Origin of the sequence: Leptospira kmetyi serovar Malaysia str. Bejo-Iso9 (genome assembly GCF_000243735.2) — a bacterium.
In the GTDB taxonomy this organism is placed as follows: Bacteria; Spirochaetota; Leptospiria; order Leptospirales; family Leptospiraceae; genus Leptospira; species Leptospira kmetyi.
Window position 1 is genome coordinate 3,718,105 of record NZ_AHMP02000003.1, and the last position, 57,671, is coordinate 3,775,775.

At 45.4% G+C, this 57,671-nt stretch carries 47 protein-coding genes and 2 tRNA genes (1 of these 49 running past the window's edge); 27 read left to right on the plus strand and 22 right to left on the minus strand.

The window, feature by feature from the left end:
• Positions 1–331 precede the first annotated feature (331 nt).
• Together LEP1GSC052_RS19855 and LEP1GSC052_RS19860 are read right to left on the minus strand one after the other, a co-directional pair.
• Positions 332–413: transfer RNA gene (locus LEP1GSC052_RS19855), tRNA-Tyr, on the minus strand.
• A gap of 10 nt (positions 414–423) precedes the next feature.
• Positions 424–496, minus strand: a tRNA-Thr gene (locus LEP1GSC052_RS19860).
• 158 nt (positions 497–654) lie between these two features.
• Here LEP1GSC052_RS19860 and LEP1GSC052_RS19865 point away from each other — a divergent pair.
• The 5 genes from LEP1GSC052_RS19865 to LEP1GSC052_RS19885 all read left to right on the plus strand — a co-directional run bounded on the left by LEP1GSC052_RS19865 (position 655) and on the right by LEP1GSC052_RS19885 (position 4,642).
• Positions 655–1,041, plus strand: a complete 387-nt coding sequence (locus LEP1GSC052_RS19865) for a hypothetical protein (protein WP_010575922.1) — start codon at positions 655–657, stop codon at positions 1,039–1,041.
• A gap of 60 nt (positions 1,042–1,101) precedes the next feature.
• Complete coding sequence (locus tag LEP1GSC052_RS19870; RefSeq protein WP_010575921.1) at positions 1,102–1,926, plus strand: transketolase; 825 nt, start codon at positions 1,102–1,104, stop codon at positions 1,924–1,926.
• A gap of 167 nt (positions 1,927–2,093) precedes the next feature.
• Complete coding sequence (locus LEP1GSC052_RS19875; RefSeq protein ID WP_020986015.1) at positions 2,094–3,029, plus strand: transglutaminase-like domain-containing protein; 936 nt, start codon at positions 2,094–2,096, stop codon at positions 3,027–3,029.
• A gap of 68 nt (positions 3,030–3,097) precedes the next feature.
• On the plus strand, positions 3,098–4,057 hold the full coding sequence (locus LEP1GSC052_RS19880) for a polyprenyl synthetase family protein (protein ID WP_020986217.1): 960 nt from the start codon (positions 3,098–3,100) through the stop codon (positions 4,055–4,057).
• A 78-nt stretch (positions 4,058–4,135) separates the two neighbouring features.
• The gene (locus LEP1GSC052_RS19885; RefSeq protein WP_010575919.1) at positions 4,136–4,642 is read left to right on the plus strand and encodes an SRPBCC family protein; all 507 of its coding nucleotides are present in this window, start codon (positions 4,136–4,138) and stop codon (positions 4,640–4,642) included.
• A gap of 49 nt (positions 4,643–4,691) precedes the next feature.
• Here LEP1GSC052_RS19885 and LEP1GSC052_RS19890 read toward each other — a convergent pair whose 3' ends face one another.
• A complete protein-coding gene (locus LEP1GSC052_RS19890; protein WP_425268414.1) occupies positions 4,692–5,396 on the minus strand; it encodes an LIC10920 family plasminogen-binding lipoprotein in 705 nt (234 codons plus the stop codon).
• A gap of 228 nt (positions 5,397–5,624) precedes the next feature.
• On the opposite strand from LEP1GSC052_RS19890, the gene LEP1GSC052_RS19895 reads away from it, so the two are divergent.
• The 4 genes from LEP1GSC052_RS19895 (at position 5,625) to LEP1GSC052_RS19910 (ending at position 11,976) form a co-directional block, all read left to right on the plus strand.
• On the plus strand, positions 5,625–6,752 hold the full coding sequence (locus tag LEP1GSC052_RS19895; protein ID WP_010575917.1) for an LBF_2804 family protein: 1,128 nt from the start codon (positions 5,625–5,627) through the stop codon (positions 6,750–6,752).
• A gap of 144 nt (positions 6,753–6,896) precedes the next feature.
• Positions 6,897–10,400: a PAS domain-containing protein gene (locus tag LEP1GSC052_RS19900; RefSeq protein ID WP_010575916.1), complete on the plus strand. Its 3,504-nt coding sequence runs from the start codon at positions 6,897–6,899 to the stop codon at positions 10,398–10,400.
• Between the two features lie 13 nt (positions 10,401–10,413).
• Positions 10,414–10,824 (plus strand): response regulator, encoded by a 411-nt coding sequence (locus LEP1GSC052_RS19905; protein WP_010575915.1) that lies wholly within the window; start codon positions 10,414–10,416, stop codon positions 10,822–10,824.
• A gap of 123 nt (positions 10,825–10,947) precedes the next feature.
• A complete protein-coding gene (locus tag LEP1GSC052_RS19910; RefSeq protein ID WP_010575914.1) occupies positions 10,948–11,976 on the plus strand; it encodes an MBL fold metallo-hydrolase in 1,029 nt (342 codons plus the stop codon).
• Between the two features lie 120 nt (positions 11,977–12,096).
• Here LEP1GSC052_RS19910 and LEP1GSC052_RS19915 read toward each other — a convergent pair whose 3' ends face one another.
• Genes LEP1GSC052_RS19915 through LEP1GSC052_RS19930 form a run of 4 tightly spaced genes read right to left on the minus strand, consistent with a single transcriptional unit; the run spans position 12,097 to position 16,863 of the window.
• Positions 12,097–13,242, minus strand: a complete 1,146-nt coding sequence (locus LEP1GSC052_RS19915; protein WP_020985995.1) for a sensor histidine kinase — start codon at positions 13,240–13,242, stop codon at positions 12,097–12,099.
• A gap of 53 nt (positions 13,243–13,295) precedes the next feature.
• Positions 13,296–14,063, minus strand: coding sequence for a ribonuclease H-like domain-containing protein (locus LEP1GSC052_RS19920; protein WP_010575913.1), 768 nt, complete (start codon positions 14,061–14,063; stop codon positions 13,296–13,298).
• A complete protein-coding gene (locus LEP1GSC052_RS19925) occupies positions 14,063–15,811 on the minus strand; it encodes an apolipoprotein N-acyltransferase (RefSeq protein WP_020986262.1) in 1,749 nt (582 codons plus the stop codon). Before LEP1GSC052_RS19925 ends, LEP1GSC052_RS19920 begins: the two co-directional genes overlap by 1 nt.
• Entirely contained in the window at positions 15,811–16,863 is a 1,053-nt protein-coding gene (locus LEP1GSC052_RS19930; protein ID WP_020986399.1) for a lipase secretion chaperone, read from the minus strand. The genes LEP1GSC052_RS19925 and LEP1GSC052_RS19930 overlap by 1 nt, the downstream gene beginning before the upstream one ends.
• A gap of 86 nt (positions 16,864–16,949) precedes the next feature.
• Here LEP1GSC052_RS19930 and LEP1GSC052_RS19935 point away from each other — a divergent pair, with 86 nt between their 5' ends.
• A complete protein-coding gene (locus tag LEP1GSC052_RS19935; protein WP_020986114.1) occupies positions 16,950–17,972 on the plus strand; it encodes an NAD(P)-dependent oxidoreductase in 1,023 nt (340 codons plus the stop codon).
• A 159-nt stretch (positions 17,973–18,131) separates the two neighbouring features.
• Here LEP1GSC052_RS19935 and LEP1GSC052_RS19940 read toward each other — a convergent pair whose 3' ends face one another.
• The 3 genes from LEP1GSC052_RS19940 to LEP1GSC052_RS19950 form a co-directional block, all read right to left on the minus strand.
• Positions 18,132–18,953 carry an Fpg/Nei family DNA glycosylase gene (locus tag LEP1GSC052_RS19940; protein ID WP_010575909.1) on the minus strand — a complete coding sequence of 274 codons (822 nt, stop codon included), beginning with the start codon at positions 18,951–18,953 and terminating at the stop codon, positions 18,132–18,134.
• Between the two features lie 93 nt (positions 18,954–19,046).
• The gene (locus tag LEP1GSC052_RS19945) at positions 19,047–19,946 is read right to left on the minus strand and encodes an SPL family radical SAM protein (protein WP_010575908.1); all 900 of its coding nucleotides are present in this window, start codon (positions 19,944–19,946) and stop codon (positions 19,047–19,049) included.
• Entirely contained in the window at positions 19,924–20,652 is a 729-nt protein-coding gene (locus LEP1GSC052_RS19950) for a DNA alkylation repair protein (RefSeq protein WP_010575907.1), read from the minus strand. The genes LEP1GSC052_RS19945 and LEP1GSC052_RS19950 overlap by 23 nt, the downstream gene beginning before the upstream one ends.
• Before the next feature lie 164 nt (positions 20,653–20,816).
• On the opposite strand from LEP1GSC052_RS19950, the gene LEP1GSC052_RS19955 reads away from it, so the two are divergent.
• Together LEP1GSC052_RS19955 and LEP1GSC052_RS19960 are read left to right on the plus strand one after the other, a co-directional pair.
• Positions 20,817–21,347 (plus strand): acyl-CoA thioesterase, encoded by a 531-nt coding sequence (locus tag LEP1GSC052_RS19955; RefSeq protein WP_010575906.1) that lies wholly within the window; start codon positions 20,817–20,819, stop codon positions 21,345–21,347.
• A 14-nt stretch (positions 21,348–21,361) separates the two neighbouring features.
• Positions 21,362–21,868, plus strand: a complete 507-nt coding sequence (locus LEP1GSC052_RS19960) for a MarR family winged helix-turn-helix transcriptional regulator (protein WP_010575905.1) — start codon at positions 21,362–21,364, stop codon at positions 21,866–21,868.
• A 14-nt stretch (positions 21,869–21,882) separates the two neighbouring features.
• On the opposite strand, the gene LEP1GSC052_RS19965 is transcribed toward LEP1GSC052_RS19960, so the two are convergent.
• Positions 21,883–25,392, minus strand: coding sequence for a PAS domain S-box protein (locus LEP1GSC052_RS19965; RefSeq protein ID WP_020986746.1), 3,510 nt, complete (start codon positions 25,390–25,392; stop codon positions 21,883–21,885).
• A 426-nt stretch (positions 25,393–25,818) separates the two neighbouring features.
• Between LEP1GSC052_RS19965 and LEP1GSC052_RS19970 the strand changes: the two genes are divergently transcribed.
• Entirely contained in the window at positions 25,819–28,203 is a 2,385-nt protein-coding gene (locus tag LEP1GSC052_RS19970; RefSeq protein ID WP_040913771.1) for a PAS domain-containing sensor histidine kinase, read from the plus strand.
• A gap of 23 nt (positions 28,204–28,226) precedes the next feature.
• Here the strand turns inward: LEP1GSC052_RS19970 and LEP1GSC052_RS19975 are convergent, their stop codons facing one another.
• Positions 28,227–28,904 (minus strand): flagellar filament outer layer protein FlaA, encoded by a 678-nt coding sequence (locus LEP1GSC052_RS19975; protein ID WP_020985543.1) that lies wholly within the window; start codon positions 28,902–28,904, stop codon positions 28,227–28,229.
• An 87-nt stretch (positions 28,905–28,991) separates the two neighbouring features.
• On the opposite strand from LEP1GSC052_RS19975, the gene ompL47 reads away from it, so the two are divergent.
• The 3 genes from ompL47 to dinB all read left to right on the plus strand — a co-directional run bounded on the left by ompL47 (position 28,992) and on the right by dinB (position 32,043).
• Positions 28,992–30,086, plus strand: coding sequence for a multi-beta-barrel domain surface protein OmpL47 (gene ompL47 / locus LEP1GSC052_RS19980; RefSeq protein WP_010575900.1), 1,095 nt, complete (start codon positions 28,992–28,994; stop codon positions 30,084–30,086).
• A gap of 85 nt (positions 30,087–30,171) precedes the next feature.
• Positions 30,172–30,927: a ComF family protein gene (locus tag LEP1GSC052_RS19985; protein ID WP_010575899.1), complete on the plus strand. Its 756-nt coding sequence runs from the start codon at positions 30,172–30,174 to the stop codon at positions 30,925–30,927.
• 27 nt (positions 30,928–30,954) lie between these two features.
• On the plus strand, positions 30,955–32,043 hold the full coding sequence (gene dinB, locus LEP1GSC052_RS19990; RefSeq protein ID WP_010575898.1) for a DNA polymerase IV: 1,089 nt from the start codon (positions 30,955–30,957) through the stop codon (positions 32,041–32,043).
• A gap of 9 nt (positions 32,044–32,052) precedes the next feature.
• Here the strand turns inward: dinB and LEP1GSC052_RS19995 are convergent, their stop codons facing one another.
• The 7 genes from LEP1GSC052_RS19995 to LEP1GSC052_RS20025 all read right to left on the minus strand — a co-directional run bounded on the left by LEP1GSC052_RS19995 (position 32,053) and on the right by LEP1GSC052_RS20025 (position 41,908).
• Entirely contained in the window at positions 32,053–33,087 is a 1,035-nt protein-coding gene (locus tag LEP1GSC052_RS19995) for a hypothetical protein (protein ID WP_010575897.1), read from the minus strand.
• Complete coding sequence (locus tag LEP1GSC052_RS20000; protein WP_010575896.1) at positions 33,084–34,481, minus strand: FecR family protein; 1,398 nt, start codon at positions 34,479–34,481, stop codon at positions 33,084–33,086. The genes LEP1GSC052_RS19995 and LEP1GSC052_RS20000 overlap by 4 nt, the downstream gene beginning before the upstream one ends.
• A 2-nt stretch (positions 34,482–34,483) precedes the next feature.
• Positions 34,484–35,005 (minus strand): RNA polymerase sigma factor, encoded by a 522-nt coding sequence (locus tag LEP1GSC052_RS20005; RefSeq protein ID WP_010575895.1) that lies wholly within the window; start codon positions 35,003–35,005, stop codon positions 34,484–34,486.
• A 340-nt stretch (positions 35,006–35,345) separates the two neighbouring features.
• Positions 35,346–36,605, minus strand: a complete 1,260-nt coding sequence (srpA, locus tag LEP1GSC052_RS20010) for a sigma factor sigX-regulated lipoprotein SrpA (RefSeq protein ID WP_020985642.1) — start codon at positions 36,603–36,605, stop codon at positions 35,346–35,348.
• A 279-nt stretch (positions 36,606–36,884) separates the two neighbouring features.
• Complete coding sequence (locus tag LEP1GSC052_RS20015; RefSeq protein ID WP_020985716.1) at positions 36,885–38,765, minus strand: RecQ family ATP-dependent DNA helicase; 1,881 nt, start codon at positions 38,763–38,765, stop codon at positions 36,885–36,887.
• 9 nt (positions 38,766–38,774) lie between these two features.
• Positions 38,775–40,928: an FAD-dependent 5-carboxymethylaminomethyl-2-thiouridine(34) oxidoreductase MnmC1 gene (gene mnmC1 / locus LEP1GSC052_RS20020; RefSeq protein ID WP_020986748.1), complete on the minus strand. Its 2,154-nt coding sequence runs from the start codon at positions 40,926–40,928 to the stop codon at positions 38,775–38,777.
• On the minus strand, positions 40,928–41,908 hold the full coding sequence (locus LEP1GSC052_RS20025) for an LIC10647 family lipoprotein (RefSeq protein WP_010575891.1): 981 nt from the start codon (positions 41,906–41,908) through the stop codon (positions 40,928–40,930). Before LEP1GSC052_RS20025 ends, mnmC1 begins: the two co-directional genes overlap by 1 nt.
• Positions 41,909–42,014: 106 nt before the next feature.
• Between LEP1GSC052_RS20025 and dusA the strand changes: the two genes are divergently transcribed.
• The 4 genes from dusA (at position 42,015) to LEP1GSC052_RS20045 (ending at position 47,108) form a co-directional block, all read left to right on the plus strand.
• The gene (gene dusA / locus LEP1GSC052_RS20030; protein ID WP_010575890.1) at positions 42,015–43,034 is read left to right on the plus strand and encodes a tRNA dihydrouridine(20/20a) synthase DusA; all 1,020 of its coding nucleotides are present in this window, start codon (positions 42,015–42,017) and stop codon (positions 43,032–43,034) included.
• Positions 43,035–43,067: 33 nt separating this feature from the next.
• Positions 43,068–45,008, plus strand: a complete 1,941-nt coding sequence (locus tag LEP1GSC052_RS20035; protein ID WP_010575889.1) for a PP2C family protein-serine/threonine phosphatase — start codon at positions 43,068–43,070, stop codon at positions 45,006–45,008.
• Positions 45,009–45,072: 64 nt separating this feature from the next.
• Positions 45,073–46,038, plus strand: a complete 966-nt coding sequence (locus LEP1GSC052_RS20040; RefSeq protein WP_010575888.1) for an MBL fold metallo-hydrolase — start codon at positions 45,073–45,075, stop codon at positions 46,036–46,038.
• A gap of 80 nt (positions 46,039–46,118) precedes the next feature.
• A complete protein-coding gene (locus LEP1GSC052_RS20045; RefSeq protein ID WP_010575887.1) occupies positions 46,119–47,108 on the plus strand; it encodes a cytochrome-c peroxidase in 990 nt (329 codons plus the stop codon).
• Positions 47,109–47,603: 495 nt separating this feature from the next.
• Here the strand turns inward: LEP1GSC052_RS20045 and LEP1GSC052_RS20055 are convergent, their stop codons facing one another.
• A complete protein-coding gene (locus tag LEP1GSC052_RS20055) occupies positions 47,604–48,884 on the minus strand; it encodes a citrate/2-methylcitrate synthase (RefSeq protein WP_010575885.1) in 1,281 nt (426 codons plus the stop codon).
• Between the two features lie 116 nt (positions 48,885–49,000).
• On the opposite strand from LEP1GSC052_RS20055, the gene LEP1GSC052_RS20060 reads away from it, so the two are divergent.
• The 7 genes from LEP1GSC052_RS20060 (at position 49,001) to LEP1GSC052_RS20090 (ending at position 55,707) form a co-directional block, all read left to right on the plus strand.
• Entirely contained in the window at positions 49,001–50,098 is a 1,098-nt protein-coding gene (locus LEP1GSC052_RS20060) for a helix-turn-helix domain-containing protein (RefSeq protein ID WP_020986759.1), read from the plus strand.
• A gap of 94 nt (positions 50,099–50,192) precedes the next feature.
• The gene (locus tag LEP1GSC052_RS20065; RefSeq protein ID WP_010575883.1) at positions 50,193–51,194 is read left to right on the plus strand and encodes a M24 family metallopeptidase; all 1,002 of its coding nucleotides are present in this window, start codon (positions 50,193–50,195) and stop codon (positions 51,192–51,194) included.
• An 88-nt stretch (positions 51,195–51,282) separates the two neighbouring features.
• Positions 51,283–52,122, plus strand: a complete 840-nt coding sequence (locus LEP1GSC052_RS20070) for a metal-dependent hydrolase (RefSeq protein ID WP_010575882.1) — start codon at positions 51,283–51,285, stop codon at positions 52,120–52,122.
• Positions 52,119–52,943, plus strand: coding sequence for an SDR family NAD(P)-dependent oxidoreductase (locus LEP1GSC052_RS20075; protein WP_010575881.1), 825 nt, complete (start codon positions 52,119–52,121; stop codon positions 52,941–52,943). Before LEP1GSC052_RS20070 ends, LEP1GSC052_RS20075 begins: the two co-directional genes overlap by 4 nt.
• 119 nt (positions 52,944–53,062) lie before the next feature.
• Positions 53,063–54,019, plus strand: a complete 957-nt coding sequence (locus LEP1GSC052_RS20080) for an alpha/beta fold hydrolase (RefSeq protein WP_051185376.1) — start codon at positions 53,063–53,065, stop codon at positions 54,017–54,019.
• Between the two features lie 127 nt (positions 54,020–54,146).
• Positions 54,147–55,181 carry a hypothetical protein gene (locus LEP1GSC052_RS20085; RefSeq protein WP_010575879.1) on the plus strand — a complete coding sequence of 345 codons (1,035 nt, stop codon included), beginning with the start codon at positions 54,147–54,149 and terminating at the stop codon, positions 55,179–55,181.
• Between the two features lie 16 nt (positions 55,182–55,197).
• Positions 55,198–55,707, plus strand: a complete 510-nt coding sequence (locus tag LEP1GSC052_RS20090) for a C40 family peptidase (protein WP_010575878.1) — start codon at positions 55,198–55,200, stop codon at positions 55,705–55,707.
• Positions 55,708–55,809: 102 nt separating this feature from the next.
• Here LEP1GSC052_RS20090 and LEP1GSC052_RS20095 read toward each other — a convergent pair whose 3' ends face one another.
• A complete protein-coding gene (locus LEP1GSC052_RS20095) occupies positions 55,810–57,015 on the minus strand; it encodes a DUF445 domain-containing protein (RefSeq protein WP_125196229.1) in 1,206 nt (401 codons plus the stop codon).
• 25 nt (positions 57,016–57,040) lie between these two features.
• Positions 57,041–57,671, minus strand: partial view of an alpha/beta fold hydrolase gene (locus LEP1GSC052_RS20100; RefSeq protein WP_040913778.1) — the 3' portion only. It continues 257 nt past the right edge of the window; the window shows 631 of its 888 coding nt (coding positions 258–888); its start codon lies beyond the right edge, outside the window; it ends in the stop codon at positions 57,041–57,043.

A 57,671-nucleotide genomic window follows, 5' to 3' on the forward strand; every position in this document is an offset into this window, starting at 1 on the left:
GATCCTACATTTTTAAAAATACGGAAAGATCTTAATTCATCAAAAAGTATGAGTTCCTGCATTTTTCCACGGAAAACTATCAAGTAGGTTCATCCTTCATTCGGATTCGCCTCTACGCAGTTGTCCATCCTGTCCAACGCAGCTCCGAGGCGTCTTACTCGTGCCTCGTCCATCCCCTGGACTCGGATCGCGTTTTTTCGCTCCCTATGGATCGCTCAAAACGCTTTCACTCGCAAGCTTCGAATCCTGACGAGTGACCCGTAGGGAACGAGTCACTCTTTTATCGAAACCGTAGTTGTTTGATTTTGTTGGGATTAAGAAAGAAAATTTATGGGCAGGGAAGGATTCGAACCTTCGAAGACATAGTCAGCAGATTTACAGTCTGCCCTCGTTGGCCACTTGAGTACCTACCCGAAGAGAAATAGCTGCCTATAGGAATCGAACCCACAACCGTCTGATTACAAATCAGATGCTCTACCAATTGAGCTAAGGCAGCAATTTGCTATGGAACCAGTATTTCGAGTTGTTTTCCTCGGTCAAATAAAAAAACCGGAGCGGGTATTCTCTTCTTTTTTGCGAATTATTTCTTTTTCGTTTCGAACTTCCTTTCGAAAAAGAGTTTTGAACACGAGCGGTTTGCCGAAAATGTAACAGATGATTCTAACCTTGATTAATGTCGGAATGGCCCTTTCGGTCCTTTGTTTTTATACGGGTTATTATTTTCGTTTTAGAAAAAACGTTCTCCATCGAATTTTCAATCTCACCGGCGCCTCTTTCAATCTGATCACCGCGCTTTCCCTTCTTTACATAAAGTATTTGGGCGGAGGATTGGAGAACGCGGGAATCGTTCCCGCAGTCGATCGATGGATCATCGATACGCACCGCGCCTTTGCCGCATTGACCTTGGTTTTGATGCTTCTGATGGTTTGGTCGGGAATATCCCGAAAAAAAGAATTCCACAGAAAGCTACACTATATTTTCCTTCCTCTATACACCGTGATTTTCCTTTCCGGTTTGGTTCTGTTTCGTTCTACGAACTGACCTTCTTTCGGCACCTCTTCTCGAGGTTGGAAATCCGCATCTCATTCGCTTAGGAAGAATATGAACGATCTCAAAGAACTTAAGAGTTTTGCAAACGAACTCAGAAAGAGCGTGATCCGTATGGTGACCGCTGCAAATTCCGGTCACCCAGGCGGACCTCTCGGTCTCGCGGATATCTACGCCGTTCTATATAAGAAAATTCTAAATCATAAACCTTCCAATCCGGATTGGGAAGAAAGAGATCGCTTGATTCTTTCCAACGGTCACGTGTGCGCGATCCGTTACGCGGCTATGGCTCATTCCGGATATTTTCCCGTGGAAGATCTTTTGACTTTCCGTAAACTCGGAAGCAAGTTGCAAGGTCATCCTTCCACACGTTATATGAACGGAATCGAAAGTTCTTCCGGTTCTTTGGGTCAGGGGCTTTCCGTTTCCGTCGGATTGGCTCTCGGCGCCCGATTCAAAAAACAAAATCATAAGATCTATACTTGTATCTCCGACGGAGAATGCGGCGAAGGAATGACTTGGGAAGCCGCTCAATCCGCCGCGCACTATAAATTGGACAACATGATCGCTTTTATGGACAAGAACGGAATTCAGATCGACGGTTTTACGAAAGACGTTATGAACCTCGAACCTCTGAACGAGAAATTTCTTTCCTTCGGTTGGAACGTATTGGAAGCGGACGGTCACGATATTGAACAAATTGTTTCCGCTTTTGAAAAAGCGAAACAACACAAGGGTTCTCCCACGATCATTCTGTTCAACACAGTGCTCGGTAAGGGCGTTTCCTTTATGGAAAACAATCCCGGTTGGCATGGAACTCCTCCGAAACCGGAAGAAGAAAAGAAAGCTCTCGAAGAATTATCCGCACTTTCCGTTTAAAACGGAATTCTTCCGATCTCCCCGCGTTCTTGCGGGGAGATTTTCATTTTTGAAATTTTTTTCCTAACTCATCTTTTCAATTTACGAGCTCTTGTTTCACTAGACCGTAAGACATAGTAATTTATATATCTCATTTCATTTTTTCCGATGACAAGTTTCATTCCGAATTGACTCATTTCGATTTTCGTAAAAATATATTGTTTATGCCCTCATCCGATTCTTATTATGAATATCTCTCTTTTCCTCCCGATAAACTCGAAGAAAAATTTTATCAGCTCGAGTTTGCGGGAACGGAGGAAAAAATCCAAGTGATCCGCGAGATCGCGGATATGGTTCCTTGGCAATTTAGAATCAGCGAGTTCGTGGAAGAGTTTAAGGATCCCACTCTGCGGGTTTTTGCGCGTTCCATCTCTTCGGTGGTTCACTTGGAAAGAATCAACGCACGTTATGCGCTTCTTGCGAGCAAGGGGCACGTAAACGATTACGGAGATTTGGAAGAGGCCGTCTTTCTTCTTTCCAGCGTGGGCGATCCCGACGCTTCCTATCACGAATTTAAAATCTATTTGGATCAGCTCGCTCTGAGAGTGGAGGAGTTGTGCGATCTGAACCCCGAATACGTTTCCGAAGAATTGAAGGTTCATTTTTTGACGAGGGTTCTTTCTTCGGAGGAGAATTTTCAGGGAAACAACGATCAGTACGACGATCCGAACAATTCTTTCGTAACCCGCATCGTTCGAACTCGGAAAGGAATTCCTATTTCCCTTTCTGCGATTTATCTTCTCGTGGCGCGCAGACTTTCGCTTCCGCTTTACGGAGTGAATATGCCCCTGCATTTTCTACTTCATTTCGATTCTCCCGATTACGAAACCTTTATCGATCCGTTTCACGGAGGCGTTCTGTTGGATAAATCGACTTGTATCCGCTTTTTGGAAGCGAATAGTTTTACTCCGAGCGAAAGATATTTCACGAGAGCGAGCACGCTTTCCATCATCAAAAGAATGTACCGGAATCTGATCCACATATACCGTAAGGAACAGTTTCGGGACATGGAAGATATTCTTTCCCGTCAGCTCCTGATTCTCGAAAACAAACTCAAAGCCTGAACATCCGAAAAGAGTTCTTGCTTGAGCCTGTACCGTAATTTTGAATACTGTCCCCACGGGAAGGGGTAGTGAAAGCGTCTGTACTCAAAGATTCTCTGATTCGGAAGTTCGATAAAAAACTCGAAGCGATCATTCGGGAGGATCTCAAAATTCTCGCCGAAATCAAAACCTACACCATCCGATCCGGTGGAAAACGGATTCGTCCGATTCTCCATTACTGTCTTTGTCAACTTTTAGGTTATTCCGGTAAACACTGGCTGGACGTGGGCGCGATCGCCGAATTGATTCACGCGGCGAGTTTGCTTCACGACGACGTCGTCGACGAGGCGGAAACGAGGAGAGGACTTCAAAGCGTAGGCTCCAAGTTCGGAAACAAAACCGCGATCCTCGCCGGAGATTATCTTTTAGCCTGCGGAATCGACCACCTGAACGGTCTCGGTTATCCCGAACTGATGGACGTTTTCACGCAGGTCATCAAGGATCTTTCGGTTTCCGAGTTGATCCAGATGGAATGGGAAAAAAATCCCAAAATCACTTTAGAAATTTATAATAGAGTCGTATACGGTAAAACCGCGTCTTTGTTCGGAGCCGTAAGCGTTTCCGCGGGAATTCTTTCGGAAAAAAACGAAAAAGAAAAAAAGAAACTCAGACAATTCGGAATCGATCTCGGTTCCTTCTTTCAGAAAAAAGACGACGCGATCGACTACTTCACACCCGCGAGTAAAAGCGGAAAGGTTCCTCTCAAGGATTTTTACAACGGTTTGTATACGTATCCGATTCTTCTTTTGTTGGAAAAGGCGGACAAAAACGATAAGAAGCTGGTTCATTCTCTTTTTGAAAAATCGGAACGATCTCAAGGAGACGGCGTGGTGATTTTGAGTCTTCTTTCGCGTTATCAGATCCGCGAAAAGATGGACGCTGAGTTTCAAAACGTAGCGGACAACTTAATGAAATTCTTAAATAGTTTCGAAGAATCCTCGATTCGAAATCTTTTGAAGGAACAAATCCTAAAACTTCTGGAAGAATAGATTTGCAATCCCGTCGAAGGGATCGTTTACTTGCTTCTTGAATTCCTTCCTCTTAGGAAGAATCAGGAGCCGTAAAAAATGACATCTCCGACTTATCCGAATCTCGATCCGAACTTGGATCTCGTTTTCGAAAGAATCGTGGACGTTCCCCGGGAACTCGTATGGGCCGCGTGGACCACACCCGCGCACGTTTTACATTGGTTTACACCAGCGCCTTGGAAAACGATCGATTGTGAAATCGATCTGAGACCGGGAGGAATTTTTAGAACCACGATGCAATCTCCGGAAGGGGAAAATTTTCCGAACCTCGGTTGTTATCTCGAAGTCGTTCCGCATGAAAGACTCGTTTGGACGGACGCGCTTCAACCGGGTTATCGTCCTTCGCCCGATCCGGCGCAACCGTTCGGATTTTTCAGTTGTGTTCTTACGTTCGAACCGCACGGTCAGGGCGGAACCAAATACAAGGCCACCGCGATCCACGGTAATTTAACGAATCGTAAAAAACACGAGGACATGGGTTTTCATCACGGATGGGGAATCGCCACGGATCAACTCGTGGAATACGTTAAGAAAAATCTGGGTTAAGTCGTTCGGTAAATCGCCGTTAGGCACAACCACGCGGCACCAATTCGGATTACGGAGTCGTTGTCGCACCGCCGCTCGGAATCACGTTCTTCGCGTTACAATGAATGCTTCCAGTAATCGTTACGGAAGTTCCGGTAGATGAAGCGGTGGAAACGCAGGTTTGGTTGTCCTGCGTAAAACACTGCTGCGTAGTCGTTATGGAAGTGCAATTTACGTTATCGGCTGTATAACACTGATTGAGAATTCCCGTGCTTGTAGAAGTGTTGAGAAGCTTTCCGGTTAGAGAAATGTCGATCTCCATATATTGAAGCGTTTGTTGTTGGGCTGCGCCGTTGCTGGTCGGATAAACGGGAATTCCGGATGTTCCCCATTCCACCTTACCCACGTTACCCGTAACCGTTTTCGCAAAAAGTCCGCCGGAATAACTGAAACCCTGTTGCGGGTCCACCGAACCTTGGTATTGGGAAGAATCGAATTGAAACCGAAGAACCAAAGATTCTCCGGTTGTTTTCATGATCAACTGGCTTGTGACCGTATAACGAGTATTACTTGTACCGGTTGTTCCCGTGGTCCCTGTCGTTCCCGTAGTACCGGTTGTTCCCGTGGAAGTGGTTCCGGGGACGGCGACTCCGCAAGAGGAGATCTTATCTGGATCGACTTCTCCATTGATGAAAATTACATTTCCGTCGGCGAGCAAAACCTTGAGGTCGACGTTATTTTGATCTTTATGATTGGCGCAACTGAAAAGAATCATCGAAGCAAGGATGGAGGTAAAGAATGCGGAATGAGAACGTTTCATAAGATGCCTTTAGAATTCATACTGATCGAAAAGCGGACCGAGGTCAAGGATGAAATCGAATCCTTACTTTCCAGTTTCGACCCGTTGTTTAAAAGATCGTTCCCCGGGACCCGAATTCTGAAATAAAATTTGAAAGAATGGTTTGACAGATCCTAAAAATGAAATGAACTCCCGGCGATGAAAATGGGTTCTCCCGAAGAAGAATACAAACCGGGACTTCTGGAACGATGGGGCATCCGCGTTTTAGCGGATCTCGCGCGAAGAGACAAAAGATCCCCGGGGAATTGGGACGCCCAGGAATTCGGATCGGGTTCCAAAAAGGTCATAGGATGGACCGTGTTTTGGGCCTTGCACACGGGCTTTTGGACTACGTTCTTTATCATTCTCGTTGAAAAACTTTTTCCCGAAAATCCGGAACTTTGGTCTCCCGTATTTTTGGAAAAATGGACTTGGACCGGACTCGCGCTTTTGCTCGGAACCGTTTTGGAATTTTATCTTTTGTATCGAATCGGTTTGTCTTCCGTATATCGAATGACCCGTCTTGCGGGTTTGGATTTGCAGGAAGATCCCGATCTGATTACGAGCGTTAGCAATCTTCTTTCCAGACTTGCGTTGGAGATTCCCGATCCGGATCTGAAACTTTTGGGAATCGATCCGTATCGTCTTACGAACAAACAAAGTCTTTTTCTAACGACTCTTCTTTATAAGGCGAAGGTGTTTTTGTCGAACCTCGTGGCAAAGATCGTGATTCGAAAAATTCTCGCTCGAAATTCCTTTCGGGTTTACGCGGACTTCGTTGCCGCGCCGATCACCGCGATTTGGGACGCGATCGTACTTTACATTATTCTAAAGGAGTTGAGAACCCGTCTTCTTACGCGGATCGTTTCCAAGGAACTCGTTGACGATATTCTTGCCAGAAAAGAATCCTTGAGCAGAAACGCGCAGATCGCTTGTATGACCGCGATCGGAAACTCGATCGTATTTACGCAAAGATTTCATCCGAACTTGGAATACATTCTGATCAAACTTCATAAAGCGTTTCAAATCGAGAATTATCATTTTCGTTTGGACGAGTGGGAATCCTTTGAAAAACTTCTGCGGGATTTGAACGAATCGGAAAGGGATTTCTGTTTAAAAATTCTAAGCATAACCTGCTGTTTTGACGGGAAGATTTCCTCTTTCGAAAAAAAACATCTTCCTTTGGTTTTCGGCAAGGATTCGGCGGAACGTTTGATTTGGGTTCAAAAATTGGCGGACGCGATCAACGACGGAGATCTTGAAAAATCCAGAGAACTCGCCCGGCTCGATTGAGAATTTGATTCGAATTTTCGAAAATCCTCATTGGGTTTTGGAATTTGATTTACAATCCGTCGATTCTTCTTTTAAGATTTTTTTCCGGTCTTTCTTAAGTCGGATTATCTTCGTTTTGTCATTCTGATTTTTTATGAGGTAAGGATGCACGTCATCATTCAATGGCTTGAATCTATCTTCGAATCGATTCCGCTTCCGATTTTGGAAACCTGGGGAAGTTTCGGATTTATCGTTGGATTCGTTTTGATGCTCTCCGCTTTCACCGGCTTTAGTTTAAAACTAGAAGGCGGTTTCGGAATCAGAAGAGAGGTTCAGTTCTGGAATACCCAGGCTCTTTTGAGCATTCCGTTTACCTTCGTATTAATTTTTATCACCGGTTATTTGGGTTCCTTTATCGTTTTGGTTCCGGGCGCTCAAACTTTCGAATCGCTCAAAGATCTTTCCGTTTTTCTTTGTATTCTTTTGTTCGGATTTCCCGCTTTGATCGCGGTTCCGTTCGCATACGGTCTTTCGGATTTGATCGAAGGAGTTCCCGCCGGTTTTCTTCTGGATTGGCTCGTGGGATACTTTATAAATCCTGCATGTTTTTGGGTCGCCTATCGATTGATAGGGAAGAATCCCGATTTTACGAAAGGCAAGGTCTGGATTAAATATATTCTGTTCGTGATCGTTTTTATGACGATCGAACCCTTGCTCTGGGGACATCTTTGTTCCAAACAATTCTCCCCCGCGATCTCTTACAGAAACATAACTCCGGCTTTGTTTTTTACGACTTCGATCACATGGGCGCTCGCTCCTTTTGCGATGTTGGTCTTTCTTCCGATCGCGAAAAAATACGAAATGTTTTGGGCGGAAATTCCCGGACATGTTCGGGAATCTTTTTTCGATTTTAAGAATTGGGTTTGGGAAAAAGAAACCGGACAGGACACGGAAGGAAAGTCGAACCAAGGTCTTCCGATTCGAATGCTTTTGGTGGCTCCTTTTATTTTACTCGTGCTCGTGATGGTGGGCGCGACCGCGTATTTGAATTTGAGAAGCGCGGAGATGGCCGCGGACAAACTCGCCGGAAGATTGCATCAGGAAATTTCGGAGAACCTCAATCTGCATCTGGATCGTTTTTTGGACAGGACCCAAAACGAAAACGAACCTTCGCGTTTGGAAGGAATCAATCATCTGTTAAAGTCGACGAACGTTTCCGCGCACGGACGCGCGATCATCATCGATCGATCCGGAAATCTGATCGGTTCTTCGAGAATCGCAAACGGAAAGGAAACGATCGTGGACCAGGATTCGGATCCGGTGATCGAAAACGCGATCGGAACGCTTCGAACTAAATTAGGAGATTTGAATGCGCTTCACGAACCGATTCAGTTTCAATTCGACGTGGTCACGGCAAAACCGCTCGCGTTGGAAACCTGGCTCACTCAAGCGACTCCGTATCAGGACAACAGCGGAAATCTCAACTGGATTCTGATCACTTCGATTCCTTCCGCATATTATCTGGAAGGGGTGAGAATCGGAAGCAGTCAATCGGCGATGGTCTTTGCGGTCGCGTTGACTTCCTCCCTTTTGATCGCGGCCTTTCTCGCGGGTTTTGTCACGGCTCCGATCCGAAGAATTTCGAACGCGAGTAGCGCGATGGCAAAAGGCGATTTTGATCAACGCGTTCCTTCGAGTCGTTTGGAAGAATTAGGATCTCTTTCCCTTACGTTCAATCACATGGCGGAACAACTTCAGGAATCGTTCCGAAGAACAAAATCCAGCGAAGAACAGTTCCGTGATCTTGTCGCCACCACGCCCGGGATCGTTTGGGAAGCGGACGCGTTGACGTTCACCTTTACGTTCGTCAGTCAACAAGTCGAGGACATGCTCGGTTATTCCGTGGAAGAATGGAAACAACCCGGATTCTGGGCGGAACATCTGCATCCGGACGATCGCCAATGGGCCGTCGAATTCTGCATCGCTTGTACCGGAAGAATGGAAGCGCACGATTTCGAATATCGATTTCTGAAAAAAAACGGGGGATTCGTTTGGCTGCGCGACATCGTAAAAGTCATCGTAAAAAACAATCAACCGAAATGGCTTCGGGGCGTGATGGTGGACATCACCGAAAGAAAACAGATCGAAGCCAAACTTCTGGAAAGAAACCAGTTCATAGAATCGATCCTGGATATCACGCCGGATATATTATATATTTATGATATAGAAGAACGCAGAAACGTATACAGCAACAACGGAATCGAGGTCGTTCTCGGTTATTCTCCCGATGAAATGAAGGAAATGGGAGAGAATCTCATTCCGATCCTGATGCATCCCGAGGATTTTCCGAAATATCTGAAGGAAGTCGTACCTCAATACGCGAACATGAGCGATAAGGATATCATAGAACATTCGTATCGGATGAAACACAAAAAGACCGGACAATGGAGATGGTTGATTTCCCGAGAACGGATCTATCAAAGAAATTCGAACCACGGACCGAAACAGATTTTCGGAATCATCTACGACATCACGAAGAGCAAGGAAGCGGAGGAAACGATTCTCGATCTGAACGCGAACCTGGAAAGAAAGATCGATATTCGAACCGAAGAACTCAGCAAATCGAATTCCGATCTTCGAGAAGCGGTATTCAATCTGGAAAGAATCATGAAGGAATTGCAGGAAGCTCAGGACCAGCTTCTTCTTTCCGAAAAACTTGCGGCGCTCGGACAACTCGCGGCAGGGATGACGCACGAACTCAACACACCTTTAGGAGCGATTCTTTCTTCGAACCGCGCGATCTTGGAAATTCTCCAGAAAGAATTAAAGGGAATTCCCGAAATCCTTTCCGGTCTCAATCGGGAAGAATCAGAAAGTTTTAATATTCTTCTCGAAGAAAGTTTAAAGGACGCGTTTCAATCCGAGATCATACCCGATCGAAGTTTGAAAAAAGAATTACACCGGATGTTTAAGAACGCGGGTTTCGACGACTACGACGACGTAACGAGTTCCGTTTTGGATATCGGAGCATACAGACTCGGAGAGAGGTTGATCGATCTTTTAAAAACCGAAAAAAGAACGAATCTTTTGGCGACGGTCGGGTCGCTTTCCACGATCGTTCGTTTGAGCAACGTGATCGCGATCGCGAGCGGGAAGGCTTCGCACGTTGTGGAGGCTTTGAAGAATTATTTGAATCCGGGCGGAAGCGAACAAGAGGAAGGAATCGTTGCCGTGGATATAAAATCCGAGATCGAAACCATTCTCACCTTGTATCATACGAAAATAAAATACGGCGTCGAAATCGTTAAGGATTATAAAACGGACGGGCTTTGTCTCGGAAACGGGAATCGACTCAATCAGGTTTGGATCAATCTTCTAAATAATGGTTTGCAATCCATGAATTACCAAGGGAAGATTGAAATCAGCCTGGAAGAGCAACATCCTTGGATCATCACTTCCTTTATCGATTCGGGGGCGGGGATTCCCGATTCGATCAAAGATAAGATTTTCGAACCGTTTTTTACCACTAAAAAACAAGGAGAAGGGATCGGCTTAGGGCTCGATATCTGCAAAAAGATCATAGAGAAAATGGGCGGAAGAATAGAGTTTGAGAGTGTTCCCGGAAGAACAAAGTTTAGCGTGTGGTTGAAGGCCGCACGTTCGGTGTAAACGGAGAGATCTTTTGAAAGATAACATCAAGAAAAACAACGCGATCCTTTGTGTGGACGACGAACCGATCATCCTCATCGCGTTGAAACAGGAATTAAAAAAACAGTTCGGAAACGAATTTCAATACGAGACCGCGATCAACGCAAACGAAGCTTTGGAAGTCGTGGACGAGTTGGTCGCAAACGGAGTCAACGTGATTCTCATTTTATCCGATTGGCGTATGCCCGGACTCAAAGGGGATGAATTCTTAATCTTAATTCATAAAAAATATCCGAACATACGTTCCATTCTCATCACGGGTCACGTCGACGAAGCGGCCGTGGAAAGAGTAAAAAAAGAAGCGGGAACGTACGCGGTTCTTCCCAAACCTTGGGACCCGAAACAACTCGCGGACGCAGTCAAAGTTTGTTGCGGTCGAAATTAATCGGACATCGTTTTTTGTTCGTAACGATTTCGGAGAACTCCGCGTTTGAAATTTCAATTGCAGACTTCCGAGCGTGTAAAGACCTTGTATTCAAGAAGGATTCCCTCCTTTGAGGAGAATTGAATGAAAATTCACCGATACAATTCTATTCCGGAAGTAAAGGACATAGGAGACGGAATCTTTAAGACTGAAATTCCTCAGCCGTTTTATTCTCCGAACAATATCTATATTCTTCCAGACGGCGAACCGACCATCATCGACTCGGGTTATATCGAGAACCTCGGTCTTTTGCAAAGAGCGTTGAAGACGATCGGTCTTTCCTTGAGCAAAATCAAGCACATCATCTACACCCACAATCATCTCGATCATATGAGCGCGGCCTTGACGTTGCGTTATTATACGGATGCGAAGTTGTATGCGATGACCGGAATGGCCGCGGAGATCGGAAACTACGTGGAGTTCGTTCAGGTTTTTCAAAGGGCGATGAGAAGACTCGTCTACAAAGGACATCACGATAATACGACCAGGGCCACCGAACTCAAAAGAGTGGATACGGGTATATTCGAATTTCATGATGCGTTGGAGAATTCCGAAAGAGTCGATCCGTATCTGGACTTCGACGTGGAACTCGTGGAAGGGGACGTCATCAAGGCGGGCGGAAGGGAAATCGGAATTCTTCATACTCCAGGTCACAACCGTTGGCATTTGACTCCTTATATTTTGGGGGAGAAGATCTATTTTACCGGCGATTTGGTTCTGCAAAATATTTCCTCGATCTACGCGGAGATCGACGGAAACTTATACGACTATCATCAATCCTTGGATCGTCTTTCCAAATTGCCGATTCGAAGACTTCTTCCCGCGCACGGACCCGAACCCGACGATCCGCAAAGGGCGATCAAACTACTTTCAAAAACTCTAAACCTTTTGGAAAGGGGGGTCGTTCGAAGATTGAAGGAGAACGATCAGGATCTTTCCACGTTGGTTCTCGAAGCGATGGGCGAAAAAGTGGCGAACAGCGGTTATTACAATACGGCGCTCGCGATTCTCCATTCTTTGATCCGAAAGCTGATTGATCAAGGGCAGGTTCAGGTTTTGGAAATCGATCCTCCATACGAAAAATATCGTTGGATCGGCGGAGATGCGGTTTAGAATTTTATAAAATTCTTAACTGATCGAATTTCTCGAAAGCCGCTTTTTCCCCGATACAATTTTTGTTTTCTTTCGGATTTGAAATCGAACGCGGATAACGCGTCGTTTTAAAGGGCGGATTCAAGGATTTGCCGGGTCGGCCGAATCGGAATGATAGCTGAACTCAAGAACCGCAGTCAAACCTTGATCGCCGGAAAGACGAAAATTTCCGTGCATCTGTTTGGAGAGAATATGAATCAGAGTAAATCCCGTCGTTGACGATTTTTTTACGTCGAAGGGCATCGGCATCCCGACTCCGTTATCTTTTACGATCAATTGGAAAATTTTCTTCGATCTAAAAAAACGGATTTCGATTTTCGGATCGGTTGTGTTTTTAAAAGCGTGCGTTAGGCAGTTCTCGAGCAGTTCGTTGAAGATCATCGCGCAGGGAATCGCGGTTTCGATCGGAAGCGAAATCTTATCCGAGTTGTTGACCGCCAGCGCAGTCGAATCCTTATGTTTCTTTTTGGAATTCTCCACAATCTTATCGATCACCCCCGAAAATTCCACGTTGTGATAGTTGTCCGATTTATACATATAGTTATGCACTTCGGACATCGCGAGAATTCTATTCTGAAATTCGAATAAAACGCTTTTTGAATTTTCTTCCTGGTTGCGATGCAAATCCGCGAGGCCGCAAAGAACCTGAAGATTGTTTCTCACCCTATGATGAATCTCTTTGATCAGTTCGTTTTTCTCCTCGATATAGGTGTTTAAAATCCGAACGGTGAGGAGGGCCATGATCGTAAACAGGGTATAAATGAGAACCGAGTCGATCGCGTAACTTACGACCAAAGTTCCGTTCTCGTTCTGCAAAGCGAAGTAGCCGAACATTACCCCGAGAAAAAAAAGGGAAATATATATGGTAATTCTAATATTCGTAAATAATAAAAATAGGATCACGATCAGCGGAAACGCGAGAAGCATGTTCCCGTTCGGATTTCCGAAGAACAAACCGCCTAAGATGTTCCAAATGCCCGAGCCGAGCGTCGCGGTCAAAGCGGCTCGAAACATTCCTTTCCAGAGCAGAAAGATGGAAACGATCGAGGCGATAAAGAAGAGAAAAAAACTGGCGGGAAGAAATTGAACGTCCTTGTATAAGAACAAAAAGAGCGCAATCGAATCCAAAACTACGGATATGGAATTGAAAAGGAAAAGATACCAGGCGCGGATCTTAAGGATATAGTCTTTGTCCGCGTATATGTTCTCGAACCGCTTCCAATGCATATTTTCCCTTCGACGCGGAAATTACCGCGCTTACGACGATCAGGGAAACTAAGTCAGGACGAAGACGGCTCCCTGAGGATCTCCCCGTAGAACGGGGTTTCTTTGATCTTTAGATTATAACCTTTGACGAATAATATTTCAAGATTCACCGTGTCTTCGCGGTTGTAACCTTCCAAAATTCGAAGAGCGTCCGTGTCGTCATAGTCAACATATTGTTTCCAAAGTTTTACCGCATCTGCTCCGGTTATGGACGCTTCTTCCGGTCTTACGATCCCGAGAGCCTTCTCGCAACCTTTGAGGCCTCCCTTGATTCCGAGGGATCTTAAGAAAAACATAATATCGATATGATTGTTTCTGAATCGAACGTTGAATTCCTTTTCCAAAAAGGGAACGTCGAAGCCGATTCCGTTGTAGGAAACGAAAATCTGATCCTGACGAAGATTATCCAAAAAGAAATCCAGGTTGAATCCTCGGATATAAGAACGGTATTCCGAGCCGTCGTACGTTCCGATCACCGTGGTTCTGTCCTCGCTTCCGAGTCCGGTCGTTTCGATATCCAGATACATCAATTTTTTGCGAATCGTAGGAAACAATCTCCAGTGATGTTTGGAGGAAAGAACGTGGAAGAAGTAGAAAAAATTCTCCCGTTCCAATTCTTTTTTAGAAAATTCTAATGCGTCTAAGATCAGATTTCGGATCGGAATGGATTCGGATCTCAGATAATCCTTTAAGTCCCTCCAGTTGTGGATTCCCCGAGCCCAAAGATTTTTTTCCTCGGTAGAATCGATCCCGGGCAAATGACAAAACGTATGTTCGAGCATCAACGTTTCCTAATGAACTTCGACAAGAAGACGAAACGAATCGAAAGAGACAACACGCAAACGATCCAAAGAGGAACGTTTCCGAACGTCGTATAAACGGTGGAGATGGAAGAACCCAATCGGATCGAAAATGTTCGGATTCCCGTCTCGTGAAAACCCATGGAATGAATCAGAGAAATTCCGCGCGCGTCCCAAACTTCGGAAATTCCAGAAACGGTGGAACGAATCAACGGCAAACCGGTTTCGATCGCCCTCAAACGAACGGTTCCCGAATGTTGATTCGCTTCGAGTTCCGAGTCGAACCACGAATCGTTCGTGATGTTGATTAGAATTTCCGGTTTTTGTCCGTCTTTGAAATAATCCAGAACCAATTCGGTGAACATCGCCTCGTAACACAATAAGGGAAGAATGGAATACGAATATTCTAAATTTCTAATTTTCTCAAGTTGTCGGACTTCGGAGGAAAACGAGGATCGAAACGTTTCCGGATTTCCGATCTCCGAAATTTCCTTCGGGTCGGGAGCCGCGATCGAAGTTTCGTTTCGATTCTTATTTCCGATTAAAAGTTTCGGAGTTTCTCCGGGAACGTATCGGGAAGTTTCCTTAAAGACGGAACGTAAAAAGGGAAGTTCCTTTTCCATCGGAAGATATTCTCCGAACGCGAGAAGTCTTCTTTTATCGTATCGTTCCGTGCTTCCGTCCGAATTTTTAAAAAGACTGATTTGATTTCTGAGTCTTCCCTTGTCCATGTTCAACTCGTTGAAAAGAACGTCGGCGCCCGTGTGTTTGGAAAGATATAAAATCAATCCCTCCATCGTGGAAGAATAAATGTGTTCGTTTCGATTTTCCTCCGAGTCGATCGTTCCGTGAAACGGAATCGAGGATTCCGGAATTACGATCAGAGAGGGAGAATTTTCGGAGCTCATACTTCCTTCCAAGGCAAGAGACAACACCTTGCTCATTGTCGAGCTTAAAAAAGCTCGATCCGCTTTTAAATCCTTGGTTCCCGGAGAAGTGTCGGGTTGGATCATCACAACGGAAATCGTTTTGGGTTTGTCTTCGCTAAGAGCTCGATCCGCGTATCCGATTCGATACAAACCGTACGTATATACGAAAACGATTCCGATCGCTCCGACCACGGCGGTTTTGAATTCTTTGGAATTCTTCCGTTTAAAATGATTTAAGAATATTACAAAAATCGAAGATAGGAAAAGAAGCAGAAAACTCAGTCCGTAAACGCCGCAGATCGATGCGAATTGTTCGAAAACGATCGAACCTCCGATCAGATTTCCCCAATACCACGGAAAAATCTGATAAACCGCCGCGTCCGCGATCGTTCCCGCAGCGGGGAGTACGAGCAGAACCCAGGGAGAAGAGGCCGATTTTATTTTAGAAAAACGGAATATTAGATAAAACGGAAATAGTTTCAGATGGGAAATCAATCCGTAGAACAGAAAAAAAAGAATCGAAACGATCGGACCCGTCCCAGCAATTCTCGAAACCGCGCCCGGAATCCAAAAAAAAGTGGTGAGGTTTAAAATCTGCGAAAGAATCAAAAGCCAAAGGGAAACTTTCCAAAACGATTCCTTATCGAGGGAAAGAAATAAAAAAAGACAGGAAACGGAAGCGGCCACTCCCGCGGAAAAAAAGGAAAAAGGAGAAAGCCCCAAAAGGGTTCCGAAACCGACTCCCAGACAAAGCAGGAGCCGGTAAACGATCGAATCTATCGGAATCAAACGGCGGATCATCAATTTTGGTTTTTCTTCATCTCCTCTTCGTATTTAAGCCTTCTTGAATATTCTTCCGCTTCTTCTTTGCCCAGGTTTTTGATTCTGATTTCCATCAGAGCCTTGTCCCTCGCTTCTCCCTTTACGTTCGAATTTTTTTGAAGCCAGTCCGATTCGTCGCGTACGGTTTGTTTTTCCTTCTTTTCCCTTTCTTCGATTTCCTTATAAACCGCGTCGATACGATCCGCTCCGTCCTTTCCGAAATATTTTTCACGAATGGTTCTCGTTTTCGTGTTTCGATCGGAAGAACTCATCTTTTCCAGTTCCTTGTCTCTTAGGAACATCTCGGTTTCGTACGTATTGTATTTGGGCTCTCTCGTCTTTACGGTATTGTAATATTGACCGTAGACATTTTTTCGGAAATCCTCGTACCGAGCCATTCTTTGATCGCCACTCAAGGATTCCGTGTCCTTTAAAAAACCGCCCAAGGAATCGCGATAGGTTTCCTCGGATTCTTCCATACCGAAGATGAGCTTTGCGTCGTTTTCGGAAAAGAATTCCCTTCTTTTCTTTTTCACGATCTCGTATTTTTCGGCGCGGCTGAGTTTATCCGAAAGTTCGTATTCTCTCATCGTCGTTTCGTATCTTAAGTAACCCGAAAAAAGTTTCATAAGATATTCCGCGTCTTTGCCCGTGTAATGATCCGCGATAAAAGCCCGTATGATTTCGTTGCATTGTTCGTAGACTACGTTCTCGGGACATTGTCTTCGCAAACCCCAGAGTTCGGAAACTAAGTTGACTTCACCCGTCGCCGCGTAATGCATCAAGTCGTCGAACGAAAGCCAGTTGCCGTTCTCGTCGAAAATTCTTCGAGAAGTGTCGACCACGGCTTGGTTTAAGACCCATTCTCCCGATTCGGAACGTTGTAACGTGAATTCTCCTTCGGGGCTCGACGAGAAACCGCTCGCGCCTTTGCCGCCGCTGAAAAAAACGAACCAGATCAACGCGATCAAAACCACGGAGATCAAACCTATAACTGCCGGGAATGTAATTCTTTCCTGAAGGGATTTCATGGACCTGTGATTCTTAAAAAAATCTTTCTCAAGGCAAACCTTTTTTGTTTTTTCTGAAAAAGCGGTTCGGGTGAAATGACAAAGTCGTGCAACAAAAAAGACCGATTCTTTATTATCCCGAAGGAACCACGGGCGCCCGAGAGATTTTTTCCGGTTTTGAAAAATTGGAAGTGCGTTCTTATCCGATCGACCGCATCGAAGAATTGGCCGAGGAAGAACCTTCCGTTTTGATCGCCAACACGAGGTTAAAGGTGAACCGAGAAAGTATAGAACGGTTTCCTTCCGTGAGAATTTTCGCAACCGTAAGTTCCGGTACGGATCACGTCGACTCAGGCGCGCTGAAGGAATCGGGGAGAATTTTTTTAAACGCTCCGGGTTGCAACGCGGGTTCGGTCGCGGAATATTGTTACGCCTCTCTTTTGGAACGTTTCACCGAATCCGAATTAAAAACCAAAAAAGTGGGAATGATCGGCCACGGAAACACAGGTAAAGAATTTCATAAAATTCTAATATTCAAAGGGATCGAATGCGTTTTTTACGATCCGTTTTACAAGGCGGAATCCTCTCCTCTAGACGAGGTTTTGAGTTGTTCGATTCTGAGTTATCACGTCCCTTTGACCAAGGACGGACCCGAACCTACGTTTCGTTTTGTCGCGCCTTCCTTGATCGATTCCTTACGGCCGGGAACCGTGTTCATCAACACGAGCCGGGGGGAAATCCTTTCTCCGGAAACTTTCGAACGACTGATTGCAAGAAATGATATATTCAAAATTTTAGATGTGTTTGATCCGGAACCTCCCTCCTTGGCATTGGGAAGAATTCTCGCGGACCTGGACAATTCGGTTTTCACACCGCATATCGCCGGTTACAGTCAGTTGGGGAGAATGAGCGGAACCTATCGTGTCGCCGAAAAATTGTCCATTCTGTATCAGGATCGTCCTTTGCCGCCGCTCGATTCGTTTTTACAAACCTCGGGCGATTTTAAAACCTCCACATTCTTAAAAGAAGAAGATCGTCTATTGCGCGATTCTTGGAGAAAAGGCGACGCGGGTTATTTTGAAAGAAGACGGAATTCGTATCCGGTCCGTTTGGACTGGGGTTTGGTTTAGAATTTGGTGCGTTCTTTCGTTACTTCGTAACAAACCAACGCTTTCGCTCCGCGGCTTATGGCTGACTCACTTCCTATGGTGCGTTCTTTCGTTACTTCGTAACAAACCAACGCTTTCGCTCCGCGGCTTATGGTTGACTCACTTCCTATGGGGCGTTCGTCACCACTTGATGAACTGTTCGCCTTTGGCCGGTTGGCAAGTGGGACAAAAGAAAGAATCATACCCTAAGACGTTCGCTCTTCGAATCGTCGTTCCACAAACGGGGCAGGGTTCGTTTTTTCGATTTCTCACCTTTACGTGATCGCGAACCTTTACGTCCAGAGGCGCGTGTTTGTTGCGGACGTATTCGATCGAACTCGAAAGAACCTCTTTGATGCTTTTGTATAAAAGGGATTTATCTTCCGGAGAAAGTTGATTGCAGGGAGTTTTCGGATGAATCTTCGCCGCAAACAAAACCTCGTCCGCATAAGCGTTTCCTAATGCGCTGAGCCTGGATTGATCCATTAAAAAAACTCTGGTTTGCTGACGGCTTTTTCCCATCGCACGGATCAGACTTTCTTCGGTGAATTCATCCGAAAGAAGATTGATCCCTTGTTCCTTGTATTTGGGAATTTGGCCGATGTCATCCGGTTTCAGAAAATAAACTTTTCCCATCCTCGTGTCGTCCGCGTAATTTAAAACGGGACCGTTCGTAAGAATGCGAACACAGAGATCTTTTTTCTTATACTTCGGATCCAGGGAAAATCGACCGGACAACATAGGATGAATTACTATATTCAAATTTTCGAATGCGAAATTCAGAAAGGGTCCGTTTCTTTCCACGGATTGAAACGAAGAACCGGAATAAATCTCTTCCACGGCCGATCCGGTGAGATTGCGGACAACCAAAGGATCCACGATTTCGATCGATTGAACGGTTTTGCCCACGAGTTCGGGGATCAACCGTTCCCGAATGACCACTAAGTCCGGCAGTTCTGGCATGGTCCGATTGAACTTCGTTTTGCGGGTTCGTCAAGAAGTTGTTTATCTTTCCGGGTCGATTCGAAAAACGGAATTCGAAAATACGCGAATCGATCATTCGTAAGGAAGAATTCCTTTTTGTAATCCGTATTTGAAACACAACTCGTCCGTTTTGTTTTTGAGAGCGCTTCGATAGTATTTCGGCATCTCGGAACCGTTGGAAAAAAATTTACGATACTTTTCGAGCAGATGGGGATAGTGTTTTTCGATCGCTTCGAAAACTCGGAATCTGCTATCGGAAGAATCGTTTCCGCCGAAAAGAGTAAGGCTCGCCGGGAATATATATTGGATTCCGATTTCTCGAAAGGTTCGAAACATAAATTCGAGATTCTCCCCCTTGTCGCCGATATGCGGAAGAAGGGGCATCAAACTGACCCCGCTGTAAAAACCCCGTCTTAAGATTTCTTTCAACGCGTTCAATCGTAAACTCGGTGCGGTCGCTCCCGGTTCGAAAATGCGCGCGACCGAATCGTCCAGGATGGAAAAGGAAAACGTAATAAAGGATTTGCGACTCAAGCGGTTTTGCAGATCGTTCGGAAGAATCGCGGATTTTTCGATTTCGCTTAACAAATCCAAGTCTCTCAGAACCAGATCCGATTTGGTGAGAATATGAACCGGAAATTTGTATTTTAGAATTATCTTAAGTAGTTCCCGTGTCAGTCCTTTTTGTTGTTCGATCTGAAGATAAGGATCTGTGGCCGAGGCGAGAACGATGATTCCGTACTGGTTCTTTTTGGCGCGGTTCCAAAGTTGTTTGTCCAAAACCTCGGCCGCGTTCTCCTTAACGGAAAGTTTATCCTCAATGTTCGAACCGTATTTGCTTCCGCCTATATAACAATACAAACAACGAAACGAACAACCGCTGTAGGGATTGATCGTGTAGTCGTCCAAAAACCAGGGATCTCTCCGTTTGGTTTTATTCAGAATACTTTTAATCCGAATATCTTGAGGCATATTTAGAGGAACGACCCAATCCGATTTTGATTTTCGTTTTAAAAAAGGTTCCGATGTTTTTATCCGAGTTCAAACGGGATTCGAACTTGGCGACGATATCGGGATGAAATTTGGAAACGGTTTTTACGGCCCAACCGATTCCTTTTTTGGTATGAAAATCGTTTGTGTCCGCTTTCGCTAAAAGAAGAAGAAAGATTTCCTCCACGTATTTTTTGCGAAGTCCTTTTTTGACCGCATAGTGAGCGGCCACTCCCACTGAACGGGAAATCCAAGCGTTCTTATGATCCAGAAATTTTTTTAGCACGGGCAAGGTTTTTTCGGGATCTTGCAAGAGAGAATAACCCATCACCCTTTCTCCGATGATGTCGCAGACATACCATTCGTCGCCGAACACCATGTAGTCGATCGCCTTCTTTACGGATTGTTCGAAGTGTTTATCCGAACGCAATTGAAGAATCATCCCGGCGATCACGTTGCCTCCGATCGTTCTTCGTTCTATGATTCGGTCGGTAATCGGAATTTGATTCCGTTCGGGAACTCCCGAGTAGAGTTCTTTGGCGGCGAACTCGAGCAAAGGAAACTTTATTTTTTTGGATAAGAGTTCGGAAACGATTTCGTCCGCGATCGCATTCTCGTTTTGATTCGAGGAACTCAAGATCGAGTCGAGGATCGATTTGATTTCTTTTTTGGAAGTGATGGAATCCATTTTCGTTTCGGTTCAAAGTTCAGAAAATGTATAATTCTCCGCCGAGATCTTTGTCAACACACTAACTTTTTCCCGAAAACCGGTTGACAGATTCTAAATTATGTGTGTAATAGCACATGTGTATTTACAAGTGTGCAAATACACAATAAAGTTTGGAGGCGTTTATGCTTTCTACCGCAGATAAAATCGAATTATCCCCTTCCGGTATTTATAGGATTCGTTTTCAGGATTGCGACCCTTTCGGTCATCTGAACAACGCGCGTTATATGGATTATTTTTTGGAGGCCCGAGAGGATCATCTTCGGGACTATTACGGTTTCGATTTGTTCGAACACGCTTCCAGAGAAGGCAAGTCTTGGGTCGTCAGTAGAACGCAGATCGCTTATCTCGAACCCGCAAAACAAAGCGATCAGGTGAAGATCGTTACGCGATTGGTTGCAAAAGGGGACGGAAGCATCCGCAACGAGGATCTTATGTATGACGCGTCCGGTAAGAAGTTGAAGGCGCTTATCTGGATCGATTTCGTTTTTGTGGATCTGAAACGGGGAAGGCCGATTCGTCACGGAGAAGATCTCGGCCGTTTTTTCGACTCGGTTCTTTACGAAGACGCGGGGCTCGAAAACGGAAATTTTGAAGAGCGCGTTCGAGAGATGAGACGTACAATGGCTCCGGGAGCGGAAGCGATTCCGGCTTAATTCCCGGAGGAAACATGGTCAAAAAAATGGAGCTTAAAAATTCCAAAAAGATTTCCAAAAAGGAATCCGTAAGTCCCACAAGGGACGAGCTTTTGACCGTAGGTTTGGGATGTCTGAACTTCAATTTGAAACGGGCGTCCCGAGCCATCTCCCAATACTTCGATCACGTTCTTGATAAGGTCGATCTTACTTCTCCGCGATTCAATATTTTAATGACCTTGGGATCCACGGACGGAATGGAACTCGCTCCGATGGCGGAACTTCTCGTGATGGATCGAACCACTCTTCTCAGAAATCTGGAACCTTTGGAAACGTTGGGTTACGTGGAGGATGTTCCTTCCGAAAACAAAAGGGCGAGAAAGGTCGCTTTGACTTCGGCGGGTTGGGAAGCGCTTCGTCTTGCGTATCCGGTTTGGAAGGAAGCGCACAATCATCTCGTGGAAAATCTGGGGACCACCGAATGGAAAACCCTCATTAAAGGTTTGAGAACGGTTTCCAAAAAAAGAATATTCGAAAAGTAGAAAATTCTAAATCGTTATGCGAGCCATTTGAGAATGATCTTCGTAAAATCCGCCTGGACCGCGGGTTTGCTCACGTAATCGTCCATTCCCGCCTCGATACATTTTTCCCTTTCTCCGGCGACGATCCCCGCGGTTAACGCGATGATCGGAACCCTTTTGTCCATTTCCAAACCGCGGATCGCCTTGGTCGCCTCGTATCCGTTCAGATCCGGCATTTGAATATCCATAAAGATCAGATCGGGAATCCATCTTAGGTTTTGTTCCACCGCTTCGAGTCCGTTCTGCGCTTCTATGATTTTTGCGGAGGGGAGAATTCTTGTAACGATACTTTTTGTGAGTAACATGTTGACCGGGTTATCCTCGACGATCATAACCTTCGCGTGTTTACGGATGGCCGCTTCGGTTTCGTTGTTTCCAGGTATTTGGGATTTACGGGAGGGCTTTTGCAGAAGCTGGTTTCTTCCCAATAGATCGTAAAGTTGTCGGATATAAATCGGCTTCGTAAGAACTTCTTGGATTCCGTTTTGTTGGGAAGCCTCGATCGTTTCGGAATCGTCCGAAGCGCTACTCAAAAGAACGATGGATTGTTCTTCCGGTGGGACCCGCAATTTTTCTCGGATGAGTTTGGACGTTTCTATTCCGTCCAAAAACGGCATGTGATAGTCCATTAGAATAACATCATATCTTTTTCCGGAGGCGATTCTTTCGATCGCGTCCGTACCGGTTTTGACGGACTCGCAGGGTATATTCCGTAATTGTAACATATCTTCCAGGATTTTGCGGTTGTTGTCGTTGTCGTCCACTATGAGTACGTTTTTGATGGAATCGAACTTAGGCCACTTTTCCTCTTCGTCGGATACGATTTCCATTTTCAGATCGAAGTAAAACTCGCTTCCCTTTTTGAGTTCGCTTTTGAGTTCCAAATTGCTTCCCATCATTGACAGGAGTTTGTTGGAGATCGTAAGGCCGAGTCCGGTTCCTCCAAATCTTCTCGTGGTGGAAGCGTCTTCTTGGGAGAATGCGTCGAATATTTTTTTTTGATTCTCCTGCGCGATTCCGATTCCGGTATCCCGAACGGAGAATCTCAATACCATAAGCGAATCCGAGATTCTTTCCCGAACGTCGATTTTAAATTCGATCTCGCCTTCTTCCGTGAACTTGACCGCGTTGCTGAAAAGATTCACTATGATCTGTTTCAAACGGACGCTGTCCGTGATCACGAGTTTCGGAACGGCAGGCGATATGTTTACGAGAAGTTCCAAATCCTTCTTATGCGCTTGGAATTTGATCGTATTTACGATCTGCGTTCCGAGTTCCAGAATATCCGCGGCCTCGTAGGAAAGTTCGAGTTTGCCCGCTTCAATTTTAGAAAAATCTAATATATCGTTGATGATGTCCAAAAGGGAACCGGCCGATTGATACACGGTCATCATATATTGGTGTTGGGTCGCATCCAGATTGGTTCGAAGCAACAGATCCGTAAAACCGATGATTCCGTTTAAAGGGGTTCGGATCTCGTGGCTCATGTTCGCCAAAAATTCCGATTTCGCCGCGTTGGCCCTTTCCGCGATCGCTTTGGATCGTTTGAGTTCGTCTCGTTGCAGAAAACTCTCCGTGATATCCTGCGTAAACATCATGATCCCGCCGATCGATCCGTCGAGTTGATACCAGGGTCTGACTTCCCAACGAAGATATTGATCGTGTTCCCAACCATCCGGTCTCCAGATGTCCTCGTCCTTTTTGATGACTTCTCCCGTTAAACATCTTTGATGAATCGTTTTCCATTCTCGGCCGATGTTCGGAAAAACTTCGTAATGCGATAAACCTATGATTTGTCTTCCTTGGAGATGATATTCGCTCATCCAACGTTGACTGACCGCGATGTATTTCAAATCCGTATCGAACATCGCGACCGCGGCCGGAGCGTGTTCTACGAACGCGAGAAGTCTGGATCTTTCCTTAAAGAGTTCGATTTCGATTTTTTTTCTTTGATCGATGTCGTAGATCGCGCCGTAGATTCTTTTGCAGATTCCGTTTTCGAACTCGGCGTTGGCGACCGTACGAACCCAAAGTTCGTTTCCTTTTGCGGTCACCAGTTGCATTTCTAAATCGTAAGGAGTTCCGTCTTGAATGAGACGATTGACCGCTTCCAAAACCTTCGTTCTGCTTTCTCCTTCCTTAACGAACTGAAGACCTTGATCGATCGTTGGAATAAAATCCGGTTCGACTTCGTGCATCTCTTTGGTGACCGCGGACCAGGTTCCTTGCCCCGTCGTTAAGTCCGCCTCCCAAGCTCCGATGCGTATGAGTTTGCTCGTTTGTTCCAAAAGCGCTTTTGCACGAATGAGTTCGCTTTCGAAGTTTTTACTTTCGGTGATATCGTGTGTGATGACCATCACCGAATAATCGGGAAGTTCGACGGGAAGGGAAGTCACTCTTGTCCAAGTGACCGTGTTGTCTTCCTTCGGAATTCCGACCACGACGTTCTTGATGACTTTCTTTTCGTTTTTGGCGCGTTGACTCGGAAGTTCTTCGCGAACGAGAGGTCTTCCATCGGAACTGATGTATTTTTTATTTTTATGGACTCCCTTTTTGAGATCCTCTTCCGTTAAGCCGAGAATCTGTTCGAGCATCGGATTGACTTTTACGATTCGATTTTCCTTATCGATCAACGTGACGCCGACGGGAAGCGCTTCGAAAAGAGTTTTGAGTTCGACTTCGCTTTTACGTAGAAGTTCGGTCGTTTCCTTAATCGGAGTGATATCATTTACAATCACATAGAATCCCTCGATTTTCCCGTTCTTTATATCGGGTACGTAATGCGCCAAAGAATCGCGGAAAGTTTTTCCATCGGGCGCCGGAATTCTCCTTTCAAATCTTTGTTCTTCTCCTCTCAAAACACCTTCAATATGCGGCAGATTCTTTTGGAATATTGCCTCTCCTAAAACTTCTCGCATATTTTTCCCGATAATTTCCTCGGGTTTCCTGCCGAACCAATCTTCATAAGCGCGATTTGCAAATTGGTTGAATAAATTCTTATCCCAGTACCCGATCATCGACGGAAGATTATTGAGAATGGTGCTAAGTTGTTGTTCGAGACTGGAGGATTCCCCGTTCTCCCCGAGATCGTCCTGAAGATCGACGGCGCCGATCAATCGAACCGGAATCTTTTTTTCGTTTTGTACGATGCGGACATAAGACCGGATCGACTTGATTCCGTTTTTTGAATGAAAGGAAAGAATCTGCGTCTCATCCAACGCGGAATTTACGGACGTTTGCTGAAGCAGTTCGGAAATTTTTTGAGCGGTCGTATCGGGAATGAGAAGGTTCGGATCGTCGAATTCCTCGGCTTCCTTTCGGTTGTAACCGAGGGTGTAAAAAAACTTAGGATTGCATTGAAACCCGGAAGAGGGCGCGGGATCGAAAATCCAAAGACCTTCGGCTCCGCGTTTTTGGATGAATTGAAAGTGTTTCGGATCCGATTGAATCCAAAGATAAAGTTCCTGTTCGAAGGGAGATAACATACGATCCGGATTTTTTGATTCTATAGTTGAGGACTCAATAAATTGTCAAAAAAAATCCAAGTCAAATTAAAATTCAAGTGTGAGAGGGAGGAATTCGGAAAAGAGAATATAAACCGATTCTACGAGTTTCATCACTTGACTGAATCCCAAGAAAATTAGGTCATGAACCGTTGCGGCCATTTCTTTTGATTCCCTTTTGTTGCTTTTATGGCAAAATAGGGAAGGTTTTTTTAATGCCGATTTATAAAGAAAAAGCGATCTTTTTTAAAAGGAAATGAAAGCGGTTTTCAAAAGAAGAATATTCAAAAAATTGAATTTACTTCGTTCAACCGAGGAAAAGTTGTTCGGACAGAAAGAATTTAGAGTCTCGTTGCGGAAGCGATTCGACAGAGGAAATCCCGTTTGAAGATACCCAATTTTTTAAGGATACCGGTTTTTTCGGATGCTGAAAAGGATTTTTCCGTCCGTTTGTTGTACGGAATCATGTTGGCCTGTTTGGCGGTCGCCTTGGGGTATCGGATCTTACATCCGATTTTAGCGGAAAAACCGAAGGCGATTTACGTCGCACCGTTTTTGATCAGCGTCGCGGTTGTGATCTGTCACATGATCGCAAAAAGCGGAAGAATTCTTTTGGCGTCTCATGTTCTCGTCGGAATCGAATGGGTCGCCGCGTTTTCTCTGATGCTTCGCGAAGGTGCGACTCAAACCATCGTCTTTCCTTTCTGTATCATTTTAATCCTCAGTTCCGCGTTGCTTTTGGGAATGAGGGCAGCGTATATTTATACTTCCTTATCGATCTTCTTCGGAATCGCGATCACCTATCTCGTACAAAACGGAACGATCACGCCGCCTGAATCGTCCGGAGGTCCTTGGTCCGCTTTGCTCGGAGAAATTTCCGCGTTTATACTCGTCGGGATTTTGATGCGTTATACTCTCGGCGGTTTCAAAAAGATAAAATCCGAATCCTCCGAAATTCAACGTTATGCGAAATTGGGAGGATGGAGTTTGAACACTCGAAATCTCGAACTCATTCTCACCAAGGAATATCAATATCTTCTCGGATACGAAGACGCGAAAGAATCCAAATCCTTGCCCTTGTCCGCTTATATGAACACGTATGTCGCGACCGAAGAGGATAAAACGAGAATTCTCTCCGCGCTTTCCGAAAGTCTGAAAAAAAAGGACGAGCCCGATTTTTCCGTGGAGTTGACGTATCAAATCCGAAGGAGGGACGGGAAGAATCGATTCTTGTCCGTTCAGGGAAAATTTAGGGATTCCATCGTGGCCTTCGGAACCGCGCAGGACATCACGGAACGTTATCTTGCAGAAGAAGCTTTGAAGCCGACTCAGGAAATTTATTCCAAGGTGTTTACTCTGAGTCCGATCGCGACTTCGATCTCTTCCGTGGAAGACGGAAGATACTTGGAAGTCAACGACAGCTTTTTAAAACTCTTCGGATATACGAGAGAGGAAACGATCGGAAGGACGAGTTTGGAACTCAACATTTGGCCGGATCCTCAAGAAAGAAAAAAATATTTGGAGAAGATGTATCAACACGGAATCGTCGTGGATCAGGAAGTGATTCTTCAAGGTAAAAACGGAAAAGTGGTTCACTCCGAATGTTACAGCACCTTCGCAGAGATCAACGGGAAACTCTGCGCGATCAATCTCGTAAAGGACCTCTCCGAAAAAAAGGAAGCCGAAGCGCTTCGAACCTTAAACAAGGAAATCGTGGATCAGAACGAACTGATCGAAAAACAAAAACAGGAACTTGAGGAAATTCTAAAGGACTTAAAAAAGACCCAGAACCAATTGATCGTTTCCGAAAAGATGGCCGCCTTAGGACAGTTAGTCGCCGGGATCGCGCACGAAATCAACAACCCGATCGGGGTCATCAAGGCCGCGAACGATTCCATACAGAATTATTTCGACAGTTCCACGGATAGAATGACCCAAGCCTCGGAGATTCTCCGCGGATTGAAAGAGGAATTGTTAAACGAACTCTATACGTTTTTAAAGAAGGGAAAAAAAGATCGGGAAATCCTTTCGCCCAAGGAAGTCCGAAACCGCATCAAAGAACTCGAAGGAAAACTAAAGGACAGGGGCTTTGAGAATTCTCATTCGATCGCGCAGGATTTGGTCGAGGTTGGGTTGGATTCTTCCCTGGACGAATTTCCGAATCTCTTCGGCGATAAGAACGCGCAGGGATTGCTTCATTTTGCGCTCGAAGAAATACAAGCGTCCAAAAGTTCCAAGCTGATCGATATGTCCGTAAACAGGACTTCCAAGATCGTGTTCGCTTTGCGTAAGTTTTCGCATTTCGGATCGGAAGGAATCAAAACCTCCGTGGTCATTCAGGAGGGAATCGAAACCGTTCTTACGATCTATCAGAATCAATTGAAAGTCGGGGTCGAAATCCGAAAATCCTACGGAGACGTTCCGCCAATTCAAGGTTATGCGGACGATCTCATCAACGTTTGGACGAACCTGATCTACAACGCGGCTCAGGCGATGTCCTTTAAGGGAACTCTCACCATTCGAATATATAAAGCGAGGGAAAACGAAATCGAGGTGTCCATTTCCGATACGGGACCGGGAATTCCGGCGGACGCGACGGAAAGAATCTTCGAACCTTTTTTTACCACAAAGGCGCCCGGAGAAGGTTCGGGACTCGGTTTGGACATCGCAAGGAGAATCATAGAATCCCACAACGGAACGATCCGATTTGAAACCTCTTCCAAGGGAACTACCTTCTTCGTCCGTCTTCCGATCGAGGATACGAATTCGAATTCAAAGAATCAGGAACGTTAGACGATCTTTGAAAGGATTTCGGTTTAACGAATCAAGGTCTTATCGTTCGAGAACATTCGATTCTTATCGCGAACAATGGCCAGAATATCGTCGATCGCAAACAGATCCCGGGAGCCCCGTTTCATTTCAAAAGGGGCTTCGTAAAGAAGTCCCAAGAACTCGACCGGGTTTTGTTTCGTAAAAACGATATCGTCTTGTCTGATTTTACGGATCACGTTGAGTCTGATTTTTTTCCAACCTTCGAAACTCAGATGAGTGATTAGAATTTTCTTAACTTCTAAAGTGGAATCCCGAACCAAAACGTATAAAGACGCGCCCGAACCGGAAGAATAGATATGAAACTGAAACTCCTGCACGAATCCTTTCGTCTTCCAGGATTGTTCCCAAAGAATTTCAAAGGATTGATTCTTTTCCGCGGGAACTTCCAAGAGAAGACTTTTGGAAGAATTTCTTTCCGGGCTGAGCAACAGAGAAGAAGTTCTTATGTCCGGAAAATATTCTTCGGGAAGACGGGTCTTGAGATTTTTAGAACTCCATTCTTTCGTTTCGAAATCTTCCACGATCACTTGTTTCCAAATTTCAGCGGAAGATTTTTCTTCGGCGACAAGTGGATTGGACAATTTACATAAAAACAGGAACACAAGAAGAAGCCGATTTCGTTTCCCGGTAAAAGGAATGCGGAGGAAGGATTTTTTTTTCATAGAATCGGTTGACACGCTTCTTCCAAAGGTTTCCACTATCCGAATTATCGTCAAAAAACTAATAAACCTAATTCATAGGAGTGCAAAATGAAGGGTTCTTCTCTCGTAAGACTCGCAATCGCTTTTTTAATGTCCGTTTCAGTTTCGCTGGTAGCTCAGGAAGATCTGGACGAAAGCTCTGCCCCGCAGGCAAATACTCAAGGACAATCCGGAAGCTCCACACCCGCAAAAACAACCGCTAAGAATTCCGGAGCCACTCCGGCGGACGAAGCAAAGAATGCGGACCTTTATGTGAACTCCAAAAGTTCTTTTGAAATTTCCGCAAAGGACGATTCCAGCACGGTGGATTACATCGAGTACAAAATCGGCGAAGCGGACTACGCAAAATATACTTCTCCGATCACCATTCTTAAGGAAGGCGTAAACCGTCTTACTTACAGAGCCGTGGATAAGGCCGGAAACAAAGAGCCCGCAAAAGCTCTCGTAGTCGTAGTGGATAACACCGCACCGACCGTTAAAATCGCTCCGAGCGAAATTCTTTACAATCTCGAAGGATACAACTTCGGATCTAAGAACGTAACTTATACCATCGCCGCAACCGACGCTCTTTCGGGAGTAAAAGAAGTAAAATACTCCATCAACGGCGGAGATTTGAGACCGTACGACAATCAGCCGATCAAATTGGAAAAGGCTGGCGTGAACCTGATTAAGTATTCCGCTGTGGACAACTCCGGAAATTCTTCTTCGGAAGCGATCTTAGTCGTAACTCTGGACGACGCGAAACCGGAAGTTGAAATCCAAGGAAATACTCCTTTGGTAATCATCGACGGAAAAACGTATTCCAGAAAAGGAAACTCTTTCACGATCAAAGCCGTGGACGGACAATCCGGAATCAAAAGAATTCTGATTAAAGTGGACAACGCTCCGGACTTCGTTCCTTACGCGGAACCGATCACGATCGACGCTCAAGGCGAACACACGATCGAAGCGAAAGCGATCGACAACGTAGGAAACGAAAGCGAAACGAAAAGAGTGAGCTTTTCAGTGGACGTAAACCCACCTACAACACAAATTCGTAAAGTAGAAGCAGGGTCCAACGGAAGCAAGCCCGTAGAAGCGGCTCCCGCACCGGCTCCAACCAATACGAAACCGGCTCAGCCGACAAACCCTCCTAAGAGATAAGAATCAAAAAATTTCACAGGATAAAAAGCCCGGACTTCCGGGCTTTTTTTATGTCTTCGCGACGTTTTCAAGAACCGTAAGAGGTATGAAACTTCGGAAACTTTTGGATTTATTCTTACCCTCCACCTGCGAATTCTGCGGAAGATACGATTTCTTTTCCTCCAAGATCGGAGTTTGTAAATCTTGTCATCGTGAAAATTCGGAAACGCCGATCCGTCTCGAACGTTTATGCAGGATTTGTAAAGAACCTTCAAGCGGGGGAGAATGCGTCTTCTGTTCTTCCAGAAACGTATTTTTCGACGAGATGAAATTCTTAAAAAGCAGAACTCCGTTTCTTGCAAAGGCGATCAATCGAATCAAACACGGATCGGTTTATATGCTATCGATCTATCTTTCGTTGGGTCTAAAAAAAGAATTAAGATCCTGGAAGAATCTGAACTTCTCCGGAATTCTTCTGATGCCTTCCACAAAAACGAAATGGTATCAACGGAAAAAAAGAAGGCCTTTCGAATCCTGCGACTTCGCATTAAAAAGAATTCTAAACATTCTTTCCGCTCCGTTGATCGCTCCGATCGAAAAGATCAGCGGTGAAAAACAAGCGGGTAAAAGTTTTGCGGATCGTTTCGTTCACGCAAGACTTGCATTTCGAATTCAAGAAGAGTATAAAGAGAAGTTAAAGGGAAACTATCTCGTGATAGACGACGTGTTTACGACGGGAGCTTCGGCGAACGAACTCGCGAGAATTTTAATCCGAAATGGGGCGGATGGCGTTCGAATTTTGACCCTGATCCGAACGGAAGGCCGGGAATTTGAAATGAAAAAAGACGTTACAAATGTTTAGCTGTTTGTAAATTGACTTCAACCGGATATGGAACCGCGCAAAATCATTCATGTGGATATGGATGCGTTTTATGCTTCCGTGGAACAAAGAGACTTTCCCGAATACAAGGGAAAACCTTTGATCGTGGGCGGTCCTCCGAACAGCAGATCCGTGGTGGCCGCGGCTTCGTATGAGGCCCGGAAATTCGGAATTCGATCCGCGATGCCTTGTTCTCGAGCCGCACAACTCGCGCCACAAGCGATTTTCGTATTTCCCAGATTTACGGTGTATAAGGAAGTTTCTCGTCAGATCCGGGAGATTTTTTTGGAATACACGGACCGCGTGGAAATGCTTTCCTTGGACGAAGGTTATCTGGATGTTACATTCAATAAAAAGAATATTCCATTTGCCGTAACGATCGCCAAAGAAATCCGCGCGGAAATTCTCAAACGCACCCAGCTGACCGCTTCGGTGGGAGTGGGGAATTCCAAATTCATCGCCAAACTCGCTTCCGAAAAAAACAAACCGAACGGACTTACTGTGGTTCTACCCGACGACGTGATTTCGTTTATCGACCCTTTGCCCGTAAGTAGTTTTCACGGAGTGGGCAAGGTCACCGCTCAAAAGATGGAAGAACTCGGAATCCGCACGGGAAAAGATCTGCGCGCCAAGAACATAGACGAATTGATCTCTCATTTCGGTAAGATGGGAATCTACTACTACAAGATCTCCCGAGGAGAAGACGATCGGGAAGTTCAGTCGTCGAGAGAAAGAAAATCTCTCGGAGCAGAAACGACTTTCGAACAGGATAAGGTGGATCGAGAGGACTTGTTGTATCAACTTCGGGAAGTCGCCGTCGAAGTGGAAGATCGTCTTAAAAAAAGGGATTTTGCGGGTAGAACTCTCACATTAAAGATCAAGTTTCACGATTTCAGTCAGAAAACGAGATCGAGGACTTTAAACGATCCCATCTTTGACGCGAACGAACTGTTTCAAACCGCTTCCGAACTGTTCGAGGAGTTTTTCGAAACCAAAGACGACAGGATCGTCGCCGTCAAGGCGATCCGTCTTTTGGGGATCAGTCTTTCTCATCCCAATCCGATGGACGAAGAACCGAGTTTGTTTCCAAATTTATAATATTCTAAATTATCTTTTGATGCCGATTCCGACCGAAAAGGACGGTTCCTGAAAGTGATAGGACTTCGCATTTCCGATCAAATCCGTTTTGCGATATTGAACCGCGGCGTTCACGAAATAAGAATCCGATTCCCATTGAATCCCGGTGCCAGCCCAAACCGCGGTTTGCGTCAAGGTCCCCGAATAAATTCCTCCGTCGTAACTACGGCCGATTCCAATTCCAGCTTGAAAAAACCAAAAAAGAGAATCCATAAGAGAAACGTAATATTTGATTCCGGGTAAAACGGACAAAGTGCCGATCGTAAACGCGTCGCTTCCTCGTTTGCCGCTTTTATATCCTCCGAAATGGGAATCGAACAGAATCGAGATCGTCGAAAGCCCAGCAAGGTTTTGATATTCCGGTAAAGCGTTCAAAGTCGCGTTCGCAAAAATGCCCGTAACAGGAGAAATTCCCCGGTTCGGAAACGAAAAGGAATTCTGTTCGAGCCCGAGCGTAAATCCTAGATTTTTGTTCCTGCGATATTCGCCGTTCAACGATAAGGTTCTTACTCTTATGGAATAATTTCTTTCCAAATACGGATCTATGTAGATTGTCGTTGCGACGATATCGATCGCGTTATAACCGCGGTTGAAACTCATTCCTTCGACGATATGGGAGTTCCATTCTCCCGCGTTCAAAGAATAGTAGAATTTCTTAATGTTGTTTTGTTTTTCCGGTTCGGTCGTTTTGGGTTCGGGTTGTATTTCCGGTTTTTTGATTTCGGCAAGTAGAATCTTTTCTACGAGAGTTAGGTCGAACTTTTCCACGTTGCCGTTTACGTCCTCGACCAAAACGTGATCTTCTCGAAGCGAGGTTTTGACGTTTTCGATCGTTCTTCCGTCCTTTAAAAGTACCGTGTTCCCGAAAAGACCGGAGGAAAAGAATACGGTTAGGACCGCCGCGAGGGGCGCCACTCGGATTCCAATCCGGGCGCGGCCGGGCCGAACGAAAAAGAATTCTCGGACCGGAAAACGAAACGAAAGAATCGAATTCATCTTTTTCAAAACGAAATCGACTCTATGTCAGAGGATTTTAAGATTCTTTTTTTGCCGTTTTCTTCCAAAACGTATTGGTTCTCGTATTGAATCACGTTCCCTTTGAGAACGGTTCCGTCCTTTAAAGTGATCGTCTTGATTCCCAATCGGATCGGTTCCTCTTTGGGGATCGAAGTTTTGTTTTCGCGCGGTTTCGACGAATTCTCCGCTTTTGAAGTTTCCGCTTTGGGAACGTTCGGTTTCGGAGTTACGCTTTCGTCCGCCGCTTTCGGAAATTCCAACGAAGTCGAATCTCCGAACTTTTCGGAAATACTTTCCAAAATTTGAATATTCTCAGGTTTGAATTCGATCTTTTTTTCTTGCGATACGTTTTCCGAAAGTTTGGTTTGAATCTCCCGTAAAGACGCTCGTATTTCCGGACCGTACGTTTCTATCGAACGATTTCCGTTCCATGTTTTGAGAAGATCCTCGCTTTGTTTTTCCGATAAACGTAAGGATTTTATTTCCAGGGAAGAATTGGAAACCGTTTCCGAAGAAAGATCTTTCCAATCCGTTTGAATTTCGATCTCCGGTGGACGATGGTTGTGGTTTTGCGCGGTCGTTGCGTTTCCGTTTTGTGCGGATTCTTTTTCAAACGAGTAGAGTAGGATCGGAAATAAATATCGTAAACCGGAGCGAATCCGAACGGAACCTTCCCAAACGCTGATCTTGTTTTGCTCTTCCGAACTTTCGATGAATACTTTCGTTCCCGTCAATTGAATCTCGGTTCCGTTGACGTAGAGTTTCGTTTTGGAACGTGGATCGGAAACGAATTCGTTTAACAAAAGATTTCCCTTTCGAACGAGAATCGACAACCGATAACCTCGATTCTTGGCGTCGGCCGCGGAACGCGCCAAATCGAGGACGCGCATTTCCGAATTCGGAAAAATTCTAAACTGAACAAGACCTTGTTCTCCGGAGATTTCAACGTCGCAAAACGAGTTTGCGTTCGTGAGAATCCAATCGTTTCGTAAGGATTTTTCGTCGCAGTTTCCGCCGAATGCGAGAGGAAGTTTTTCTTCTTTGCCGAAGCCGTTTTGTTTGAAGATCAACGACACGGAAACGATCAACGCGATCATCGCCGCCAAGGCCAAGATCGGATTTCTAAACTTACCGAGATCGACGACTTTTTTGGAAACGGGTTGCGGATCGGTTTTTTCGGATTCGAAAAGAATTTTTACAAGTCCTTGTTTGTGCGTTCGCAAACCGGCTTGCGTTTGAACGTAGTTTTCGTATCTTTTTTTAAGCGCGGGATCGAGATCGACGATTTCGTTTAATCTTTCGTTCTCGTTCGGAGAAATTTCCCCGTAGAGAAACAGAGACGTCAGTTCTTCGAATTCTTCCTGTAGATCTTTTCTTTCCATGATTACAAAACCACTTTTCTTCTTTCTAATTCTTCTCTAAGCAGATCTAACGCTTTTAATAATTTTCTGCTGACGGTTCTCGAAGAGATGTTTAATGCCTGTGAGGTTTTCTCCAACGTAAAGTTATTGATTTCTTTTAATAAAATGATGCTTTTTTCGGGTTCGGGTAAGGTGGCGATGATTTCCCTCAATTCTTCCTCGACGATCTTGGCCTCTATGGTCCGAATAAAATCATCTTCCGCCGGAAGCGATTCTATTGAAGCGTTTTCTTGCAATAACAAATCCTTTTTACGATTTTTTCGATACGTGAAATAAGTATTCTTGGCGATCGCCGCAGCCCAAGTATAAAAGCTCCCTCTTTCGGGTGAAAAATTCGGAAAGGCCTTATAGATATTCAGAAAAACTTCTTGGGCGATATCTTCCACCTCTTCAGGATCGTTGGAAAGAAATCGAATTACCTTATAGATCGAATCCTTGTAGTTTTGATAAAACAGGGAAAAATCGTGATCCTGACTTAACTTCATTTTAACCTTTTGCTGTTCCGCGCAGGCGAGAATATTCCATAAAGCTGATATTCAATCCTCGTATTTGTAGTTTCGTGAATAAGACTGAATTTAATCGACTCATAAATCTTTCCCGCCTGGGATTTTTATCTTTTGAAAATAAATAAATCTTCCCCGTGAAATTTTAGGAATCACGAGGAAGATCTTATTATAAATTGAAAATTTAAACCGACATCGTTTCCGCTTGAAATGCTCGGTCCAAACACAGAAAGGAGCAAGAAGCTCCTCTCTGTGTTTTTTAGAATGCTTGGAATCAAAATTCTTCTTTTGATTCACTCGATCCGGAACTTTCGCGAATCTTTCATTTGGTCTGACTGAGAATCGTAGGCAAATGAAAGATCAGGTTTTTTCTCGCGGTATTGGTTAGGTTATCCGATCCGCTCGTCGCGTTCGGTCTGTCGGCCGCGTCCAACTGCGGGGAGAAGACGTTGTCCCCGCCGGTCGAATCCCAGAAGAGAACCTTATCAACGGAGACGTTAAACAGAAGTCCTTTTCCGTTTTTGGAAGAATCCAAATCCACGATCAGAATATAGGGATCTGAAGACGCCAAAGTGTTGATCATGGCGGGAGCCTTAAATCTAAGTTTTTTAGCCGCGGTGTAAGCGACTCCGGCCGCCGAAGGTGCGTTTAGAAAACTGGTCGGTATCGATAAGAACCCCGATGATTCCGGAGTCGACAAGAACGCTCCCGAACCCGAGTCGATCGATGACTCCGAAAACGTACAGGATCCGTTTAATATTTCTCCCGCCGGAATCAATTGAGAAAAGATAAAACTTGCGGAGTTCGCAAAAGACGCAGGGCACTTGTCCCCAAAAATTTTTGTGCTTACATCTCCTCTTCCATTGGAGGACGAGGAAGGATTATTCAATATCAAATCGACGTAACGATAGGCATTCTCCGGAACATCGGAAGTATTGAAGTAATAAGAAAATCCCCTCACAATGATTCCGATTCGATCGTAATCCCCTTGGGCGCTTTCCGGGACTGCGGTAATGGGTAAGAATGCCGAATCTAAAGTTTTATCACCGCCTTTGAGACCGATAGGCATAAAACTAGTGCAAGGTCCTGAATTCGTTCCCATTTCAGGAGGGAGTCCGCCTGGAATGTTCGAGCCTCCGAACGCAACAAAGTTCGCGTTTGTTAAAGTTTCACTTCCTCTTGCAGGTCCGCCTTTGGTTACGGATTTGTAGAGGACCATTTGACAAACTTCCATGGATACTGCGGCGGGTGTTAGGAATTTATCGTTAAAACCATCGCCAACCCCGTCGCCGTAACTTTCAGGGTTGTCCCCGCTTAAGTCGGTAAGAAAGCCGGATGCAAAATTGGGCCCGCTTCTGAATTGAGAGGAGTTTGCCGCAGTGCGTGCGGCTGCGAGAGTATTTGTGTCGGTAAGTCGGAACTCCGCTTTTCCACCTCCGTTTAAGACGGTTGCCGCCAACAACATTTCTAAGTTGTCGTCTTTTTTGTCCTTCTTGCAACTCATAAGAAAGAATAACGTCGCCAGTGCGAAAACCGTAATCCTCAACATTCTTCTTCGTGATTTTTTTGTATTCTGTTCCATCGTGTGTTAACCTCCAATGAAATCTCGGAAGAAATATAGAGAAGGTAGAAAGCGAGTGAGACAGGATGTCGGAAAAAAGAGAGGGGCGGTTCGGCAGAATATGAAGTTTTGTTTCAAAAAGCAATTCAGGTTATAAAGAAGTAATTTTTAAAAAAAGAAATTCGAATGAAAAAACAAGAAGGATCAAATGTAGGATCTCCTACGATTTGCTGTGCGAGTTACGTTCGTTTGGGGAAATCGGATATACGGTCGCGACGAGATCGAAGAAGCAGTCGATTCTCATCTCCACTTATCTAAAATTCTTAAGATATCGTTTCCGAATTTTTCGACCTTGGCCGAACCCATTCCTTTGATGAGGGAAAGATCCTCAGGAGTTTCGGGCATGACCTTTGCGATTTGAACGATCACCGGATTTTGAAGCACCATAAATTTTTTCCACTTTCTGCGTCTGGCTTCTCGGTCCCGATAATTCTTCAGTTCTTGAATCGCGTTTTTTGCGGGAATGGATTTTTTTTCGCCTTCGGTTTGTTCGTTCGGATCCTTTTTTTTGCGCGGAGTTTTTACGACGACGGTCGAAGCCAAAATCAGTTTCGGATATTTATCTCCAACGATTTTCACCTTCTTTTCGGAGATCCAATCGTCGAGGACCTTTAAGATCGCCTCTTCCGAAACAAACTTTAAAGAACCGTAATGTTCCAATCGATCCAATTTTTTTCTAAGAATCTCGTTGGAGCGGGAACCTCTTAATACTCCGGCGATCATTCTTTTTCCGAACTTGCCCGGAATCTGTTCGAGAACGTTTTCGATGAAGTTCAATTCTTCGTTTGAAAAATCGTATTTTTCTTTTTCTTCCTTCTTTTGTCTTTTATCCTCTTCTCGTTTTAAGAATTGGTCCCTTCCGCTTTCGACGAAAGAACGAGGGGATTCTTTTTCCAAACAAATGTCGCAGGATCGACAGGTGGAAATTTCCTCTCCGAAATAAGAACAAAGAATTTGTTGTCTGCATCGATTGGAGACCGCGTATTCTTTTACGAATGAAAGAAGCGTTTCTCCGCCTTTACGATTGCTTTCCTTGCCGATGATAAAACTTTGAGTGACCAAGTCGGAAGGATGATAAAAAAGAACACAACTCGAAGACTTTCCGTCTCGTCCTGCGCGTCCGGCTTCCTGATAATAACTTTCCAAAGACGCGGGTGATTGATAGTGAACGACCAATCGAACGTCCGGGCTGTCGAGTCCCATTCCGAACGCGTTCGTCGCGACAAGCACGTTCGTTTTTCCGGCGCTGTAACCGTCCTGCGTTTTTTCCCGGCTAGAATCGGTTCTTCCCGCGTGATACTTTCCGACCTTGAATCCGTTCTTCTTTAGAAATTCGTAAACCGATTCGACCTTTTGACGGGTCGCACAATAGATGATCGCTCTTCCGCTTGCGGTTTTTTGAAAGTTTCCTTGAATCAAAAGTTTTAAGAGTTCGCTTTCTCTGGAAGTTTCGTTTTGCGGAAACCGGATCGAGAAGTTTAGATTCTCGCGAAAGAAACTTCCTTTGACGAGCGCGGGCTCTTTCAATCCGAGAGAATCGGATATGTCTTGGATGACTCGAGACGTCGCGGTGGCGGTTAACGCGATGATCGGAACGAACTTGGGAAATTTATCCCGAAGTTCGTAGAGTTTGCGATATTCGGGTCGGAAGTCGTGGCCCCATTGGGAAACACAATGCGCTTCGTCCACTGCGATTCTCCCCAAGGGAAGTTTGGGAAGAATTTCGAACACCTGACGACTCAACGCTTTTTCGGGTGAAAGATATAAGATTCTGATTTTACCGGTTGCGGCTCTACTTAGAATTCTAAGTTGTTCGAGATCGTCCTGAGTCGAGTTGCAATACTCGGCGGAGATTCCCTTCGCTTTGAGAGAATCGACTTGGTCCTTCATGAGCGCGATCAAAGGAGAAATCACGAGCGTCAAAGAAGAAGAATCGATCGCCGCGGGTAACTGATAGATCAATGATTTGCCGCCGCCGGTGGGAAGAATGACTAACGTGTCTTTTCCTCCGAGAACGGATTCGATGGCTTCTCTTTGGCCGATTCGAAATCGGGACATTCCCCAAATTTCTTTGAGAGAAGATTCTAAATTTTGAATGTGATTGTTCTGCGGTGAGTTCATCGGTTCGAATCAAGATTCCGATTCTTTGCGAATTTTTCGATAAAGGAATCGGGCCGGGTGAAGCGATTCCAATAAGGAAGATTCTACGGGAGCCGGTTCACCCAATATCAAGGAAGCCAGAATCTCCGCACCTAAAAAAGAACTTAAAATTCCTCTGGAACCGAGCCCGCCGAAAACGTATAAACCGGGAATCGTTTTCAACGCGGGATAGGTTTTCTTTGCGTTTTTGGGAAGATCGATTCCCCTGTATGTCCGTTTAAATTCTTTCGGATCGAAGATCGGCCCGATGACGGGAAACCGATCCGGGGTTTGCGCGCGAAACCCGACTTTTTCTTCGAGAACGGAATCCGATTTGAAATCGAAAGACGGATACTTGGTTCGTATGTATTGCAGAAGTTGTTCCGTGTCTTTGTTCCGCGCCTGCGGATCCAAATCGAACTCGTCGAATGTGGACCCGAGAATATGTTCTCCGCGGATCGCGGGCGTGAAGTAGTGTTCCGCGCAAAGAATTCGGGAGAGTTTTGAGGATGCTTCCGTTTGTTTGATGGATACGAGTTGTCCTCTTACTTTGCGGATCGGAAAGGGTTCCTCTCCTTCGAACAGGGGTGCGACGAGTTTTCCGATCGAATGAGAATTGCAGAATATAATAGAATCTGCATGTACTTTTCGATCCGATTCTTGGAGCGTGAGTTCCCAGAGCGACGCGTCCGATGTTTCGGCTTCGTTCGGATCTGCGGGTTCGATTGTGGCGAAGTTTGTCGTCTCCGATTTTGTGCTCGAGAATTCGGATCCGATCTTATGGATGGAAATCACGGTCGCTTGGATGAATTCGATTCCGGTTTGATCGGTCATTTTTTTTGCGATCGAAGATGGTTGTGTCCAAAATCCTTTGGGAAAAAAGATTCCTTCTCCCAGGTCGTTTTCGAAACCGGCTTTCCCTTTCGAAACGTCTTTGTTCGAAAACTCGTTTTCCGAATCGATCGATTGATTCGCTTTTTTCCAAAAAACGATTTCCTCGGACAGTCCGTGATTTTCGAGACCTTTTTGAAAACGTTCCGAACTCATTTCTTCGGTGATTCCGTGAAAGAGTCCGCAGTCGGAAAATTGATCCGGCTCCGCAAATGATTTTAAAAACTGAAGGGCGTATCGAAACGCACGCAACGTAAATAGGCTGATCGGACCCGGGATTTTGGTGAGATGCGGATGAGAAATTGCACCCGGAATTCCGGACGCTTCCCGGGCGATCCCGGAGGGATCGATCAATAAAACTTGAATATTCCGTTTTAATAATGAATAGGCCAAGGCCGAACCCGCGATCCCCGCTCCGACGATCGCTACGGTTTGGGTCTGCGTTCGAGTTTCTTTTTTCGGATAGGATCGGATGCACCAAGGTTTTGAAGATTTTTCAAAAAGCGGAACTGTAAGGTTCGATTCCTCTTCGGTGGAAAGCGTGCGATCCGCGTCGGATTCTAAACCGGATTCTAAAATCGTTCCGGTCAACATTTCCCTTTTTCTTCCAAAGCCGGGACGTTTCTCCAAAACGAATCCGGCCGAAGTGAGAGAATCTCTGACGATTCTCGCGACCGTAAACGTGGCGACCGTGGTTCCGATCTTGGAAAGTTTCTTTAAATGAGACAAGGCCGATTCCTGCCACATCTCCAGATTTTTGGAAGGCGCAAATCCGTCCAAAAAAATCGCGTCCACTTTGCCTGAGATTTCGACTAACGCGTCTGCGACGTCCCCGAGATAGAGATTCAAATGGATTCTCCCGTTTAAAAAACGAAAGTAATTCATTCCGGGGATGAGATCCTCGTAGGAACGTAAAAATTCCTCCTTGATCTCCGCGAGTTCGGGAAAAACGGAAAGGGCTTTGGAGATTTCCTCGCGGTTCAACGGAAACTTTTCGATGGATATGAAATGAAGTCGAAACCGATCCTTATGTTCCTTGTATTCTTTCCAAGCGGTTAAAAAGTTCAGCCCGGTGCCGAAACCCAATTCCAAAATACAAAATGAATTTTGAATATTCGAATTTCTCCATCTATGGGGGAGATCGTTACCCCGTATAAATACGTGTTCGGTTTCCTCGAGTCCGTTTTCCGGTGAAAAATAGATATCGCCGAATTGTTCGGAGACGGGCGTTGAATTTTCTTTCCAGGAAAGCATCAGATTCTCGGAGGAATGGGTTCGGTTTGTTTCGGAGGAGAGGATTCGTTTCCGGGGCCGCTGTCTTTCCGCAACAAATCGTCCGCGGTCGGTCTTGATAATTGGATTTCCTTTCGAACTCCGACTCGATATGTGTCCATCGTTAGATAAAGATCGGGAACCGTTCCTCCGAGCGAAGTGGGAATCGTTTGTTTGATCGGGTCCCGATCCAAACTTCCCAAACTTGAAAATTCGAAATACAAATACGTATTATAGAATATGGAATCCTCGAAATATTGTCCGATGTTGTACTCGTATAAAAATCGAACTCCGGAAATCACGCGGTGTTTGTTACGCGAAGAGGAAACTCGAACTTCTTTTTCCAAAACGTCGAAGTCGTAGATACTCGCTCCTAGGTTGAATCCGAGTCCCACGTTCCAATTTTGAAACTGCAAAAAAGCGAGATACAAGGTCGCGTAAAACTGATAGTCGATGTAGAGATATTCCGCTTTTCTTCCGAACGGTTCCGGAAGAGGATAAAGACCGTATAACGTCTGTTCGGTGAAGTTCGTCGGAATCCTTCCGTCGTCCGGAAAGTTCAGAAGATTTCCTCGGAACGTTCTCGGAGCGATAAAGGAAAAACTGTACGCCATATAGTTTAGAATTTTAAAATATCCGGTGAACGGAGTTGCGGAGAGTCTTCTCGGAATCGAACCGATCGTATAGAATGGAACCGATTTAAACGGATCTTGGTTTACGGTTCTGTCCGAGTTTGCGGGATCCTTGGTCCCTCCGCTACTTCGAACGTATTCTTGCAAGGGACTATAACTCGTGGAAAAAGTGAGTTTTGTGGAATCCACACCGGCGGTAAGAATCACCGATTCCAAAAAGGATTCCAAACTTCTGCAGGAAGAATGGATCGAACAACAAATCCAGATCGAAAGAATCGAAATTCTTCGTAAGACCTTAGGGGATGTTCGATAAACTTCGGAGAGGCGCATTCTTTCCTGACATTGTTTTTGAATTCTTTCCGAATTCCAAGCCGTAAATGGGACGGAGGTTCCTTGACCGAAGTGGCTTGTAAAAAAATTCTGGTGATTGAGTCTTATGTTCGAAAATTCCTCCAAAACCCCGAAACGATATCCGGTTTCGCTCGCTCCGATGATGGATTGGACCGATCGGCATTTTCGTTATTTTTTAAGGCTCGTTTCGAAACATACGTTCTTATATACCGAGATGATTCACACGGGCGCGATTCTACACGGGGATCGTCATAGATTCTTATCCTATTCTCCCGAAGAACTTCCGCTTGCGATTCAATTGGGTGGAGACGACGCGAAGGCCCTCGCACAATCTTCCAAGATCAGCGAAGAATACGGTTATTCCGAAATCAATCTCAACGTGGGTTGTCCGAGCGATCGTGTGAGAGAAGGAAACTTCGGCGCCTGTCTGATGGAAACTCCGGAAAAGGTCGCGGATCTCGTCGCGGCGATGGACGCGGCCGTAAAAATTCCGGTCACGGTTAAATGCAGAATCGGAATTCCGGGAAAAGAAACCTTCGAGGATCTTTGCAGATTCGTGGAATGTGTTCGCCAAGCGGGTGTTAGACGATTGATCGTTCACGCGCGGATCGCGATCTTGGGCGGACTTTCTCCGGCGCAAAACCGTCAGATTCCCCCTTTGCGATACGCGGACGTGGAATCGTTAAAACGAGAATTTCCCGATCTTCTCATCGAGATCAACGGAGGAATTCGAACGATCGAAGAGATCCGGGAACGATTGAAGACGAACGACGGAGTGATGATCGGAAGGGCGGCTTACGAAACCCCGTATCTTTTTTCGGAAGTGGATTCCTTGTTTTTCGGAGACGATTCCCCCGTTTTAAGCAGAAGGGAAATCGTTCTTCGTATGAAAGAATACGTGGAAGAAATCCTTCTCAAAGAAACGAACGGAAAGCCGCATCACGCGCTCCGTCACGTTCTCGGTTTGTTTCACGGCGAAAGAGGCGCGCGCAGTTTTCGAAGAATTCTCACCGAAGGAATGTATTCCGATTACTCGAACGATCTTCTATTGAAGGCGATGCGGGAAATTCCGGACGATTCGTTGGATTTGATCTCCTCCGTTTAAATTTAACTTTACAGTCTCGATGAAGAGAATAGGTTGATTTCCTCTTTTCTTATGAAACCGATCCTCTTCGGATATTTTCTATTATGTCTAATGGCCTTCGAGTTATACTCGAGTCCGATCGATCCCGAAAAGGTTCAAAGTCTTTCGGAGGGTTGGGAATACCAAAGTAACGAAGGTAAACATTATAAATTGATATTACCCGGAATGGGTTTGACCAGTCAGGGTTTTGAAATTCCGATCCGAGGTTTTTATACCGTTCGAGTGGAATATCCGCTAACGTTGCCTTCGGGTTCGCAGGGAATTTTTTTGGATCGGATTCAATCCGCCGACCGCGTTTATTTCAACGATAAGCTGATCGGCAAAACGGGAAATTTGGATCCGTATGACGCCGCTTGGTTCCGAAGCCGTTTGTATAAGATTCCTTTGGAGTGGATCGAAAAAGGAAAATCGAATACGATCCGAGTCGAGATAGAATGTAGGGAACTCGGTTTTCATTGCGGAATCTTCCGGGGAATTCCGAAGATGGGCGACTACGACGAACTGAAGGACGCGTTGATTCAGGAAGACGCGTTGCAACTCGTGTTGATCGTTCTTTTTCTCGGAGTGTTTTTACAACAGTCGATCTCTTATCTTCTCAACAGACAATCGAGGGCGAGTATCTTTCTTTCCTTGTCCGCGTTTTTGTTCGTCTTCTGGAGAATTCCTCTTCTGCACAAGATGCACTATGTCGACGTTCCTTTCGGTCTTTTGACGAGATCCTTCTTTTCTTCGCAGAGCGTGTTCCCCGCTTGTATATTATATTTTTTGTATGCTCTTTTTCGGAAAAAAACCGGGGTCGCCGCTAAGATCGTGATGAAGTCGAGTCTCGTGCTCGGCGCCTTGCAGTTTCTCGAGTTGGACGGAACACAAAGGGTGATCCTCGTTTACGCTTGGGAAGGAATTCTCGTTTTTATGACCCTGTTTCTCATTCCCATCTTTTATGAAGAACTGAGAAGAAAGACGATGGAAGCGCTCATCATGGTCGGGGGCGTGGGTTTGCTCGCGATCTTTGCGATCATAGACGTCGTGTTGGATAATCTTACGGGGAAGAATATGTTCTTATCCCAATACGGATTTTTCGCGCTTTTGATCACGGGCGCGGTGAGCATTTCGTATCAGAACGCAAGAGCGCACACGGAACTCAAAAAATTGAATTCCACTTTGGAAGCGAAAGTGGAACAAAGAACGGCGGAACTCAAAAGACAAAACCGGATTCTTCACGAAGAATTGGAGATGGCGGCCGATCTTCAGACGAGATTGATTCCTCAGTTGGACGGAAGAATTCATAGACTTTCGGTGAATTCGGTTTATATTCCGGTCGATCAGGTCGGAGGCGATTTTTTAGATTATCATATTCTAAATGAGAAAAAGGTAATGTTCATTCTTTGCGACGTTCTCGGCCACGGGGTTGCGTCGGCGTTGGTTTCTTCGATGATTAAGGTTTCGTTTTTGGAACTCAGCCGCAAACTCGACGAACCTTCCAAAATTCTTTCGGAACTCAACAACCGTATGTTTCAGGTTTTGGAAAAGAATTTTATCTCCGCGCTCGTTTGTCTTTACGATTTGGAAAAGGACGAATTCAGATATTCCATCGCGGGTCATCCTCCTCCGGTTTTGATTCGGGAAGATCCGGCCGAACCCGAATTTCTCAAAGGAAGAGGAATGATCCTGGGTATGATGAAAACGATCGAACCGGAAACATACACGGTCGCGCTTCGTACGGGAGATCGATTCTTTTTTTATACGGACGGAGTTACGGAAGCGCTCAGTCCTCAACGGGAAATTTTCGGCGAAGCGAGATTGTTGGAGGTTCTCAAGAATAATTTTTCCAGAAATCCGAGAAACTTGAACGAAGAAATCCTTTCCACGGTGAAATCTTTTTCGTCTTCCAAGATCCCGGACGATCTGACGTACTTGACGGTGGATATACTGTAGTTTAAACTTTGCCTGATTTTGCTTGGGTGCGCTGAAGTCCGACTTTACAACAAGGAGAATTCTTATGCCGCCTTACGAAAAGGAAGTCTTTCCGGGTTTATTTACGATCGACTGCGATTACATATCGTCCGGGGTCGCGTGCGCCTATTTGATCGTGGAAGGTGAAGAAGCCGCGTTTGTGGAAAACAACACAAACAACGCGGTTCCGATTCTTTTGGAAGAATTGAAAAACGCCGGACGCAAACCCGAGGACGTGAAATACATCATTGTAACCCATGTTCATCTCGATCACGCGGGAGGAACCGGGCTTCTTGCAAAACATTGTCCGAACGCGATCATTCTCGCGCATCCGAAAGCGGCGACCCATCTCATCAATCCCACGAGACTCATACAAAGTTCCATCCAGGTTTACGGAGAGGAAAACTTTAAAAAGTTATACGGAGACATTCTTCCCGTGGATCAGGAACGGGTAAAAAGCCCGGAGGACGGAGAAGAAATCCGATGGGGAAAAAGAATATTAAAGTTTTATTATACAAGAGGACATGCAAATCATCATTTTTGCATATACGATTCCTTGAGCAACGGAATTTTTACGGGGGATTCCTTCGGGCTTGGATATAAGAATTTTGCGACCGGAAAAAGTCCGGTTTTATATCCATCCACGACGCCGACCGATTTCGATTCGGAAGAAGCGATGAACACGGTGGACAAAATTCTTTCCACGGGAGCGGACAAGGCGTATCTAACTCATTTCGGAGTTTGGAACGATCTCGAATCTGGCGCGCGCCAGATGAAACAGGGATTACACGCGATGCAGAATATTCTTTCCTCCGGAGAACGGTCGGGTTTGGAGGGGGAACCTCTTCTCGAATTTTGCACGGGAAGAATCAGGGCTTATTTGGAAAGGGAACTTTCCACGCAAGGAGTGAAACTCGGAGAAAAGGAGGAGATGTTGCTCGGGTTCGATTCTAAAATCAACGCCCAAGGTTTGGTCTTTCAGATCGAACGGAAAAAACGGAAGAAAGTCTGAAAAAGAATTGTCTTTTAGAATGATTCTAAATAAGATCTTGTTTTAGAATCATTCTAAAGTAATAGAGAGAGGAACTGGTTATGAAACAATCTACAGTGGGGTTGCTCTGTTTAGCGCTCCTGGGAAGCGTATTGGTGTCCTGTGGACCGTCGGAGAAGACGAAAAAGCTCATCGATGATTCCAAGAAAATTTTTGGAACCATTCCCGACAAAATGCCCGGCGGGGAAGCCGATACCCCGGAACTAGTTCAGTTGGGTGAAAAGTTATACTTTGAAAAAAGACTTTCGGCGAACGACACGCAGGCTTGCAATTCCTGTCACAACGTAGTCGGTAAAGCGGCCGGGGTCGACAATCTTCCGACTTCTCCCGGAGCCTTTGGGAAGAATGGAGACAGAAATTCTCCTACCGTTTTGAACGCGGGTTTTCACGTCGCTCAGTTTTGGGACGGAAGAGCCAAGGATTTGAAAGAACAGGCCAAAGGCCCAATTTTGAATCCAGTAGAAATGGCAATGCCTTCCGCCGCAGAAGTGGAAAAGAAAATTTCCGGAATCGCCGAATACAAAGATCTTTTTGCAAAGGCGTATCCTAAGGAAACAAATCCGATCACTTATGAAAATCTCGCGGGCGCAATCGCAGCTTTCGAAAGAACCTTAAAGACCCAGGATCGTTTTGACGAATTCCAAAAAGGGGATCATAAGGCGCTTTCCTCGGAAGAACAGGAAGGTTTGGAAAAATTCATGGCCACCGGTTGTACCGCTTGTCATATCGGGCCTCTTTTGGGTGGGAACTCCTTCCGTAAACTCGGCCAGGTCAATCCGTATGAAAATACCGTGGACAAGGGTCGTCAATCCCTCACGAAAAACGCCGCTGACGCTTTTGTGTTTAAAGTTCCGTCTCTTAGAAATATAGCGATCACCGGTCCTTATTTCCACGACGGGAAAGTCGCGACCCTGGAGGAAGCGGTCAAAAAAATGGCCCATCTTCAACTCGGGAAGGACCTTTCGGATTCCGATACAAAGTCGATCGTAACTTTCTTGAAGGCGTTGACCGATAAGAACCGGTCTAATTAACTGGACTTACAGAATTGAAACCTATTCAGCCGGCGGTTGCTAACGCGATTAGCCGGTCTTTTTTTGTACTCTCGGTCCTGCCGATTTTTCCACTTTTGGGCAGAATGAGCGATCCGTAGGAAATGAGTCCATTGAGTGAACGGCGGTGGTCCGTTCTTGAACTTTGTGACCGGGATTTTTTGTAGGAACTCCTTCGTTTTTTCGGAGATTCATTCGTGTTGTCGGGATCGGTTTGGGGGAGTTGTGGGAACTCTTACGAAATCTCGGAAGATTCATTTGAAGCCCGGCGGGATTTGTATGAGATCCTACATTTATGTTCTCATCGTAGAAATCTGAAAACCCCGAGCGATTCTCCCAAAATGTAGGAACTACCACACAATTCTCAAGACACAAAAAAACCCGAGCGAAAAAAACCGTAGCTCCGACCATCGGCGCTTCCTGCAATCCGTTGGAACGATCGAGCCGGTTTTCCCATCCCGGGTTTAAAACGAAAAATTATCTTTCGGAAAGAGGGATATACTTCCGACCGATTTCTCCGGTATAAATTTGTTTCGGACGAGCCTTGCTGTAATTGCCGGAAACGCGTTGTTCTCTCCAGTGTGCGAGCCAGCCCGGAAGTTTTCCGATGACCTGCATCGCGGTAAACAATTCTTTCGGAATGCCGAGAGAATGGAAAATTACGGCGCTGTAAAATTCGAGGTTCGGGTATAACTTTTGATTTATGTAATATTCATCATTCTGCATATACTCGTCGATCTTAAGAGCCACTTCCGCGATCGGACCGACCGGATGTTTTTTGTAGAAGTCGTGAAAGAGTTTACCCGCGATGATCGCTCTTTTGCTTTTCGAATCATACGCCTTATGACCGAAACCGTTCGAGAAAAGTCTTTCCGAATCTCCTTTGAATTTTTCGAAGTATTCGGGAACCGATTTTCTGGACTTGAGAATGTCTTCGATCAGACCGACAGCCGCAACTTGACGACCGCCTTCTCTCGAACCCCAAAGCGCGTTGATCGCCGAGGAGATCGAAGCGAAAAGATTCGCCTGAGTGGAGCCGATCACTTGAACGGTTGTGTTGGAAACGTTTTGTTCGTGATCCGCGTACAGAATCCAAAGTTGATTTAGAATCCGATCGATGTCCTCGGAAGGAACGTAATCCTTGGAAGGAATCGAAAACAACATATAAAGAAAGTTCGTACAATAAGGATGTTTATCCACCGGATAAACAAAGGGCTGACCCACGATCTTTTTGTAAGAAAAGGCCGCGATCGTTCTGATCTTCGCGAGAAGTCTCGCGGAATGATCGATCCCTTTGTCCAAGGATTCTTCGTATTCTTCCGGATAATAACTGGAAAGAGAAGTGACCATCACCGAAAGGACCGCGAGAGGGTGACCCTTTCCCGGAAAACCGTCGAAAAGATTGATCATGTCTTCGTGAATCAAAGAGTGTTTGGAAAGTTTGAGGGAGAATTCCTTGAGTTGTTGTTCGGTGGGAAGTTTACCGTAAATCAAAAGATAACTGGTTTCGACGAACGTGGAATGTTGAACGAGATCGGCGACGTCGTAACCGCGATAATGAAGTTCTCCCGAATCGGGATCTCTTCTGGAAATGCGGCTCACCGCATAAGCCGTATTAAAAAAGCCCGGATCGTAGGAAATCAGCCCCGTCTTTTGATGAAGCTCACGAATATCGATTCCTTTTTTACCGTCGGTCCCGGAGATCAACGGGAGCTGATAGGATTTTTCCCCAACTTTGATTTCAATGAATTCACTCATACCGATAGGGAACCTCAGAGAATGGTACGCGTCAATACTTCTAATTTCGGGACAGTCGATTTTTCCCGTTTCTTCTGGACAAAACTTCCGGGTAGGCTTTCCTTCTCCCATTTCCCATGAGCGCACTCAACCCATCGGATCCGATCTGGTTCGGTCTTCATTTTATAATTCAACTGGGACCGGCGTATTGCATTCTCCTTTTTTTTACGGAGTTGGCAAAACACAAACGGGGAGAAGGTTTTACCGGGATGTTCCTTCTCGCGCTCATCATGGCATCCGCGGAATCCAGGATCGGTTTTGTGCAGATTCCCGGCACCGCCGCGTATCCGTTTCTCTGGATTTTTTTCTTTTCCTCTTTGCTCGCGATGGGCCCCGCGCTTCTTCTCGTCGTAGGGAGAATGCTCCGCTTCAGTCTCGACGACAAGATCCCACTCAAGAGACATTTTATACCGACGTATGTCGCGTTTTTCGGAGAATTGATTTTCTTTCTTTTTCCTTTCGAAGGAAAGTCGGAACTCATCGCGGACGCGTTCGTTCATCGCGGAAAAAATCCGGTTTCTCTTTTGATCGGAATCGGATATGTTCACCTAACTCTGTATTGTATCTATTCGGTTTATCTTTTTTGGAAGGCCTTTAAGGAAATCGACATTCATCTTTCGAGACTCGCGTCTTCCATGCTTCTGGTTACAATCGGATCGATCCAATTATCCGGGATCGGATTTTATCTCGACATTCCCGGGTTGTTCGCTTTCGCATCGGTGCTCATGACGTTGGGGAACGGACTCGTCTTCGTATTCACCGCGAGATATCCGAATTTTTTCGAATCCTTAAAGTCGGAACTACAGCAGAAACGATACGAAAAAACCCAGCTCGGCGGAATCAACTTGGACGCGATCAAACTCCGGCTGAACGAATTGATGGAAGAGGAAAGATCGTATCGGGACGAGGAGATTCGAATGCAGGATCTCGCCGAAAAACTTCTGATCACTCCGCATCAGCTTTCCAGAATTCTCAACGAAACTTACGGAAAAAATTTCAACGAGTTCATCAACGGATACAGAGTCACCGAGGCGAAAAAGATTCTTTTGGAAGAACCGGAAAAGACGATTCTTTCCATCGGATTCGAAGTCGGATTCAACACGAAATCGACCTTCAACGCGCAATTCCTCAAAATCGCGGGAATGACTCCCGCGGAATGGAGAAAAAAATCCTAAAAATCGGTCGGAAATCATAAGATCGGACGATCACTCGTGTAACATGCGCTACAATTCCTTCCTACAAACCGTTCGCGGTTTTACCGGAGGGAGAATGTCTCGAGAATATTATTCGTCCTTGGATCTGGATGATTTCAAGAATGTGCAAAAACTTGCATACGATGCCGTGGAGTGGGTGCGCGGAAGACTCACCGTGGGAATGACCGAAAAAACGGCGGCGTCCTTGATCGATTCCTATATCCGTGAAAGAGGAGGAAAGAATTTCTTTCATTACGGATTCGCATGGTTCGGAGATAGAACCTGCTTCCGCGGTTTTCGAAGACCTCTTACCTTCAAAGCGATCGGCGGGGACGGAATTCTTCCCCATTTCGGTTTCGCGTTTCAGCCTTCCGATCGTAAACTCAAGGAAGGAATGGCCGTGATTCTGGATGTTGCGCCTAACGTGAAAGGTGTGACCGCGGACGTGGGATATTCTTTCGCGTTCGGAAAAAATCCGGCGGTGGAACAGGGACGCAGCGACTTAAAAGAATTCAGATCCCTCGTATTGGAATTGGTCCGCGCCGAAAGATCAATGGGTGAAATTTATCGAAGTTGCAACGATCTCATCGCCGATCTCGGTTATTCGAATTGTCATACCTTGTATCCGAACGGAGTTCTCGGTCATAAAGTCGGTCGTGTTCCCGGATGGAACGTTCCGGGTGGAAGGGTTTTGGGATTTCCGCCCCAGACTTTTTTATATCTCGTTCCTCAAATTTTAAAAGGATTCTTATCGCCTAACGTCAATTCGTCGCCTCTTTGGGGAGAATTCACCAAGACCCGAGTGGACGCGGGGCTTTGGGCCGTGGAACCCCATATCGGAAAAATCTACAAAGGCGCTCAAGCTCCGGAAAGTTTCGGAGTGAAGTGGGAGGAAATTCTCGTGGTAAGCGATACCGACGCGTATTGGTTGGACGAGGATCTTCCTCACGTCCGTTATTGGGAAGAATCTTCCCCCAAGAAAAACAAAAAAGCCGCCGTCGCCTCTTTGCCGCAAACCAAGACGAAAACGAAAGAGAAGGCAAAAAAATCCTCCAAGGTTCGAGTCGGTGCCGCGTAAGAGTCGAAACGGAATCGGATTAAACACAAGAAAATTAAAATATACGAATGTATGAATGTACTCGATATAAAACGGAATTGAAAACGATATGAATACGAAAAACGTTCTTGAAAAGCCGGATTATCCGGTTCGAAAACCGAAGTTTCAATTTTCGGAAACGGTTCCGAAACATTGGTGCGGAGAAAACGCATCCTTAACGCACGTTTTGAACGCGTGGACCATTCTTTTCCCGGAAGGAGAAAAGTATTTTATCAGAACGATTCAGAAATACATTCCTGAATTGAAAGAGGGAAAGGTAAAACGAAACGCGATCGCGTTCGTGGGTCAAGAAGCGCAACACGCCGGTGAACATAAGAAGTTTTGGCAAAACTTAAAGGATCAAGGATACAAATTCGAAGGTTTTATGAACTTCGTGGTTTGGTTCGCGTTCGGACTTTTGGAAAAGTTATTCTCCCGAAAAATGAACATGGCCGCGGTTGCCGGTTTGGAACATTACACTTCTCTTGTGGCCGATCTCGGACTGAGAAGCGGACTTTTAAAACAAGCCCATCCGGAAATGAGAAGACTTTTCGAATGGCACGCAGCGGAAGAATTGGAACACAAGTCTGCGGCCTTCGACGTTCTTCAGGAAGTGACTCGGAGTTATTGGATTCGTATTATCGGAATGAGCATCGCTTCCACGATCTTCTTCGCGTTTACGTTCTCCGCGGTTCTGATGTTTCTCTGGCAGGACGGACTTTTGTTTCGTTGGAAAACCAGAAAAGAATTGTTCAAGCTTATGATCTCGGAGGAGAAGGTTCTGCCTTTGACCGTGATCGCGGCCTTGAAATACTTTCGGTTTTCGTTTCATCCCGATCAGGAAGACAACTTATACTTAGCGAAAGAAATTTTTTCATCACAAGAACACCAATACAGAGAAGCAATATGAGCAAATTGAAAGATAAAACGATCCTAATCACCGGCGCGAACGGAGGATTCGGAAGAGAATTGACGAAACAACTTTTGGAAAAGGGAGCCAACGTGATTCTTACGGATCTCAAAGCCCCGAACACGGACGCGGATTTTTATCTGCATAGAAGATGGGACGAAAACGGAAAGAACGGTCACAACCCGAAGTTCGTCGGAAAGATTCTCGGAAGTTTTTCCGGCGATCTTCAAACACAGGAAGGTTGTAAGGACGTATATCAGAATACTCTAAAGCTTTCCTCCAAAGGTGTGGACGTTTTGATCAACAACGCGGGGCTCGCGTTCAAGGGCGGACTTTTGGAAGTTCCCGATAAGAATTGGAATCTGATTCTCGACGTGAATCTTTACGCGCCGATTCATCTGAGTCGTTTGTTCGTTCCGGCGATGCTCGAAAGAAAACAGGGACAGATCGTAAATCTTTCCTCGGTCGCGGGACAGGTCGCTCCGGGTGAATTGATCTTTTATTCGATTTCTAAGTTCGGAATCCGCGCGATGGGGGAAGCGATGGACGCGGATCTTCGCAAAAAAGGAATCGCGGTGACGAACGTGTATCCGTTTTTTGCGGACACCGGAATTCTCAAATCGCAACAGTTCGGAAAACAACAGGACGTTCCCAAGTCGATCGTGGACAGTCCGGTCGCGGTCGTGAAAGCGATCGTTAACGGAATGGAAAAAAGAAAACTGCACGTATTTCCGGGAATCAAATCCAAGACGATCAGTTTCTTCAATCGTATGACTCCGAATATCGTACATAAGATGACGAGTCTAAGCGATCGATTCTGAGAAATTCAAGAGCAAGGTAGTTTAGAATATCGTAATCTTTGCGTTCGTTTCTATGCGCGCGGATCGAATTCCGCGCCCAAATGCAAAGATGTTGCTTAACAAAATCGAAAGGAAAACCGATGATCGCTTTGTATCCCGAAACAAGAAAAACCTCGAAAAGAATCGATGTGGCGTCCCGTTTTAAGACGACCTTCGTTCGAAACGGAAATCTGAATCTTTTTCTGAAATACAATACGACCGCCGAAGAAAGACCGGATCGGGAAACGATTCTTTTCGTTCACGGTTATCCGGACGAACATTCGACTTGGGATCGCCAGCTCGAATTACTTTCGGAAGAATTCAACGTGGGCGCGTTTGATCTGCGTGGCGCGGGAAATTCGAGCAAACCGACGGAACAAAAGGCTTACAACGCTCGGGAGATTTTTCGGGACTTCGAAGCGGTGATCCGATTTTTAGGAAACGGAAAACCGATTCATCTAGTCGCTCACGATTGGGGGGCCTTGTTGTCCTGGGCGTATGTGGGAGATTTAGAATATTCTAAACTGATTCTTTCCTATACCGCGATGGGCGGTCCGCATCCGATACTTGCAAGAAATCTAATGTTCAAATACTTTTTCAGTTTCAATCCGAAGAAGATGTGGTTGGCCCTGCAACAATCCGTCATGTCCTGGTATATCGTGTTTTTTCAGATTCCTTGGTTGCCCGGTTTTTTGATGAGAAAACTCGCGCTTCCGGTTTGGAAATATCTGATGTATGCCGCGGAAATTCCGAAAGAGGATCCGATGCGGGGATTTACAAAAGAACAGATTCTCAAAAGTGCGGTCCATCCCATGAATTTATACAGGGAATTGATCCGGGGAAAAAAGTATCCGACTCCGAAACGGATCGAAGTGCCGGTCCGGGTTTTGATACCCTTAAGAGATATGGCGATCAGCCCGGAATGTTACGATTCTCACCGAGCGGTCTGCGATTCTTTGGAACTTTATCCGGTCGATTCCAATCATTGGATTCAAAAGGAACATCCGGATCTTGTGAGCGACCAAATTCGGGATTTTGTGCTTCGAAACGCGGGATAACCGCGTTTCCATTCTTACTTTGTAAATCGGAAAAGGAGGCCCGGAAAAAAACATAGCCAGAGACAAGCCCGCGCCGATCTTAGTATTTTGGTATACTAGTTAAGAAATTTATTTCACCGCGGTTTTCATGAACTTCAATTCTACTCGAAACCTTTCGACCTTATTCAAACAGATCGTTTCCATTCTTATCTTTTGTCTTTTTTCGTTTTCGTCGTTCGCACAATCCAAGGCGAAGAACGAGGACATTCAAGACGTGGTTCCGTTCGCTCAAGTCAACGCCGATCCGAAAAACGAATCGGTTCCTTTGAACCCTCCGATTTCCTCCAAGGAAGAAAAAGAACCTCCGAGAAGAGTGGATCAAAGAAAGGGAACTTGGAGTTTTCAATGGGGATACAACCGCGATTCTTACACGCAGAGCGATATCAATTTTCGCGGACCCGGATATAACTTCACGTTGAAGGACGTGGTCGCAAAGGATAAACCCGAAAAATTCAATCCTTCCGTTTATCTCAATCCGAGTCTTTGGGAAATTCCCCAGTATAACTTTCGTCTAACGTATTATTTCACAGATAAATTCTTCATCGCCTTCGGTCAGGATCATATGAAATACGTGATGAGTCGCGGACAAGCGTCGAACATCTACGGTTATATCGATCCGCTTGCGATTCAAAGGGCGCATCTTGCGACGTCGTCGGATTCCGCGGTTTATCTTTATCTTTTCCCGGACGCATATAAAAGATTGGAAGGATATCACAACGGAGAAACGATCAACATCACTCCGGACTTTTTAAAGTTCGAACATACGGACGGATTAAATTTTCTTTATATGGATGTGGGGATGATTCAACCTCTTTGGGTTTCGACTAACGGTGAGAATTCGATCAGCTTCGTTTCTTCCGTGGGCGGCGGTCCGATCATTTGTAGAAGCGACGTGCGTCTTTTCGGAGAAGGTAAGAACAATCACTTTCACGCATCCGGTTACGGGGTTTCGGGTTACGTCGCGGGTCGCGCGGATATTTTTCGTTCCGTCTTTTTCGAGCTCGGCGCCAAGGGAGGTTATATCGATCTTCCGAATATATTTACGAACGGACATTCCAAGGATCGGGCGAGTCAAAATTTCGGATTTATGGAGTTGGTGATTTTCGGCGGGGTCAATTTTTAATCCGTCTAAAGGAAGAATGATTCCTTCAAAGAAGATCTTATTTTTTTCAGTCTGCGTCTTTTTCGTTTTGTACGCGGTATTACACGCGGAGAAAAAGGAACTCGGGGAAGAATCGCTCCGCAATTTTTATCGCCAAACGCACGGTATCGAAATCGGACCCGAAAGCGATATCGCTCTTTATCGGGAAGTCTATCGTTGGTTGGGAACTCCTTACAAGGATTTCGGAACCGACGAATCCGGAATCGATTGTTCCGGTTTTACGAGTAAGATTCTTTCCAAGGTCTACGGTTCCCGTCTCAGTGGACCGAGTTATACGATGTTTCCGCGAACCAATCCCGTTTCCAAGGAAGAATTGAAGGAAGGCGATCTTGTTTTCTTTACCATCTACGGGGATAAGATCAGCCATGTCGGAGTTTATCTCAAAGAAAGAAAATTCGTTCATGCTTCCGTAAAAAGAGGGGTTACGATCAATTCTCTCGACGAGGCTTATTATCAAAAATACTACACCGCCTCGGGACGACTTTAAGTTTTTAGAATATTCGATTTTGATTTCGTAACAAATCCGCTTCTTGCGGACGATCGGAAATCCGGTCGATCCGCGTCCGAGATTTATCGCTCTTTCTTCGGATCAAAGCATCATGAAGAACGCCTGACCGACTCCGACAAGAGCCCCTAACGCGGCTCCCACCAAGATCAATAACAACTCGTCTTCCTTAAACACGGTCCGTAAAACGTCTTCGAAATCGGCGGGAGGCAGGGACATCATCTTGTCGGAAAGAGTACATTCAAGGTCGATCGCTTTTTCCACATAATCTTCGATATGAGTCGTGAAGTTTTTGAGATTCTCCGTGATCTTGCGGATGATCTTTTCCTTCATCCGGTTGTATTGATTCGAAGTAAAAGAAAGGGAAAGAGTGGGACGAATGACCGAGGCCATCGTGTCCATCTGTCTTTCGATCGCGTGAACGACCAGATTGAAAACTTCTTCCGAGGCCTTTCCGAAAAACAATTCCTCCAAAATCTTTTCGGAGCTGAGAATCCGCGTCGCGAGCATTCTCGAATATTCTTTGGAAACTTCTTTTTGACGTTTAATGAACAAGCCCTGAAAACGGAAACGGCCTATTCCGATCGGCTCCAAAGGACGAAAGATCAAAAAAAGCGCGAGCCAATTCGTAAGATAACCCACGATGATTCCCTGAACGGGTAAGGTCCAGAGCGCGGGATAAATCAGCCAAATCCCCATTTGGATCAAACCGAGAACGAACCCGAAATAAAAACCCGAAACCTCTATAAAACGGAATTCTTTCGCGCCCACCTTTTGAAACATTTCCACGGTGAGATGAACGTTGTCTCCGGTCATATTACGAATTACTAATCCTCTGATGTCGAAGATTCTTTTGGAATCCTTACGTAGATCCTGAAACACGGTCGGAATGGAGTCCATCGCCTGTCTTTCGATTTCCTTCATCATGGAATTCTTAACTAGATCCGGAATCAGATTCCAAACGAGAGGGTTGAGTTCGTCGGCGACCTCTTTCATCGTTTCGAGAATCGTCTTTTGAATTTCGGGACGAAGATTCTCCTGAATCAGCGTCGGATCGACTTTGCTGAACATCTCTTCCACGTCGATGAGATACGTCGTCACGATGTCGACGGCTTTGCCCGCCATCTTTTCTGCCTTTCTCGGAATGATTCCCTGCCAACCGAGATACGGAGGAATTCCGTAAAACTTCAAAGGATAAAACGTCATCTTCAACGCGACCCAGTTGGTAACCCAACCTACGAACGCGTAAGTGAACGGCATAAGCAATAAGGAGACGATTTCGAAGTTCAAAGCGGACCTAAAAATAAAACACGCGTTATGCGGAATGCTTCGCGATGAATTTTTGAATCAACTCGGTGACAAGTTCCGGTTTTTCCCTATGAACCCAGTGGTTGGAATCCAATTTATGAATTTCGATCTTATCGACGTAATCGTATGAATTTTCGTAAACTTCCGGCAACACGATAAAGTCCTTTTGAGGAATGATCAACTGTACGGGAACCTTTATGTTGGAAGGGGCGGAGATCACCGTTCTTCCGAACAACAATTCCCGAAACAGATTGATCGGAGCCATCGTGGCGCCGTAAATATCGTTTCTAGAAACCTTTCGAAGAGAATCCTTTTTGGGAACTCCTCCCAAGTCCATGATCAATTTGTAAATCGATTCTCCGAAGTTCTGCCAGATGAATTCGGGCAACATCGGAATCTGAAAAAACCAGATATACCAGGAACGAAAACCCTGATCGATCACCTTTCTCCAGTTTTCGAGCTTGAGACTGAACAGATCGTCGATCATTCGTTTTCCCGCAAGCCAAGGATGCGGACCGGAGATCGCGGTAAAAGATTTTATAGATCCTGAATATTCTGGATCGCTAATGAACAACCAACCGAGCGCCGCTCCCCAGTCGTGTCCGACCAGATGAACCTTCTTATCCTTGGAAAGAAAT

What these genes read in the sequence shown, in the direction of transcription:
- dinB (WP_010575898.1), top strand. Translation starts at nt 30,955, where the DNA reads ATGGAACCGCGCAAAATCATTCATGTGGATATGGATGCGTTTTATGCT.
- LEP1GSC052_RS20000 (WP_010575896.1), bottom strand. Translation starts at nt 34,481, where the DNA reads ATGGAAAGAAAAGATCTACAGGAAGAATTCGAAGAACTGACGTCTCTG.
- LEP1GSC052_RS19870 (WP_010575921.1), top strand. Translation starts at nt 1,102, where the DNA reads ATGAACGATCTCAAAGAACTTAAGAGTTTTGCAAACGAACTCAGAAAG.
- LEP1GSC052_RS20060 (WP_020986759.1), top strand. Translation starts at nt 49,001, where the DNA reads ATGAGCGCACTCAACCCATCGGATCCGATCTGGTTCGGTCTTCATTTT.
- mnmC1 (WP_020986748.1), bottom strand. Translation starts at nt 40,928, where the DNA reads ATGCTTTCCTGGAAAGAAAATTCAACGCCCGTCTCCGAACAATTCGGC.
- LEP1GSC052_RS20045 (WP_010575887.1), top strand. Translation starts at nt 46,119, where the DNA reads ATGAAACAATCTACAGTGGGGTTGCTCTGTTTAGCGCTCCTGGGAAGC.
- LEP1GSC052_RS19955 (WP_010575906.1), top strand. Translation starts at nt 20,817, where the DNA reads ATGCTTTCTACCGCAGATAAAATCGAATTATCCCCTTCCGGTATTTAT.
- LEP1GSC052_RS19900 (WP_010575916.1), top strand. Translation starts at nt 6,897, where the DNA reads ATGCACGTCATCATTCAATGGCTTGAATCTATCTTCGAATCGATTCCG.
- LEP1GSC052_RS19925 (WP_020986262.1), bottom strand. Translation starts at nt 15,811, where the DNA reads ATGATCCGCCGTTTGATTCCGATAGATTCGATCGTTTACCGGCTCCTG.
- LEP1GSC052_RS19865 (WP_010575922.1), top strand. Translation starts at nt 655, where the DNA reads ATGATTCTAACCTTGATTAATGTCGGAATGGCCCTTTCGGTCCTTTGT.
- LEP1GSC052_RS20090 (WP_010575878.1), top strand. Translation starts at nt 55,198, where the DNA reads ATGATTCCTTCAAAGAAGATCTTATTTTTTTCAGTCTGCGTCTTTTTC.
- LEP1GSC052_RS19930 (WP_020986399.1), bottom strand. Translation starts at nt 16,863, where the DNA reads ATGAAATCCCTTCAGGAAAGAATTACATTCCCGGCAGTTATAGGTTTG.
- LEP1GSC052_RS20015 (WP_020985716.1), bottom strand. Translation starts at nt 38,765, where the DNA reads ATGAACTCACCGCAGAACAATCACATTCAAAATTTAGAATCTTCTCTC.
- LEP1GSC052_RS19975 (WP_020985543.1), bottom strand. Translation starts at nt 28,904, where the DNA reads ATGAAAAAAAAATCCTTCCTCCGCATTCCTTTTACCGGGAAACGAAAT.
- LEP1GSC052_RS20055 (WP_010575885.1), bottom strand. Translation starts at nt 48,884, where the DNA reads ATGAGTGAATTCATTGAAATCAAAGTTGGGGAAAAATCCTATCAGCTC.
- LEP1GSC052_RS19910 (WP_010575914.1), top strand. Translation starts at nt 10,948, where the DNA reads ATGAAAATTCACCGATACAATTCTATTCCGGAAGTAAAGGACATAGGA.
- LEP1GSC052_RS19985 (WP_010575899.1), top strand. Translation starts at nt 30,172, where the DNA reads ATGAAACTTCGGAAACTTTTGGATTTATTCTTACCCTCCACCTGCGAA.
- LEP1GSC052_RS19960 (WP_010575905.1), top strand. Translation starts at nt 21,362, where the DNA reads ATGGTCAAAAAAATGGAGCTTAAAAATTCCAAAAAGATTTCCAAAAAG.
- LEP1GSC052_RS19915 (WP_020985995.1), bottom strand. Translation starts at nt 13,242, where the DNA reads ATGCATTGGAAGCGGTTCGAGAACATATACGCGGACAAAGACTATATC.
- LEP1GSC052_RS20040 (WP_010575888.1), top strand. Translation starts at nt 45,073, where the DNA reads ATGCCGCCTTACGAAAAGGAAGTCTTTCCGGGTTTATTTACGATCGAC.
- LEP1GSC052_RS20080 (WP_051185376.1), top strand. Translation starts at nt 53,063, where the DNA reads ATGATCGCTTTGTATCCCGAAACAAGAAAAACCTCGAAAAGAATCGAT.
- LEP1GSC052_RS20005 (WP_010575895.1), bottom strand. Translation starts at nt 35,005, where the DNA reads ATGAAGTTAAGTCAGGATCACGATTTTTCCCTGTTTTATCAAAACTAC.
- LEP1GSC052_RS19950 (WP_010575907.1), bottom strand. Translation starts at nt 20,652, where the DNA reads ATGGATTCCATCACTTCCAAAAAAGAAATCAAATCGATCCTCGACTCG.
- dusA (WP_010575890.1), top strand. Translation starts at nt 42,015, where the DNA reads ATGTTCGAAAATTCCTCCAAAACCCCGAAACGATATCCGGTTTCGCTC.
- LEP1GSC052_RS19965 (WP_020986746.1), bottom strand. Translation starts at nt 25,392, where the DNA reads ATGTTATCTCCCTTCGAACAGGAACTTTATCTTTGGATTCAATCGGAT.
- LEP1GSC052_RS20070 (WP_010575882.1), top strand. Translation starts at nt 51,283, where the DNA reads ATGAATACGAAAAACGTTCTTGAAAAGCCGGATTATCCGGTTCGAAAA.
- LEP1GSC052_RS20075 (WP_010575881.1), top strand. Translation starts at nt 52,119, where the DNA reads ATGAGCAAATTGAAAGATAAAACGATCCTAATCACCGGCGCGAACGGA.
- LEP1GSC052_RS20085 (WP_010575879.1), top strand. Translation starts at nt 54,147, where the DNA reads ATGAACTTCAATTCTACTCGAAACCTTTCGACCTTATTCAAACAGATC.
- srpA (WP_020985642.1), bottom strand. Translation starts at nt 36,605, where the DNA reads ATGGAACAGAATACAAAAAAATCACGAAGAAGAATGTTGAGGATTACG.
- LEP1GSC052_RS19895 (WP_010575917.1), top strand. Translation starts at nt 5,625, where the DNA reads ATGGGTTCTCCCGAAGAAGAATACAAACCGGGACTTCTGGAACGATGG.
- LEP1GSC052_RS19920 (WP_010575913.1), bottom strand. Translation starts at nt 14,063, where the DNA reads ATGCTCGAACATACGTTTTGTCATTTGCCCGGGATCGATTCTACCGAG.
- LEP1GSC052_RS20065 (WP_010575883.1), top strand. Translation starts at nt 50,193, where the DNA reads ATGTCTCGAGAATATTATTCGTCCTTGGATCTGGATGATTTCAAGAAT.
- LEP1GSC052_RS20025 (WP_010575891.1), bottom strand. Translation starts at nt 41,908, where the DNA reads ATGCGCCTCTCCGAAGTTTATCGAACATCCCCTAAGGTCTTACGAAGA.
- LEP1GSC052_RS19885 (WP_010575919.1), top strand. Translation starts at nt 4,136, where the DNA reads ATGACATCTCCGACTTATCCGAATCTCGATCCGAACTTGGATCTCGTT.
- LEP1GSC052_RS19890 (WP_425268414.1), bottom strand. Translation starts at nt 5,396, where the DNA reads ATGATTCTTTTCAGTTGCGCCAATCATAAAGATCAAAATAACGTCGAC.
- LEP1GSC052_RS19945 (WP_010575908.1), bottom strand. Translation starts at nt 19,946, where the DNA reads ATGCCTCAAGATATTCGGATTAAAAGTATTCTGAATAAAACCAAACGG.
- ompL47 (WP_010575900.1), top strand. Translation starts at nt 28,992, where the DNA reads ATGAAGGGTTCTTCTCTCGTAAGACTCGCAATCGCTTTTTTAATGTCC.
- LEP1GSC052_RS19940 (WP_010575909.1), bottom strand. Translation starts at nt 18,953, where the DNA reads ATGCCAGAACTGCCGGACTTAGTGGTCATTCGGGAACGGTTGATCCCC.